The sequence below is a fragment of the Ponticaulis profundi genome, from assembly GCF_042659465.1.
GTDB classification, from domain to species: Bacteria; Pseudomonadota; Alphaproteobacteria; order Caulobacterales; family Hyphomonadaceae; genus Ponticaulis; species Ponticaulis profundi.
The window spans coordinates 239,767-293,952 of the sequence record NZ_JBHSSW010000012.1; the positions used below are offsets into that span (position 1 = coordinate 239,767).

General features: G+C 55.5%; 58 protein-coding genes (1 of these 58 only partly in view). 26 read left to right on the top strand and 32 right to left on the bottom strand.

The features are described from left to right. The 4 genes from ACFQDM_RS10430 to ACFQDM_RS10445 all read left to right on the top strand — a co-directional run. A protein-coding gene (locus ACFQDM_RS10430) for a TadE/TadG family type IV pilus assembly protein (RefSeq protein ID WP_377378764.1) crosses the window boundary here: on the top strand, positions 1–132 show its final stretch. It extends 441 nt beyond the left edge of the window; the window shows 132 of its 573 coding nt (coding positions 442–573); its start codon lies beyond the left edge, outside the window; it ends in the stop codon at positions 130–132. Positions 133–164: 32 nt separating this feature from the next. Next, positions 165–554 carry a TadE/TadG family type IV pilus assembly protein gene (locus ACFQDM_RS10435; RefSeq protein ID WP_377378766.1) on the top strand — a complete coding sequence of 130 codons (390 nt, stop codon included), beginning with the start codon at positions 165–167 and terminating at the stop codon, positions 552–554. A 90-nt stretch (positions 555–644) separates the two neighbouring features. Beyond that, a complete protein-coding gene (locus ACFQDM_RS10440; protein ID WP_377378768.1) occupies positions 645–791 on the top strand; it encodes a hypothetical protein in 147 nt (48 codons plus the stop codon). Positions 792–812: 21 nt separating this feature from the next. Beyond that, positions 813–1,010 carry a hypothetical protein gene (locus ACFQDM_RS10445; protein ID WP_377378770.1) on the top strand — a complete coding sequence of 66 codons (198 nt, stop codon included), beginning with the start codon at positions 813–815 and terminating at the stop codon, positions 1,008–1,010. Between the two features lie 41 nt (positions 1,011–1,051). On the opposite strand, the gene ACFQDM_RS10450 is transcribed toward ACFQDM_RS10445, so the two are convergent. The 3 genes from ACFQDM_RS10450 to ACFQDM_RS10460 are packed head-to-tail and all read right to left on the bottom strand — an operon-like array spanning position 1,052 to position 2,885. Further along, entirely contained in the window at positions 1,052–1,765 is a 714-nt protein-coding gene (locus ACFQDM_RS10450) for a DUF1428 domain-containing protein (protein WP_377378772.1), read from the bottom strand. An 11-nt stretch (positions 1,766–1,776) separates the two neighbouring features. Then, entirely contained in the window at positions 1,777–2,259 is a 483-nt protein-coding gene (locus tag ACFQDM_RS10455) for a VOC family protein (RefSeq protein WP_377378774.1), read from the bottom strand. 50 nt (positions 2,260–2,309) lie between these two features. Further along, positions 2,310–2,885, bottom strand: a complete 576-nt coding sequence (locus tag ACFQDM_RS10460) for a TetR/AcrR family transcriptional regulator (RefSeq protein WP_377378776.1) — start codon at positions 2,883–2,885, stop codon at positions 2,310–2,312. 318 nt (positions 2,886–3,203) lie between these two features. Between ACFQDM_RS10460 and ACFQDM_RS10465 the strand changes: the two genes are divergently transcribed. Further along, complete coding sequence (locus tag ACFQDM_RS10465) at positions 3,204–4,070, top strand: acyl-CoA desaturase (RefSeq protein WP_377378778.1); 867 nt, start codon at positions 3,204–3,206, stop codon at positions 4,068–4,070. Positions 4,071–4,105: 35 nt separating this feature from the next. Here ACFQDM_RS10465 and ACFQDM_RS10470 read toward each other — a convergent pair whose 3' ends face one another. Continuing rightward, entirely contained in the window at positions 4,106–5,503 is a 1,398-nt protein-coding gene (locus ACFQDM_RS10470; protein ID WP_377378780.1) for a protein adenylyltransferase SelO family protein, read from the bottom strand. A 222-nt stretch (positions 5,504–5,725) separates the two neighbouring features. Between ACFQDM_RS10470 and ACFQDM_RS10475 the strand changes: the two genes are divergently transcribed. Both ACFQDM_RS10475 and ACFQDM_RS10480 read left to right on the top strand, forming a co-directional pair. After that, positions 5,726–8,554: a TonB-dependent receptor domain-containing protein gene (locus tag ACFQDM_RS10475; RefSeq protein ID WP_377378781.1), complete on the top strand. Its 2,829-nt coding sequence runs from the start codon at positions 5,726–5,728 to the stop codon at positions 8,552–8,554. Positions 8,555–8,682: 128 nt separating this feature from the next. Then, complete coding sequence (locus ACFQDM_RS10480) at positions 8,683–9,507, top strand: enoyl-CoA hydratase/isomerase family protein (RefSeq protein ID WP_377378783.1); 825 nt, start codon at positions 8,683–8,685, stop codon at positions 9,505–9,507. Here the strand turns inward: ACFQDM_RS10480 and ACFQDM_RS10485 are convergent. Continuing rightward, on the bottom strand, positions 9,504–9,785 hold the full coding sequence (locus tag ACFQDM_RS10485; protein WP_377378784.1) for a hypothetical protein: 282 nt from the start codon (positions 9,783–9,785) through the stop codon (positions 9,504–9,506). The two genes, ACFQDM_RS10480 and ACFQDM_RS10485, sit on opposite strands and share 4 nt — an antisense overlap. Then, complete coding sequence (locus ACFQDM_RS10490) at positions 9,782–10,135, bottom strand: hypothetical protein (RefSeq protein ID WP_377378786.1); 354 nt, start codon at positions 10,133–10,135, stop codon at positions 9,782–9,784. Before ACFQDM_RS10490 ends, ACFQDM_RS10485 begins: the two co-directional genes overlap by 4 nt. Before the next feature lie 144 nt (positions 10,136–10,279). Here ACFQDM_RS10490 and msrB point away from each other — a divergent pair, with 144 nt between their 5' ends. Together msrB and ACFQDM_RS10500 are read left to right on the top strand one after the other, a co-directional pair. Then, entirely contained in the window at positions 10,280–10,834 is a 555-nt protein-coding gene (gene msrB, locus ACFQDM_RS10495; RefSeq protein WP_377378788.1) for a peptide-methionine (R)-S-oxide reductase MsrB, read from the top strand. Positions 10,835–10,924: 90 nt separating this feature from the next. Further along, positions 10,925–11,974: a type I restriction endonuclease gene (locus tag ACFQDM_RS10500; RefSeq protein WP_377378790.1), complete on the top strand. Its 1,050-nt coding sequence runs from the start codon at positions 10,925–10,927 to the stop codon at positions 11,972–11,974. Here ACFQDM_RS10500 and ACFQDM_RS10505 read toward each other — a convergent pair. Both ACFQDM_RS10505 and ACFQDM_RS10510 read right to left on the bottom strand, forming a co-directional pair. Beyond that, positions 11,971–12,654 carry a 2OG-Fe(II) oxygenase gene (locus ACFQDM_RS10505; protein ID WP_377378791.1) on the bottom strand — a complete coding sequence of 228 codons (684 nt, stop codon included), beginning with the start codon at positions 12,652–12,654 and terminating at the stop codon, positions 11,971–11,973. The genes ACFQDM_RS10500 and ACFQDM_RS10505 overlap by 4 nt on opposite strands. 74 nt (positions 12,655–12,728) lie before the next feature. Then, positions 12,729–13,019, bottom strand: a complete 291-nt coding sequence (locus ACFQDM_RS10510) for a hypothetical protein (RefSeq protein WP_377378793.1) — start codon at positions 13,017–13,019, stop codon at positions 12,729–12,731. A gap of 143 nt (positions 13,020–13,162) precedes the next feature. Between ACFQDM_RS10510 and ACFQDM_RS10515 the strand changes: the two genes are divergently transcribed. Next, on the top strand, positions 13,163–13,720 hold the full coding sequence (locus ACFQDM_RS10515) for a GNAT family N-acetyltransferase (protein WP_377378795.1): 558 nt from the start codon (positions 13,163–13,165) through the stop codon (positions 13,718–13,720). Here the strand turns inward: ACFQDM_RS10515 and ACFQDM_RS10520 are convergent. The 3 genes from ACFQDM_RS10520 to ACFQDM_RS10530 form a co-directional block, all read right to left on the bottom strand. Continuing rightward, positions 13,717–14,037 (bottom strand): hypothetical protein, encoded by a 321-nt coding sequence (locus ACFQDM_RS10520; protein ID WP_377378797.1) that lies wholly within the window; start codon positions 14,035–14,037, stop codon positions 13,717–13,719. The genes ACFQDM_RS10515 and ACFQDM_RS10520 overlap by 4 nt on opposite strands. Positions 14,038–14,126: 89 nt before the next feature. Next, positions 14,127–15,074, bottom strand: coding sequence for a glutathione S-transferase family protein (locus tag ACFQDM_RS10525; protein ID WP_377378799.1), 948 nt, complete (start codon positions 15,072–15,074; stop codon positions 14,127–14,129). Between the two features lie 84 nt (positions 15,075–15,158). Continuing rightward, positions 15,159–15,746, bottom strand: a complete 588-nt coding sequence (locus tag ACFQDM_RS10530) for a pyridoxamine 5'-phosphate oxidase family protein (protein ID WP_377378801.1) — start codon at positions 15,744–15,746, stop codon at positions 15,159–15,161. Positions 15,747–15,867: 121 nt separating this feature from the next. On the opposite strand from ACFQDM_RS10530, the gene ACFQDM_RS10535 reads away from it, so the two are divergent. From ACFQDM_RS10535 to ACFQDM_RS10550, 4 genes are all read left to right on the top strand, one after another. Then, positions 15,868–17,436, top strand: coding sequence for a long-chain-fatty-acid--CoA ligase (locus ACFQDM_RS10535; RefSeq protein WP_377378803.1), 1,569 nt, complete (start codon positions 15,868–15,870; stop codon positions 17,434–17,436). Positions 17,437–17,544: 108 nt separating this feature from the next. Beyond that, positions 17,545–18,855 carry an MFS transporter gene (locus ACFQDM_RS10540; protein ID WP_377378805.1) on the top strand — a complete coding sequence of 437 codons (1,311 nt, stop codon included), beginning with the start codon at positions 17,545–17,547 and terminating at the stop codon, positions 18,853–18,855. A gap of 168 nt (positions 18,856–19,023) precedes the next feature. Further along, positions 19,024–19,689 carry an OmpW/AlkL family protein gene (locus ACFQDM_RS10545; protein WP_377378807.1) on the top strand — a complete coding sequence of 222 codons (666 nt, stop codon included), beginning with the start codon at positions 19,024–19,026 and terminating at the stop codon, positions 19,687–19,689. A gap of 203 nt (positions 19,690–19,892) precedes the next feature. After that, positions 19,893–21,746, top strand: coding sequence for an AMP-binding protein (locus ACFQDM_RS10550; RefSeq protein ID WP_377378808.1), 1,854 nt, complete (start codon positions 19,893–19,895; stop codon positions 21,744–21,746). A 71-nt stretch (positions 21,747–21,817) separates the two neighbouring features. Here the strand turns inward: ACFQDM_RS10550 and ACFQDM_RS10555 are convergent, their stop codons facing one another. Further along, entirely contained in the window at positions 21,818–24,064 is a 2,247-nt protein-coding gene (locus tag ACFQDM_RS10555; protein WP_377378810.1) for a TonB-dependent receptor, read from the bottom strand. Positions 24,065–24,411: 347 nt separating this feature from the next. Here ACFQDM_RS10555 and ACFQDM_RS10560 point away from each other — a divergent pair, with 347 nt between their 5' ends. Next, positions 24,412–25,290: a hypothetical protein gene (locus ACFQDM_RS10560; protein ID WP_377378812.1), complete on the top strand. Its 879-nt coding sequence runs from the start codon at positions 24,412–24,414 to the stop codon at positions 25,288–25,290. Positions 25,291–25,298: 8 nt separating this feature from the next. Here the strand turns inward: ACFQDM_RS10560 and ACFQDM_RS10565 are convergent, their stop codons facing one another. Then, positions 25,299–25,832: a disulfide bond formation protein B gene (locus ACFQDM_RS10565; protein ID WP_377378814.1), complete on the bottom strand. Its 534-nt coding sequence runs from the start codon at positions 25,830–25,832 to the stop codon at positions 25,299–25,301. A gap of 105 nt (positions 25,833–25,937) precedes the next feature. Further along, positions 25,938–26,588 carry an exopolysaccharide biosynthesis protein gene (locus ACFQDM_RS10570; RefSeq protein WP_377378816.1) on the bottom strand — a complete coding sequence of 217 codons (651 nt, stop codon included), beginning with the start codon at positions 26,586–26,588 and terminating at the stop codon, positions 25,938–25,940. Positions 26,589–26,741: 153 nt separating this feature from the next. Here ACFQDM_RS10570 and ACFQDM_RS10575 point away from each other — a divergent pair, with 153 nt between their 5' ends. Further along, complete coding sequence (locus tag ACFQDM_RS10575; protein ID WP_377378818.1) at positions 26,742–27,110, top strand: hypothetical protein; 369 nt, start codon at positions 26,742–26,744, stop codon at positions 27,108–27,110. Between the two features lie 52 nt (positions 27,111–27,162). Continuing rightward, positions 27,163–28,305, top strand: a complete 1,143-nt coding sequence (locus tag ACFQDM_RS10580) for a serine hydrolase domain-containing protein (protein ID WP_377378820.1) — start codon at positions 27,163–27,165, stop codon at positions 28,303–28,305. A 1-nt stretch (position 28,306) separates the two neighbouring features. Here the strand turns inward: ACFQDM_RS10580 and ACFQDM_RS10585 are convergent, their stop codons facing one another. From ACFQDM_RS10585 to ACFQDM_RS10620, 8 genes are all read right to left on the bottom strand, one after another. After that, positions 28,307–28,543, bottom strand: coding sequence for a hypothetical protein (locus ACFQDM_RS10585; protein WP_377378822.1), 237 nt, complete (start codon positions 28,541–28,543; stop codon positions 28,307–28,309). A gap of 32 nt (positions 28,544–28,575) precedes the next feature. Beyond that, on the bottom strand, positions 28,576–28,779 hold the full coding sequence (locus ACFQDM_RS10590; protein WP_377378824.1) for a hypothetical protein: 204 nt from the start codon (positions 28,777–28,779) through the stop codon (positions 28,576–28,578). A gap of 104 nt (positions 28,780–28,883) precedes the next feature. Further along, a complete protein-coding gene (dut, locus tag ACFQDM_RS10595) occupies positions 28,884–29,351 on the bottom strand; it encodes a dUTP diphosphatase (protein WP_377378826.1) in 468 nt (155 codons plus the stop codon). A gap of 30 nt (positions 29,352–29,381) precedes the next feature. Continuing rightward, positions 29,382–30,572, bottom strand: a complete 1,191-nt coding sequence (gene coaBC / locus ACFQDM_RS10600; RefSeq protein ID WP_377378827.1) for a bifunctional phosphopantothenoylcysteine decarboxylase/phosphopantothenate--cysteine ligase CoaBC — start codon at positions 30,570–30,572, stop codon at positions 29,382–29,384. A gap of 144 nt (positions 30,573–30,716) precedes the next feature. Beyond that, the gene (locus tag ACFQDM_RS10605) at positions 30,717–31,574 is read right to left on the bottom strand and encodes a hypothetical protein (protein WP_377378829.1); all 858 of its coding nucleotides are present in this window, start codon (positions 31,572–31,574) and stop codon (positions 30,717–30,719) included. A gap of 102 nt (positions 31,575–31,676) precedes the next feature. Next, positions 31,677–33,233: an AarF/UbiB family protein gene (locus tag ACFQDM_RS10610; RefSeq protein WP_377378831.1), complete on the bottom strand. Its 1,557-nt coding sequence runs from the start codon at positions 33,231–33,233 to the stop codon at positions 31,677–31,679. Beyond that, positions 33,234–34,058, bottom strand: a complete 825-nt coding sequence (locus ACFQDM_RS10615; RefSeq protein WP_377378833.1) for a class I SAM-dependent methyltransferase — start codon at positions 34,056–34,058, stop codon at positions 33,234–33,236. Positions 34,059–34,108: 50 nt separating this feature from the next. Then, complete coding sequence (locus ACFQDM_RS10620) at positions 34,109–34,681, bottom strand: PIN domain-containing protein (protein ID WP_377378835.1); 573 nt, start codon at positions 34,679–34,681, stop codon at positions 34,109–34,111. A 289-nt stretch (positions 34,682–34,970) separates the two neighbouring features. On the opposite strand from ACFQDM_RS10620, the gene ACFQDM_RS10625 reads away from it, so the two are divergent. Then, entirely contained in the window at positions 34,971–35,513 is a 543-nt protein-coding gene (locus ACFQDM_RS10625) for a methanogen output domain 1-containing protein (RefSeq protein WP_377378837.1), read from the top strand. Positions 35,514–35,520: 7 nt separating this feature from the next. Beyond that, on the top strand, positions 35,521–36,648 hold the full coding sequence (locus ACFQDM_RS10630; RefSeq protein ID WP_377378839.1) for a sensor histidine kinase: 1,128 nt from the start codon (positions 35,521–35,523) through the stop codon (positions 36,646–36,648). Positions 36,649–36,672: 24 nt separating this feature from the next. On the opposite strand, the gene ACFQDM_RS10635 is transcribed toward ACFQDM_RS10630, so the two are convergent. Beyond that, entirely contained in the window at positions 36,673–37,977 is a 1,305-nt protein-coding gene (locus ACFQDM_RS10635; protein ID WP_377378841.1) for a UDP-glucose dehydrogenase family protein, read from the bottom strand. A 356-nt stretch (positions 37,978–38,333) separates the two neighbouring features. On the opposite strand from ACFQDM_RS10635, the gene ACFQDM_RS10640 reads away from it, so the two are divergent. Both ACFQDM_RS10640 and ACFQDM_RS10645 read left to right on the top strand, forming a co-directional pair. Beyond that, the gene (locus tag ACFQDM_RS10640; RefSeq protein ID WP_377378843.1) at positions 38,334–40,028 is read left to right on the top strand and encodes a methyl-accepting chemotaxis protein; all 1,695 of its coding nucleotides are present in this window, start codon (positions 38,334–38,336) and stop codon (positions 40,026–40,028) included. Between the two features lie 156 nt (positions 40,029–40,184). Further along, positions 40,185–41,897 (top strand): methyl-accepting chemotaxis protein, encoded by a 1,713-nt coding sequence (locus ACFQDM_RS10645; RefSeq protein ID WP_377379131.1) that lies wholly within the window; start codon positions 40,185–40,187, stop codon positions 41,895–41,897. Between the two features lie 74 nt (positions 41,898–41,971). On the opposite strand, the gene serA is transcribed toward ACFQDM_RS10645, so the two are convergent. The 5 genes from serA to ACFQDM_RS10670 all read right to left on the bottom strand — a co-directional run bounded on the left by serA (position 41,972) and on the right by ACFQDM_RS10670 (position 46,560). Continuing rightward, positions 41,972–43,546: a phosphoglycerate dehydrogenase gene (gene serA, locus ACFQDM_RS10650; protein WP_377378845.1), complete on the bottom strand. Its 1,575-nt coding sequence runs from the start codon at positions 43,544–43,546 to the stop codon at positions 41,972–41,974. Between the two features lie 103 nt (positions 43,547–43,649). Then, complete coding sequence (locus ACFQDM_RS10655; RefSeq protein ID WP_377378847.1) at positions 43,650–43,961, bottom strand: nucleotide pyrophosphohydrolase; 312 nt, start codon at positions 43,959–43,961, stop codon at positions 43,650–43,652. A gap of 2 nt (positions 43,962–43,963) precedes the next feature. Continuing rightward, entirely contained in the window at positions 43,964–44,605 is a 642-nt protein-coding gene (locus ACFQDM_RS10660; protein WP_377378849.1) for a LysE family translocator, read from the bottom strand. A gap of 37 nt (positions 44,606–44,642) precedes the next feature. Beyond that, positions 44,643–45,809: a phosphoserine transaminase gene (locus tag ACFQDM_RS10665; protein WP_377378851.1), complete on the bottom strand. Its 1,167-nt coding sequence runs from the start codon at positions 45,807–45,809 to the stop codon at positions 44,643–44,645. Between the two features lie 154 nt (positions 45,810–45,963). Beyond that, positions 45,964–46,560 (bottom strand): hypothetical protein, encoded by a 597-nt coding sequence (locus ACFQDM_RS10670; protein ID WP_377378853.1) that lies wholly within the window; start codon positions 46,558–46,560, stop codon positions 45,964–45,966. 200 nt (positions 46,561–46,760) lie between these two features. Here ACFQDM_RS10670 and ACFQDM_RS10675 point away from each other — a divergent pair, with 200 nt between their 5' ends. The 3 genes from ACFQDM_RS10675 to ACFQDM_RS10685 are packed head-to-tail and all read left to right on the top strand — an operon-like array spanning position 46,761 to position 48,910. Continuing rightward, positions 46,761–47,276: a hypothetical protein gene (locus tag ACFQDM_RS10675; protein ID WP_377378855.1), complete on the top strand. Its 516-nt coding sequence runs from the start codon at positions 46,761–46,763 to the stop codon at positions 47,274–47,276. A gap of 5 nt (positions 47,277–47,281) precedes the next feature. Next, a complete protein-coding gene (locus ACFQDM_RS10680) occupies positions 47,282–47,947 on the top strand; it encodes a phosphoribosylanthranilate isomerase (RefSeq protein ID WP_377378857.1) in 666 nt (221 codons plus the stop codon). Between the two features lie 15 nt (positions 47,948–47,962). Further along, entirely contained in the window at positions 47,963–48,910 is a 948-nt protein-coding gene (locus ACFQDM_RS10685; protein WP_377378859.1) for a DMT family transporter, read from the top strand. Here ACFQDM_RS10685 and ACFQDM_RS10690 read toward each other — a convergent pair. After that, complete coding sequence (locus tag ACFQDM_RS10690; protein WP_377378861.1) at positions 48,879–49,814, bottom strand: alpha/beta fold hydrolase; 936 nt, start codon at positions 49,812–49,814, stop codon at positions 48,879–48,881. The genes ACFQDM_RS10685 and ACFQDM_RS10690 overlap by 32 nt on opposite strands. Before the next feature lie 9 nt (positions 49,815–49,823). Then, positions 49,824–50,126, bottom strand: a complete 303-nt coding sequence (locus ACFQDM_RS10695) for an SCP2 sterol-binding domain-containing protein (RefSeq protein WP_377378863.1) — start codon at positions 50,124–50,126, stop codon at positions 49,824–49,826. A gap of 137 nt (positions 50,127–50,263) precedes the next feature. On the opposite strand from ACFQDM_RS10695, the gene ACFQDM_RS10700 reads away from it, so the two are divergent. Further along, positions 50,264–51,811, top strand: a complete 1,548-nt coding sequence (locus tag ACFQDM_RS10700; RefSeq protein ID WP_377378865.1) for an acyl-CoA carboxylase subunit beta — start codon at positions 50,264–50,266, stop codon at positions 51,809–51,811. Here the strand turns inward: ACFQDM_RS10700 and ACFQDM_RS10705 are convergent, their stop codons facing one another. Beyond that, a complete protein-coding gene (locus ACFQDM_RS10705) occupies positions 51,812–52,432 on the bottom strand; it encodes a DUF7002 family protein (protein WP_377378867.1) in 621 nt (206 codons plus the stop codon). Between the two features lie 37 nt (positions 52,433–52,469). Further along, a complete protein-coding gene (locus tag ACFQDM_RS10710) occupies positions 52,470–53,444 on the bottom strand; it encodes a class I SAM-dependent methyltransferase (protein WP_377378869.1) in 975 nt (324 codons plus the stop codon). A gap of 184 nt (positions 53,445–53,628) precedes the next feature. On the opposite strand from ACFQDM_RS10710, the gene ACFQDM_RS10715 reads away from it, so the two are divergent. Then, on the top strand, positions 53,629–54,105 hold the full coding sequence (locus tag ACFQDM_RS10715; RefSeq protein ID WP_377378871.1) for an Hsp20 family protein: 477 nt from the start codon (positions 53,629–53,631) through the stop codon (positions 54,103–54,105). Positions 54,106–54,186 lie beyond the last annotated feature (81 nt).

Genomic DNA, 54,186 nt, shown 5'->3' on the forward strand with positions numbered 1-54,186 from the left:
ATCTGTTCTGCAAAATGTGCGGACAGTACAGAGGCTCGCATCCTCGCAGAGATCGAAGTCTATCTGACAGGCAAGGACCTGTTCGGAGAAGCTTATGTGCTCGAGAAGAAACTTGTGACGAGGTTGCGATGACGCGGACGGCGAACGTGTTCTCAGGAAATCTGATGCGCCTAATGAAGGACCGCAGCGGCGTGTCGGCTGTGGGCTTTGCGATGATTTTTCCGGTGCTGGTGGCCACGGTGCTGGGGCTGTTTCATATCGGTGTCGCGTTCTTCGGGCTTCAGCAGGCGCAGGCGACAACCGATCTGATCGCGCGGACCGCCTTCACCATGAATGATCCAAGTGCGGAAGAGATCAAGGCGCTGATCGCCGAGCAGCTTGGAACGACGGTCGGCGGCAGCTTTACGCCGAATGTGGTTTTGCTGGAGAAATACGGTGCGACCTACGCCGATGTGCAAATCCAGTACTCCTACACACCCGTCATCCCGCTGGTGCCGGAAGTGACCTTTCAGTCTACCGCAAGTACGGAAGTCCTGATCCGCAATCTCGATTGATCGGCGGCCTGTGAGCGAGTCTTTTTTGCAACAGTCCGGTGTTTGGCGCGTTGATCCTGTAACCAGGCAGTAATCTGCAAGGAGGATGAGATGAGCACTGTGAAAGAAAACGAAGAAAAAGAGAAAAAAGATCCAGTCGCCGATCCTGAGAATGTTGAACGTGATGAAGAGTGGACGGAAGTCGACGAAGAGCTGGATGAAACCTTTCCAGCCAGTGACCCACCGGCCAACTATTAAGGCACGCACATGGAGGACGACATGGAACGCGATACAATGACGAAGTTCGGTCTGCCTCGCACGACACCCGAGGAGTTCGAGCAAACCCTCGCTGCGGAGCTCAACCGGTCCAGGAAAGAGTTTCCGCCGAGAAAGACACTCGACGAAGACCCGAATGTTTCCACATCCAGCGAAGCTGTCCGGGTATTTCCGGGGCGACGCGAACCAAAATTCAAATGATATAAAGGCTGCCGGAAGGCAGCCTTTATTGTGTTTGGCGGTCAGCGATCAACTATAACCTCAAACCCACCGAATATCATTCGCATACCGTCAAATGGCATTTCAGGTGGTGGACGCATTTCGGGATCTGCCATCATGCTGGCTTGCCCTTTCAATCGGGCTTCTTTTGAAGGCCATCCAACCCATGAGAACAGAACCGCTTCGTCTGGCTTTTTCTGTACGGCGAGCGCCATGCTCGTGAGCTGACCATCGGGAAGATCATCCTGCCAGCACTCGAACATGGAGATCGCGCCATGGCGTTCGAAAAGGGGCCAGGCATCGGCGGCCATCTTACGGTAGGCCTCTTTATTCTTCACCGGGCACGGGACGAGGAAGCCATCGATGTAATCGGCGCCCGAAAAGTCACCGGCTTCAACAATCGTTTCAAAGCCGCCGAAGAACATGCGCGCGCCATCCATGCCTGGATCAAACCCTTCGCTGAACAGTGGATTTGCAAAACTCTTTTGCATTCCCTCGTCACGTGCCGCTTTGGATGGCCAGACAATCCATGTGAAAACGGGCGTTTCACCATCTTTCAGTTTTACAGCGGATTTCATATCGTTGACTTTACCATCGGGAATATCGTCTCCCCAGCTTTCGATGACGGAGAGTGCGCCGTTCTGGCGAAACACATCTGCCGCTTTTGCAGATAGTGTCTGGTATTGAGCTTTCTTTTCCGAGGCGACGGGGGCCATCATGCCCTGAACGTAAACCATGTCTTTTCCTCCTATGATTTTTCCGCTGCAGCTTCGATGGCTGCCAGGTCGAATTTTTTCATGGTCATCATGGCCTGCATAATGCGCTCCCGCGTGGCATCATCACCCGACTTCATGAGCTCCATGTGACGGCGTGGAGTAATCTGCCAGGAAAAGCCCCAACGGTCCTTGCACCAGCCGCACCTGCTTTCTTCGCCACCATCGGCCGTAAGCGCCGCCCATAAACGGTCGATTTCCGCCTGATCTTCGCAAAGCACCATGAAAGATACCGCCTCTGTCGGCTTAAAGCCTGGCCCGCCATTCAGGGCTGCGTAGGCACGGCCATCAAGGACGAATTCGACGACCAGAGGTTCACCTTTTTTAGCTGACGGATTGTCTGTGGGAGCGTTCCAGTCTGTCAGGATTTCGCTGTTCGGTAGCAGGCTGGTGTAGAATTCTGCGGCTCGGAAGGCTTCCCCCTTTTCGAACCACAGGAAGGTGGTGATCTTGTCCATGAATTCTTCCTCCGATTTTTTGTATTGAGAATCCGTCGGCAGATATGTCCTCAATCTGGATCTTTGTTCTTGAACAGACAGGTCATGTAGCGTTCCAGATGATCGAGACTGTCGAGCACGGGCTGCTTGTCATTCTGCGCTTTTGCCAGAATGAATCCGCCCTGAAGGACGGCCTGAGTGTGTTGGGCAAGGCTTGCTGCATTCAGCTGACCGCTCAGCCCGGCCTCTGCGATAGCCTTGTCAAAATCGGCTTCAAGCGTGTGCGCATGGCCGAAAATACTGTCCTTGCAAGCATCTCGAATGTCGGGCGCATCGCAATGGATTTCCTGAACCATTGTGCCAACAAGACATGTGAATTCAGAGACATCCCCCTGAACGAGCTCTCTGCGAAAGCGAATGTAGGCGAGGACCCGATCCGCCGCTTTCGCAGGCTCATGATACGGTGCTGAAGCAAACAGTTCGCCAGTTGTGGTGCTCCAGTGATGGGCGGCGGCAACGCCCAGCTCATCCTTGGATTTGAAATGGTGAAAGAAAGCACCCTTGGTCACGCCTGCTGCTGCGCAGAGCTGATCCACCGTCGTTGCGGCATATCCGTGTTGTCGGATCAGAGTGACAGCGGCTTGCAAAATAGCGTCCTTGGCGGGGGTGCGACGGGGTAACTTTGAACTCATAATCAAAAACATACCAACTAGTCGGTATGAGTCAACGGCAGGACTGTTAACGAAATGATGACAATGGCGTCATTTTCTGTATTTGCGACAATTGGCCTGCTGACAAACGGCCAAAAGATCGCCATCTTCACAGTTGAGAATGGCTATCAAAGGCCGTATGCACTCCGAAACTTTTTCGGGCCAAAAAACGTAGAGTTGGAAACGTAGATGACAAATGAGCGACAAGTATTGCCGCGATCTCTTGCCATCCCAAAGTCGTGGAAGAACTTCGACATGGGCAGCTGTTTTTCAGCGTTCATTTATCCTGCACTGGGTGTGATCGGCATGATCACAGCCATTGTGGCAGGGCTGTTGATGGAAAGTGTCCATCTTCACTGGTATTATGCGCCAATCGTGCTGGTCGTGATCGCTGCGACGGTCGTGATCTGCAATATTGGTATTGGTGGCCTGCACCGCGTCTGGCAGCACAAGGCGGGCAAGCTTCATGCGCCAGCTCAGATGCTGGTGATGATCAACTGCATCATTGCAATGCAGGGGTCCATCAAGGACTGGATCAACTATCACTCTCAGCATCACCGCTTTGCTGATAAGCCAGGCGACCCGCACAATCCGTTTGAGAGCAAGGCCTGGGCCTGGGTTGGATGGATCCTGTTCCGTGACGAAATGGACCTCAAGCGTCCGATGCCGCTCTGGATCAAAAACAGCGCGATTATTCGCGTCTGCGACCGAAACTATAATCTGTTGTCCGTGCTGGTGCACTTCGTTCTGCCTGCAATCATTTATGCGATTGTCTGGGCTGCGGGCGGCGATCTGATCATCACGCTTCTGATCCACGCATCGGTTGTGATCGGCCGCGCCATTCAGTTCCATGCGACGGTTCTGGGCATCAATGTCTTCGGCCATTTGCAGATGCCAAAATGGTTTACCTACACGCTGGCGCTTCTGACCGGTGGTGAGGCGTTCCATGATCACCATCATGATGAGCCGATCTCTATTCTGCACCTGCCGCGCAAAGGCTTCTGGAACCGGATCTTCGACTATAACGGAACCGCGCTCCTGATTATGGAAAAGCTGAAACTGGCGCGCGATTTCAAGATCGCACCACAGTTCGCCATGGTGCCTGTCAAAGCTCGTAAATAAGCAAGCGCGTATCGCTTGAACACCGAAAAGCCCTGCTATTCCAGCAGGGCTTTTCTTTTGGCAGAAATGCCATCCAGCTTGGCCTGAAACAGGCTCCAGTCATCCTCATCTGCGATAGACGCCCACAAGTGTTCGATCTCGTCGATCAGGAGCGTTTCCGGTGTGCTGCGTTGAAAATATCCATGCTCGAGACGTTCGGGCGCGCTGGCCTGATATTGTGAGAGGCTTGTCCAGAGTTTCAGAAATTCCGGTGTGGTGTAGTGGCGCTTCGCAGGGCTCTTTTCAGCGCGCTCTTCGCTGATCGCACCGCCAAACCAGTCGAAGAAGAATTGCGCCCACGGGATTTGGCTTTCCGTCATCCAGTTGAAGAGATCCTGCAGGAAGGTGAGATCGGTCTCCAGTGCGGTCGGCTTGATGCCCAGCTGGAAGAAACAGGCATCGCGTAAGCCTGCCTGATAAGCGCTCTCATAGGCTTTCAGCGCTTCGGTCAGCACATCGGCATCGCTGACGAGGGTGAAGGTGCCGGCGAGCTGTTTCAGGTTCCAGAGCGCAGCCCCTGGCTGGCGACCAAAGGCATATCGCCCCCCCTGATCGAAATAGGCGGCGGTGAAATTCGGATCACTGGTCGGCAGAAAGCGGTAAGGACCGAAATCGAACGTCTCGCCCGTCACATTCATGTTGTCGGTATTCATCACGCCATGGACAAACCCTGCGGCCATCCAGCTCGACACCATGCGGGCAGTGACCGTCGCAATGCGTTCAAGCAGTTTCGGGGCCAGCCTGTCGGGATCATCCGGGGCAATATCGCTGTGATAATACGTCCGGACATGCTCAATCAGTCGGATCAGGTTTTCACGGTCTTCAAAAAAGGCCAGCCGCTGAAACGCGCCAAAGCGGATATGGCTGTGCGAAAGCCGCACGAGCACGCTGGAGCGGGCCGGGCTTGGTTCATCATTTCGATGTAGTTGCTCGCCGGTTTCGATCAGGCTGAAGCTTTTGGAGGTATAGACGCCGCTGGCTTCCAGCATTTCGGTAGCCAGGACCTCACGCACACCGCCTTTCAGGGTGAGCCGGCCATCGCCAAAGCGTGAATAAGGCGTCTGGCCTGATCCCTTTGTGCCGAGGTCGAGGAGGCGCCCCTGATCGTCTCGCAATTGCGCAAAGAGAAAACCGCGACCATCGCCCAGCTCTGGGTTGTACTGGCCGAATTGATGACCGTGATAGCGTATAGCCAGTGGTTCGGACAGATTTTCCGGTAATGGGACGAAATCGGCGAAGTATTTCACCCATGAAACATCACTTAAATCATCCAGTTTAACGGTTTTTGCTGCCCGCTGATTGCGAAACCTCAATTTTTTTTCAGGAAATTGCGCAGGCTCTACCGCATCTGCGAAGGCGCTTCCCAATTCTGCGAATGGTGGATGATGTTTCATGAAGTACTCGAATAATCTCGCACAAATAGTGTGAATACTAAAGTAGAGTGACGCGACGGAATGTAGAGGCGTGAAGTATAAAACGGCCGGGGTGGACGTAAGGGAAGGCTATGATGCAGTGCAATGTATTTTATCACTTTTCTGTCAAAATTCGCCGCCCTAAGCTTCTCCCTGACTCGGACAAAAATAAGCCGGGCATAACAATAAAATCGGGGAGAAACGATGAGCAAAACGAGCACATTCCTCTTAGGTGCGTCGTCTTTGGCTCTCTTGGCAAGCAGCCCTGCTGCTTTGGCCCAGGAGTCCGGAGACGAGCAACTTCGTCAATCAACTGTGGTGGTCACAGGCTCCTTTATCAAGGGCACGCCTGAGGACGCAGCGCTTCCGGTTGATACATTGTCTGCAGAAGATCTGCGGCTGGAAGGTAACCCAACCCTCACGGAACTGATCCGCAATCTGGGCGTGTCGTCCGGTGTGGATGGACAGACCAACCAGTTCGCATCGAACGGCCTGGAAGGCACGTCCAATATCAATCTTCGGGGCCTTGGCCCGGCTCGGACGCTGGTTCTGATCAATGGCAGACGCCAGACCTATTCACCTTATGCCATTGGTGAGCAGGCGCAGCTGTTTACGGATACAAACACCATCCCGTCAGCGGCCATTCAGCGGATCGAGGTTCTGAAAGACGGCGCGGCGGCCCTTTATGGTTCGGACGCGATTGCGGGCGTTGTGAACTTCATCACGCGTGACAATCTTGATGGCTTCGAAATTGGCGGCAGCTTCCAGACCTTTGAAGGGTCTGATGGTGAGTACGACATTTCCGCCGCTTACGGCCTTCAGCGTGAAAACTGGGGCTGGGTCACATCCTTCGGCTATCAGAAGCGTTCTGAAGTCTCGCTTCTGGAGAAGGACTGGGCTGTTCCAACTTATGCTGAAAACCCGGTCGGCGGCTGGTCTTCCCTGTCGAACCCGGGATATTTTGTGCCGCTGGGTTTTGACGGCACGGGCGTTGGGCCGATTGGCGGCGCTATCAGTGATTCAGGTTGTGAAGTGGTCGGTGGCACTGTCGATGGGACTTGCCAGTTCCAGTACACCAATTTCGACAATCTGATTGAAGAAGAAGAGCGCTATCAGGTCTTCACTGAGTTCAATTATGATTTCAGCAATGGCTCACAGCTTCACCTTGAAGGCCTGTATGCCATGACGGATGTGCCAAGCTGGAAAACATCGCCGGCCTATCCACCGCAGGTGCTGACCAATCAGGTTGTGCCAGCCAGCCACCCGGGCTTCCAGCAATATATGGCTGACAATCCGGGCGCGTTCCCGGCCGGTACGCTTGCTGCGCTCTATATTGGCCGATCCTTTGGCTGGGGCGGCTTCCCTGGCACGGGATATGGTCCGCAGGAAGGATCGCGCGAGTATAAGAGTTATCGTCTTGGTGGTGACTATACCGGTGAGTTTGAGAACAATGTCTCATACGATATCGGCCTGACATACTCGACGACCGAAGGTGAGCGCATCACCTATGATACCTATATTGCCGGTCTCAGCGCCGCGCTGAATGGCTTTGGAATCTGTGCTGACCCGATCACGGGCGCTGTGCCGACAGGCGCGGTTCCGGGGCAGGGCGGCTGCGAATACTATAACCCATTCTCCAACGCGATCCCGGCGGGTGCCATCAATGGCAATCCGAATCCGACCTTTGATCCGGCCTTGGAAAACAGTGCGGAACTCGCAGACTGGCTGACAGACCCAGTTGGTACGACCGTTACGACCAGCCTGCTGGTGTTTGACGCGGTCTTCTCTGGTCAGAGCTCGGTTCAGGCAGCTGGCGGTTCAATTGGCTGGGCGGCTGGTGCGCAGGTGCGCCGTGAAACCTTTGAAGTGGAGCCGAACGAGCTGACCGATCTGGATGTCAATCCAGGTCCGGGTGGCACAGGTCCGTTCTCCTTCCTTGCAGGAACGAATTCGGCTGATCGAGACCAGGAAATTTACGCGATCTTCGGTGAGCTGCAGATTCCGCTCTATGACAATCTCGATATTCAGGTTGCGGCCCGTTACGAGGATTATGGCGGTGAAGTCGGTTCGACCTTTGACCCGAAAGTCGCAGCCAAATGGCAGGTGAACGACATGTTCGCTCTGCGTGGTTCGGCACAGACATCCTTCCGTGGTCCGACGCTGAACCAGCTGGGCGGTGTTGCAACCACCCTGCAGTTTGTCGCGCCAACATCGGCCTTCAAGGCGGTTGATCAGTACGGCAACCCGGATCTCGATCCGGAAAGTGCGTTCAGCTACAATCTGGGTGCGATCTTCGAAAAAGACGGTTTCTTTGCATCGATTGACTATTTCAATTTCGACTTCTCTGATCCGATCATCGTGGAAGAGCAGTCCAATATCGTCGATGCAGCCATTGCCGCGCTCGCGGCGGGCGATACGGATGCAGATATCCTGAACCGCATCACCTTCCAGGACCCGGCTGCACCCGCCGCTTCCGGCATTGCACGCATTGAGACCAATGTTGTGAACGGCCCTGACATCAAGACCTCAGGCGTTGATCTCCGGATCGAGAAAACCTGGGATCAGACGAATGGCGGTTCCTTCATGATCGGTGCGGAATCGACTTATGTCATCGAGTATGATGTCGATCCGTACTTCATCGAAGGCGTGCCAATCGGTGGCGGTGATTATGTCGGCCAGTTCAACCGGTCGAACTTCACCCGGTCCATGCCACAGTGGAAAGCGAATATCTTCGCGAACTACGCTATCGGCATGCACAACTTCCGGGCCGTCATGCGCCATGTCGACAGCTATGACGACGAGCGCGGTGATCTGACCGGCGACGGAAATTCCGAAATCGACAGCATGAGCACGATGGACCTGTACTATAGTGCAGACCTGCCATGGGAGCTGGATCTCGGCCTGTCTGTCGTCAATGTGTTCGATGAAGAGCCGCCATTTGCGCAGTTCGACATCAACTATGATCCTTACACTCACAATCCATATGGCCGGACCTTCAAGGTCAGCCTGAAGAAGACCTTCTCCGGACTGTGAGGCAGAGTTCTCCCATAAAAAATGTCATGGATCTAACTGGCGGCCTTTCGGGGCCGCCTTTTCTTTTGCCTATCGCTAGGTCAGTGCTTTTATGAAGCGAAAAACAAGAATCTGAGAGGGAGATCATCATGGCAGAGACCAAGGCACCGGACTTTGAAACCTTAAAGGTGGAGCGCAAGGGCGCTGTAGAATGGCTGACACTGAACCGGCCGGATAATCTGAATGCGCTGAACCCAACCATGGTGGAAGAGCTGTATGCCTACTTCCTCGGTCTGCAGAAGCGTATTGATGTGCGGATCATCGTTCTCAAAGGTGCCGGACGGGCCTTCTGTGCGGGGCTCGATCTGAAGAAAAAAGGCGAGGCCGATGATGCCGGTGAAGGCAATAGCGTTCAGGCGGGTTTGAAGACACAGCGCGATATCGCCAATATCGTCATGGCGATGCGCAAGTGTCCGCAGCCAATCATTTCGCTCATTCAGGGACCTGCCTGTGGTGGTGGTTTCTCGCTCGCACTCGCGTCCGACATTCGGATTGCTGCCGACAATGCGCGCTTCAACTGTGCTTATATCCGTATCGGTCTTGGCGGCTGTGACATTGGTTCGAGCTATTTCCTGCCCCGCCTTGTCGGTGCGTCTCTCGCGACCGAGCTGATCCTGACCGGCAAGTTCATTTCTGCTGAACGGGCGCTGAACCTTGGCCTGGTGGCGCAGGTCGTTCCGGAAGATCAGCTGGAAGCGGCTGCGCAGGAAGATCTCGACCTGATGCTGACAACTTCGCCTCTGGGACTACGTCTGTCGAAAGAAGCGCTGAATATGAACATTGATGCGGGCGGTATGGAAGCGGCTATTGCGATGGAGGACCGCAACCAGATCCTCATTTCGCAGACGAGCGACTTCAAGGAAGGCGTTGCTGCCTTTCTGCAAAAGCGTCCGCCAAACTGGGGAGACGGCTAATCGTCTTCCGGTAATGCCCGCACCCAGTTCAGCGCCCCCTCATTCATGCCCTTGAATTTGGGGGCGTCTTTCAAGGGTGCCGCCATGAGTGCCTCTGGCTGAAACATGTGTTTGACGGCGTGATAGACTTTCGAGCGTGTTTCTGCGGAATGAATGAGCAAGAGATTCTCATTAAGCAGAAACCAGCTGCCAAGGTCAGACAGGGGCTGGCAGTCTTCGTCTGTCAGCGACGTGTCCAGCCAGATCAGGAAGAGTGTTCTGTCTGCGCCTGCCGTCATCTGGTTGGAGGCAGTGCGTGAGTCCTGCGGTGTTCGGGCGCGATTTCGGAGATAATGTCGCCCAGATCACGCGGAAGCGCGATTTGCTGATCAAGCGGTGAGAGCTGAGTCTGGTGATGACTGAGCGGAATGACCTGCAACCCTTCCGGCAGCAGATATGTGCGCAGCGCATTGTGGATGCGTGTCAGCGTCTGCTGGGATTGAATCAGCAGAATATTGCGTTCGATCAGAACCCATTTCCCGATATCGGACAGGGTTGAGATGTTCTCCGGCAAGGAGGGAGATCTCAGGATCGCAAGATATAGTCGCTCCAGTTTCTGCATATTTTCCTCGGTTCTGGCCTGGCGCATCCGCTCCCAATGGACGGGCCTCTAATTTCATCACTTCGGAATTAAGTCTCTGAACGTATTCATGGTTGCGAAGAAAAAGCAGCTCGCGCCATTTTCACGCAAAAATGAGTGGAAGAGAGACCGGTTTGGTACCAGTTCTCTATTATGAGACACACTGACTTTACCCCGTTCACCCGCCGCCGCCTCATGATGCTGATGCCTGTCGGCCTTGCTGTTGCTGCCTGTCAGGGGCAGGGGCGCTCAAACGATCAGGCTTATGCCGATGAGCCGGAGACGACCGGTGCTCTGCCGAAGATGCCAAACGGTGACATCGATTGGGCGGGCTTGAGTGAGGCGCAGTGGCGAGAGCGCTTGTCACCTACAGCGTTCAACGTGCTTCGCAAGGAAGACACAGAACGGCCTTTCACTTCTGCGCTGAATGAAGAAAACCGACCGGGCATCTATCATTGTGCAGGCTGCGATCTGCCGCTGTTCAGCAGCGAGACGAAGTACAAATCGGGCACGGGCTGGCCGAGCTTCTGGGATCATCTGGATGGCGCGTTCGAAACCAAGCCTGACCGCATGCTGTTTTACGTGCGTACAGAATATCACTGCGCCCGTTGTGGCGGGCATCAGGGGCATGTGTTCGGCGACGGGCCCGAGCCAACCGGCAAACGCTGGTGCAATAATGGTGTCGCGCTGACCTTTCGGCCTGCTTGAGGTATCACAATCTTCTTGATTGCCTATTGTGCAAAATGCGATTTCTGGATGTAATCTCTTTGCCGGTTTTTACAGGTAAGGGGTTCGGGAATGAGTTTCGAAGAAAAGCTGCTAGATTTATCTAAGTTATGCGAAGAGCAAAAAGCTCATTTGCTAACAGAGGAAGCGGTAAAAACATCGATTGTTTTGCGCATGTTTCAGTCGCTTGGCTTTGACCCCTTCAATCCGAGGGAAGTCATCCCGGAGTTCACAGCTGATGTGGGCATAAAAAAAGGCGAGAAGGTAGATTACGCAATCCGCATCGAGGGCAACGTCGCGATCCTGATTGAGTGCAAATCGCCGGATCAAGTTCTGAACTTGAAGCACGCATCGCAGCTCTATCGCTATTTTTCAGTGACTGATGCGCGATTTGCAGTCCTGACGAATGGCTTTGAGTGGCAGTTCTACACCGACCTAGATCAGTCCAATAAAATGGATCAAAAGCCGTTTTTGACATTTAAACTCGAAAGCATGGACGCAACAGCTGTTTCGGAGCTTTCGAAGTTTCAGAAAGATCAGTTTGACGAAGAAAAAATACTAAGTACCGCTGCGAATTTAAAATACGTTTCAGCTCTGAAATCAGTCATTCGCAAGGAAATAGAGACTCCATCTCCTGAACTTGTAACGCTATGGGGCCGGCACATTTATGAAGGCCGTTTCACAGCTCAAATTCAGGAGCAGTTTACCGCTCTTTTGAAGCGATCATTTTCCGAGGTACTTCGGGATAAAGTTAATGCCCGCTTATCAAACGCCCTGCAGCGAAACTATGAAGATGAGGTGCCATTGTCTGGCGAAGATCAGCAATCTGAAATTGAGACCACAGATGAAGAGATGGAAGGTTATCGGATTGTAGTCGCCATCGCGGCTAAAGTTGTAAATCCGGATCGTGTCTTCATTCGGGATCAAAAATCGTACTGTGGTGTGTTGCTGGACGATAACAATCGGAAGCCGATCGTGCGGCTTTGGTTTAATAGTAAGACCAAAAAATATGTGGGTCTCTTCGACAATGAGGCCGAAGAAAAGGTTTCAATCGACCAGCCCGCAGACATCTATAAATTTGCCGATCGCATTTGTGCCGCCCTAGAAACGTACGAATCCTAAGATGCGAGGTTGGACACCGGTGTGACAGCCTGCAGGCTTGGCGCGCCGAGACGGTCATTCAGTCGATACCAGCCAGCGATGGAGTAACGCGTCTTCTGCGTTGGCAAGACTTCGTGCGGAATGTCTTCAGACAGAAAGATCGTCATGGTGCCGGCATGAGGCGGAACGAGAAGGGTTGGCGGCGCGTCGTCAGGGGCTTGTTCGTCGAAAATGGCGAGTTCGCCGCCATCGGCTTCATCCCAGTCTTCGTTCAGATAGAGAACGGTTGAGAGAATGCGGTTCCGCGCGCCACGGAATGCATCGAGGTGGCGGGCATAGAAGCCGTCTTTCTCATAGGCGGCATAGTGCGCTTCAAACGAAAACAGGCCGAGAAAGAGTTCCCGGTTCAACAGAAGTCGCAGCGACTCCATTTCTGAGAGATACCAGGCTTGTGTCTCTGACTGCTCGCGCGACATCCAGCGTGTCTTGTCACGGCGGATCGACAGATCGACCTGGTGGTCGCCAATCCGTCCGACACCGGCACGTGCCAGTCGTTCATCCTGGTGATAGGCCTCGGCTTCCACGCGCAGCGCAGAGACGAGCGCAGGCGGTATGAAGCTGTGCGTGATCGCAACGCCGGTTGCGGCGAGCTCTGCGATCCAGTTCGGTGTGGCAATGTCAGAAAGTTGAACGGCTTGCATCTTCGTGAAACCAGAAAAAAGTCGCGCCTGATAGCATGACGACACGTGTTTCACCAGCGAAATTGATCTGACCGTTAATTGTCTGCGCCGCCCAGAAGATAGTCCGCCGGGTTTGAGGAACATGAGATCTGATCAGCACCCGCGCCGAAAGCTGCCGCCTCATTGCGGCGTGCTTCGCACGCGTCGAGCTCGGCCTGATATTGGGCATTCATGGCCAGTTGTGACGAACGGGCCGCTGCAATTTCGGCTCGCGTACACTTGCTGAGCTCGTCTGTGCCGATCTTGTCACGACAGGCTGTGAAAGCCTGATCGCGCGCAGATTGCGCGCCAGTTGTACAAGCCATGGCGCCCAGACTGAGTGCCATGATTGCAAATGTTCTGGGATGAATTGCCATTTTCGCTGCCAGTCTCTTCTCTCTTGATAGGAAGGTAATCAGCAGGCGCTAACTGGAGCAACTTACATCTGAGATAGATTGTGAACTCGTCAGCAGGGCGCTAGATCACCCGAATGACACAGGCACACTCTTCAAAAGAACTGATCATCGAACGTGCGGAATGGCAGGATGCCCCGGCGCTGGCAGAGCTTGGCGCGAAGACCTTTACGGACAAGTTCGGGCATTTGTATTCGGCAGAGAACCTCTCTCGCTTTCTGGCCGAAAGCCATTCACAAGCTGCGTATGAAGCGTTGCTGTCTGATGCGGACACAGCGCTGTGGGTGTCTCGAGACAGCGATGGCAAGCTTGCCGCTTATGCTGTCGCAGCCAGAGGAACAAGCCTGCCGATTGATGGTGACGCGTCAGGGGCGATGGAGATCAAACGCCTCTATGTCGATCAGACGTATCAGGGGGCAGGGCTCGGCCGTCAGCTTATGGATGTGATGCTGGCCTGGATCAGCGAAGCAGGCGACCGCCCGATCTATCTGAGTGTCTATAAATACAATGATGGTGCGCAGCGCTTCTATCAGCGCTACGGATTTTCCGAAGTGAAGGAAATCACGTTTCTGGTGGGTGACCATGTCGACCCGGAACTGCTCTATGGGCGTCCGGACTCTGCTGGCGACTTTTAGTCCTGACCGGTGGCGTAATCTTCGAAGTCGGTCGGACAGCTGTCGGTGTCCAGCGTGCTGCCAAGCGGATCAGCACTGGAGCGTGACGCCTGACAGGCCTCGACGCGCTGCTTATAGTCTTCACGGAAGTCTTTCACGGCATCTTCGGTCGCGCCCATTGTGCGCATGATGCAGACATTCATCTCTTCCTGATCCTGCTCACGGTTACAGGTGTTATAGGCCGCATCCATCTGCGTATTGGTTTCGGTCACGCAGGCGGCGAGCAGAGGGCTGGCCAGAAGAATGGTCAATCCGGTCGTGCGAAGATGGCGAAGCATGTGACGTTCCTGTGCTGCTCTTAAACGGGCTTTGCCTTCAAGCAACGCGGTCTTGCAGCACAGGTTCCGGTGGTGGCGGTTGCTTCCGCCTATAATTTGCGAACGAGGAAACCGGCCCGCGGGAAATGGATGTGAAGGTTGTCGAGTGCGTTCTTTACCTTCTGCAGCGTGATGCGATTTGGCCCCGCTGAGACGAGCTCTCCTTCCACCCAGTTCTGACCATAATCATCCGGCGCAACAGCGACGAGATCGCCGGGCAGCAGACCTTGTGGTTCGGTTCCGACACTCGCGGCAAGCAAGCGAGGCGCTGCGTGTTTTGCCAGTTCAAGCGCTGCGGAAGATTCGATGACGTCTGCGCGCTGGCCCTTGATGTCGCTGAGGCGGTCAAACCAGTCCTGTGTGCGCGGCGTCTCACGCAGGCATTCCTTTGCAAAGTCCGGGATGGCTGACATCGCGAACCAGATGTTCATATGGGCGTGCACGTCGGCCAGTCCGGGCTTGGAGCCGATGAGCCATTGGCCGTTTCCGGTGCTGCGTCCGGCTTCAAGGCGTTCCTCGACCCAGGAGAGGTGTGCGCGCCACTGGTCACGCATCATCGGAGCTGCAGCTTTCAGCGCTTCGGTATCAAATGGGCGGCCGCTCAGCTCCGTGCGGTCTTTCTTGAAGTCTTCGGGCACATTGTCACCGATCTCACCGAAGATCACTGCGACACTGGCATTGAACCATTGCCGGTCTGCCCAGGTGCCCATCATGGCGTGAACGCCCTCATGACCGCCATTGGTCAGAGATGGATTGGGAAAGCGGCGCTCGATCTCGCGAAGAATGAGAGCAGAATCACAAAACACATCTGCGCCGATCTGCATGACGGGCGTGCGTCGATAGCCGCCTGTCAGGGGCATGAGATCCGGCTTCGGCATGATGACCGGAATGTCCACCTTGCCCCAGGCAAGGTTCTTCAGACGCAGGGCCAGCCGGACCTTCTCGGAGAATGGAGAGGTGTCATATTGATGAAGCAGGATTGTCTGCGCAGTTGCCATGTTAAGTCGCCTCCCAGTTGTACTTTTCGACAGTGAAGACCGGAACAGGGGAGATTGGAAGACCCAATTTGACCTGACCACGCGTTAAGGTGTGATCCAGCGTCCTTCACACTTGCCATCGCGCCAGATCAGGCGGGCGCGCTTGTGGCCGTTTGCCGAGAGACTGAGCCAGTCTGCTTCGGTCAGTTCGATGTCGATGACTGCGAAATTCTCCGAACCGAAGGAATCATCCTGCAGGGCGTCTTCCGGGCTTGTGATCGCTGCGCCCGGTGGCAGGCGGCTCAGATAGTCGCCGCGTCCGAATTCCGGCAAGGCGTTCCAGCAGGCATTTGTGACGTCATCGCGGACGTGAAGTTTTGCGGTTCCGCTGGCGCGTAAATGCAGTTTCGCGCCCGGATCATAGAAAACGAGCTGAATATCGGGATTGGCCGAAAGCTCTGCAAATTTCGGGGATCGGGCGTCTGTGAAGACCCGAATTTGCGGGATGGTGCCGTCAAAATCCCGAACGATCATGACGCGTGCCTGCGGGGCTCCGTTCTGGTCGACACTGGCGACGGTTGGATAGCGCCAGGGATGAGATTTGTCGCTCGCGGCCCGGTGCAGCATTTCGATGATGTCATAGCGGACAGGCTCCAGTGAATTTTCCGGTGCAACGAAATGATCAACTGGCATGTCTGTTTCCCCCTCTGAACGTGCAGACCTCACAGAACAGACAGGTTTTACATTTTTCCCGCTTCAGGCATAGATCAGTGCAGAAATTCCGGAGAACACGGGAATCAGAGGGAGCGAATACATGGCCGGAGCGAAAGCACACGCGCATTTTGTCCAGATCACCCGGGAACAGGCGAAGCTGACACCAGACGGCATTGCGATGTGGTTTGAAGACCGCGAGACGACGTTTCACCAGTTGGATGAGCGTGCCAGTCAGATTGCCAACGGGCTGATCGATGCGGGTGTGACGCCAGGCGAACGTGTCGCTTTTCTCGGAAAGAACATGGATGTCTATTACGAGATCCTGTTTGGTGTGGTGAAGGCGCGCGGAGCGATGACCGGGGTCAATAACCGCCTCGCGCCGCCAGAAATCGCGTATGTCGTCAACGATTCAGAAGCGAGCGTTCTGTGCGTCAGTCGGGATTATTTCGACGCGGTCGATGCCATTCGCGCGGAATGTCCAAAGTTGAAAACCATTATCGCCATCGAGGGCGAACATCATGGCTGGCTGTCCTTTGAGAGCTGGCGAGATGCGCAATCGCCTGCCGACCCGATGCTCGACAATCAGGATGATGATGACGTCATCCAGCTTTATACCTCTGGTACGACCGGGTTTCCGAAAGGCGTTCAGCTCTCCAGCGCCAATTATCAGGCGTTCATGGAGCGCGCCTTCTCTCTGCCATGGGCGAAGTATGAAACTGGCGAGCGCGTGATGAATGCGATGCCGCTTTTCCACGTGGCCGGTGTCAATATTGGTGTGCTGGCCGTGGCGCAGGGCGCGCAGACGCTGATCCTGCGGGAAGTGGACCCGGTGCTCATCCTGAAGCTCGTGGAAGAGAAGAAGATCAATCATGCCTTCTGGGTGCCGGCGGTCATTTTGCTCCTGTCGCAGCAACCGAACTTTCGAGACGTCGATTTCTCGTCTCTGAAGCAGGTCTCCTATGGCGCATCCCCGATCGCCGAAGACCTGCTGAAAGAAGCCGTTGAGGTGATGGGGTGCGGCTTCACGCAGCTTTATGGCCTGACAGAGACGATTGGTGCGGGCACAAATCTGCCGAATGAAGGGCATGACATTTCCAAAGGCAAATTGCGTTCCTGCGGTGTGCCATGGCCGGGCGCGCTGGTTCGCACGGTCGATGAAAAGGGCGAGCCGACCGCAGCCGGAGAGGTTGGCGAGATCGTTATCAAGGCGCCGTTCGTTATGAAAGGGTATTGGAACAAGCCCGAAGCGACCGCTGATGCCATCCGGGATGGATGGTTCCATACCGGTGATGCGGGCTATTTCGACGAGGATGGCTATCTCTATATCCATGACCGCGTGAAAGACATGATCGTGTCCGGCGGCGAGAATGTGTATCCGGCCGAAGTCGAGAACGCGATCTTCAGTCACCCGGATGTGGCCGATGTTGCCGTGATCGGTATTCCATCGGAAAAATGGGGTGAAGAGGTCAAAGCCTTTGTGGTGAAAAAGCCGGGCGCTGATCCAGCACCGGACAGCATTATCGCTTTCGCACGAGAGCGGATTGCGGCCTACAAAGTCCCGAAATCCGTCGACTTTATTGATGCCCTGCCAAGAAACCCGTCAGGCAAGATTCTGCGCAAGGATCTGCGTGAACCATACTGGAAGGATCAGAAGCGTCGCGTCGGTTAGAGCGCGCGCCGAGGCATTTCATAAAAACCTGAAGTATGTGGCGTCTTTCGTTCATCCAAGCTAGGAAGCACAGCGTATAGCGCGTGGAAGACGACACAGGGGCTTGAAATGGGCGCAACGCCAGACTGGCTGAAGCCTGCGATGCAGGCGATCAATATTGATGACGAAGGCCGGGCCTGTAAGGATATACCTGAAGCGGCCTGTCGCCAGGAAGGCGGAAATGTCCTTCGTCATGTTGCGTCGCTCTCATTGTCGAAAAGTGCAGACGGGCTGGTTGATCCAAAGCTGGTGCTTAGCTGGCTGCTGACCACACTGGGTGCGCCGGCGCTGTTTATTGGCATGCTGGTGCCCATTCGCGAGGCTGGTGCCTTGCTGCCGCAATTGTTCACCGCCGGATTTCTTCGCTCGATTCCACAACGCAAATGGGTGTGGTCGGTCGGAGCTGCATGTCAGGGCTTGTCGGCGATCGCAATCGCTCTGTCAGGATTGTTTCTGGAGGGGCGGGCTGCGGGCTTGGCGGTTCTGGGCGCTCTGGCGGTTCTGGCGCTGGCACGCAGTGTCTGTTCGGTCTGTTATAAGGACGTTCTTGGAAAGACCGTCGACAAATCGAAGCGCGGGCAGACGACTGGTCTGGCTGGCTCTCTCTCGGCTGTCGTTGTCATTATCTATGCGTTGTTATTGTCCTTCGGGCTTCTGGAGCGCATGACCCTTGTGATCTCGGGCCTGTTTCTGGCGGGCGCAGCCTGGCTGTTGGGCAGTCTGATCTTTACGGGTCTGAAAGAAGAGCCTGGAGCCACCGAAGGCGGAAAGAACGCCTTCAATGAAGCGATGAAAAATGTGTCGCTGCTTGGCACAGAGGCGCAACTTCGGCGATTTATCATTGTCCGTGCGCTGTTGACCGCGACGGCTTTGGCACCGCCCTTCATGGTCAGTGCAGCCAGCCAGCAAGGGCAGGGCGCGTTTGAAGCGCTCGGCTTTCTGGTGCTCGCATCTGCCAGCGCAAGTCTGATCAGCAGTTATGTCTGGGGCTGGCTCTCTGACCGGTCCAGCCGGAAAGTTTTGATCTTTTCAGGGCTCGTGGCGGCCGTGGCTCTGGTCATTACGCTTGTGCTCATGGAGATAGACGGGCTGGGGAATCTCTTCGCTTTGCCGCTGATTCTCTTCATTCTGATGATTGCTTATCAGGGCGTGCGCCTCGGGCGGTCCACACATCTGGTGGATATGGCTGACAAGGAAACACGTGCGGCGTTTACCGCGCTTTCGAACACGGTGATTGGAATCATTCTGCTTTTTGGCGGATTGTTTGGCGTGCTGGCTGAGACGCTTGGTCTTGTCTGGGTGCTCGGCCTGATGGCCGTCATGTGTGTGCTCGCAGCCTTTATCGGGCTGGGGCTGGACGAGGTCCAGGAAAACGCCTGAGTTTTCGACTCAAAAAAAACCTTACTCTTTCTAATGCCTTAATGAAAAAGGCAAGTATAACAATTGACTGAGCGACAGCATGTCGCGCGTCAAAACACGCACTATGAGTAGGGGCAAAAGAGGTGCACATAGGGCTCATCAACAAATCGCGCAGACGGAGAGCGCAAAATGTCTAAGTCCAAATATGTTTTCTTTGCCCTTGCAGCAGCAATGATGGGTACAACTGCTCTGGCTCAGGAAAATCCATGGCAGGTTCGCGGTCGTGTGCTGGGTGTGTACCCAAGTGAAAGCGGTGACCTCAGCGTTGCTGGCGCGCCACTCGGCGGCAATGTCGATATCGACGCGGGTTATGTTCCTGAGCTCGACATCACTTACTTCTTCTCAGACAAGATCGCTGCAGAGCTAATCCTTGGCGTGACACCACACGATGTGACAGCAACCAATGTCGCAGCTGTAAACGGTGCGAATGTCGACCTCGGTGACGTAACACTTCTGCCGCCAACTCTGACACTGCAGTATCACTTCAAGAACGACTCCAAGTTCACGCCATACATCGGTGCTGGCCTGAACTACACACTGTTCTTCGATGAGAATGCCGGTCCGGTCGCAGATGATATCGACTATGACGCAAGCTTTGGCGGCGCGCTGCAGGCTGGTCTGGATGTCGACCTTGATGGTGAGCCAGGCGGCTGGCTGTTCAACGTCGATGTCAAGAAAATCTGGATCAACACCGATGTGACGGTCGACTTCACAACCGCACTTGGTGCGACTGTGAAAGCAGACGTCGACATCAACCCAACTGTCGTTGGCGTTGGCTTCGGTTACAAGTTCTAAGTTGAGCCTCCCCCAGGCGTAGTGACTGGGTCACAAGGAAAAATACCTATTTATTTTGATAGGTGACCCATATGGGGCGGAAGTTTCCGCCCCTTTTTTTATGTTTTTTCTGTAATTGACGTAGCGTTACTTGCGGTTGAGCATCTTGGCCATTCCCTGCATTTGTATATGATCAATAAAAACGAAAATCAGGGAGGTTATACATGGCCGACGGACAAGTTCTGCCGCCGTTCAGGAAGCTCGCGCAGAAGCAGCCTGACATTGAAATGCGTCGTACCGATGAGGGTGTGATCTATCTCACGCCGCGTCAGACGCCGGGCGATCGCCCGAAAACCATTCCACATTGCCTCGCTGAACGTGCGCAGGAGCATCCGGATCGTCCTTTCATCCGGGAACGCAATCCGAAAACCGATGCGTGGGAAGGCCTCACCTATGGCGAAGCCCAGCAGGTGACCGACAGCCTTGCTCAGGCCTTTCTGAATATGGGAGCCGGCCCGGATGCGCCGGTCATGATTCTGTCCGGCAACAGCGTTCGTTCCGCCATGGTCATTCTGGCGGCTCAGAAGATCGGGGCGCCTGCTGCGCCGATTTCGGTGCCGTATTCGCTGATGTCGACGGATTTCGACAAGCTGAAGCATTGCTTTGGGGCTGTGAAGCCAGCTGTGATTTTCGTTGAGCAGTATGAGCCGTTCAAGCCAGCGCTTGCGGCGCTCGAACTCGGCGACTGCAAGGTGTTCACGGCGGAAGAGACCTCTGACGATGTGCTCGCCTATGACGATCTGGCGAAAACGCCTGCGACAGATGCCGTGACCAAAGCCATGGACACGCTCACCGACGACAGCATTGGTAAATATCTCTTCACGTCCGGATCAACCGGCATGCCAAAGCCTGTGCCGCAGACACAGGGTGCGATGTGTTCGATGATTGCAGGTCAGGAAGGTCTGCGTGATGACGCCCGGGACCCGGACCATGATCCGGATGCGATTCCGCAAGCGCTCGACTGGCTGCCATGGAACCATATTTCCGGCTCCAATGTGAACTTTAACGGCATGCTCTGGGCGGGCGGTACCTTCTGGATTGATGGCGGCAAGCCGACACCGGCGCTTTTCCATGTGACCCTGAAGAATCTGAAAGAGGTCTCTCCGCACAGCTTCGGGACGGCGCCAATTGCCTTGTCCATGCTGGCCGAAGCGATGGAAGAAGACGAAGAGCTTCTGAACGCCTTCTTCAAGAATGTGCGCGCGGTTGGCTATGGTGGTGCGACCCTGTCGGACGATCTGTACGACCGGATTCAGGATCTGGCGATCAAGGCGACCGGCAAGCGTATTCCGATCGTCACCATGTATGGCGCTACCGAAACGCAGGGCATCACGGTCGTTCACTGGGAAGCCGAACGGGTTGGCCTGATCGGCCTGCCTCTGCCTGGCATGACGATCAAGCTAGTGCCGGTTGGTGCCAAGCTGGAAGTGCGCGTCAAAGGCCCGTCGGTTATGCCGGGTTATCTGAACATGCCGTCGAAGAATGCAGAAGTCTTTGATGAAGAAGGCTTTTACTGTCTGGGTGATGCGGCGATCATGGTCGATGAAAACGACCCGAACAAAGGCATTATCTTTGATGGCCGTGTCGGCGAGGACTTCAAACTGTCCTCTGGGACCTGGGTCAGCGTCGGTACGCTGCGTCCGGATTTCAATGCCGCGCTCTCGCCGCTCGTGTTTGACAGCGTGATCTGCGGTCAGGACAAGAACTATATCGGCGCATTGATCTGGCCGTCTCCGGCAACGATGGAGCACATGATCAAGGACAAGGGCAGCCCGGAAGCGGCCATGATGGCGCTTTATGGCGAACTTGAGAAAAAGGCGAAGGCCTTTAACGCCGCTGAGCCGGGATCTTCTCGTCGGATCAAGCGGATCAAGGTTCTGACCGAGCCGCCGAGCATTGATGCGGGCGAGATCACGGACAAAGGCTATGTGAACCAGCGCGCCACGCAGGATCACCGTGCCAAGGATGTGGCTGACCTGTTCACAGATCCGGCGCCGCAGGGTGTTCTGGTGCTGTAGCCAGCCGCTACATCTGAACTAAAAAAGCCCGCTCGATTGAGCGGGCTTTTCTGTTGGATCGGATGGTCCGATCAGTTTTTCCAGCTGACCTCGACGCCGACAATGCGCGGCTCGTTGACGAAACCTGTCAGGTTGTTGAAGTCGATGCCGCCTTCGAGGACTTCTTCGTCCAGAATGTTGCGAGCAAAAAGGGCTGCTTCATAGCCGCGATCGGATTTGTAGCCGAGACGCAGGCCGCCTTCCCAGTATCCCTCCTGGCTGTATTCGATGGACTCATAGAGGAAGAAATTGGTCTCGCCCTTGAAGGCCCAGTCGGTGTAGGCGAACAGCTCGCCGCCCGGTACAGGCACGGCATAGCGTGCGGTGACGTTTGCAATCCATTCCGGCGCGTTCGGGAACGCGTTTCCGGAAATGTTGTATCCGAGGAAGTTGCCGTCATCGTCATAAACTTCCGGGTCCAGAACCGTACAAGGCGCACCGCAGCCAGGGGCGACCAGAAGGTCATCCTTGATTTCGGTGTGGTTGTAGGAAAGGCCCGCCGTCAGGAACAGGTTCTCAATCGGTGCCGCTTCAACATCGGCTTCGAAGCCGTAACCTTCGCCTTCATCTGCGTTGAACAGGGCAACCGTGTTGTTCAGGCCGCCGACGATTGTCAGCTGTTGATCGCTGAGCGTGTAGTAGAAGGCGCTGAGGTTTGTCCGTACGCGGTTGTCGAAGAATTCCGACTTCAGACCGGCTTCATAAGACAGAACCGTTTCGGAGTCGGCCTCAGACACGGTATCGCCAAACACGAGGCGTCCCTGAATGCTTGGGCCGCGGAAGCCTTTTGCAATCCGGGCATAGAGATTCATATCATCGGTATAGGCGTAGGTCGCAGAGACGTCCCAACTGACCTGATCATCGCCAGTCGAACCGGAAATCGGGCCAAGCGGGCCAGCGCCCGATGGGCTGAGGAGGCGAGCGACCGTGAAGTCCTTGTTTTCATCGGTAAAGCGCGCGCCGCCTGAGACGGTCAGTTGTTCCGTCAGATCATAAGACAGAGAGCCAAAAAGCGCGAAGGACTGCGTTTCACCCTCGCGTGTGGCAAGGCCGTCCAGTGGTTTTGCCGGGTCGAAAGTCGCATGGCTGACGGATGTGATGGACACATCTTCGTCGAACAGGAAGACACCTGTCTGACCGCGAACCTTGCCACCATTGTCGAAGGCGAGGCGCAATTCGTGCGTTGTCTGGGTGAGGTCGTCGACGGTGCCGCCGGTTTCGGAATTAAACGGAATGAAGCCCGGTCCGAAATATCCCATGAAAGAAGCGCCATAGCCGCCATCAATGTCGCCAACCGAGTCGACATTCGCTGTCTCGCGACCGAAGACATAGGTCAGGTCCAGGCTGTCTGTGAGCGACTTGTTCATCGTCAGCGTGACACCCCAGGCTTCCTGATAGAGGCGGTTCAGGCCGTCGAAATAGACCGTGTCGCGATCAAAGTTCGAACCGAGACCCTGCTGGCCCTGATCAATGATGTTGGCGCGGAAGAGGCGGGCGCTCGATTTGTTGGTGCGACCGTGAATGTTCAGAAGCGCCGAGAAGTCATTGTCGAACGGCGTGAAGAGCAGTTGGACGCGCCCTGCATACTCCTGGAAACCTTCATAAGCGTCATCAATGCCAAGATAGGCGTTGTCGACATAGTCATCCCGATATTGGTAGAGGCCGGACACACGAACAGCCAGAGCTTCATCAACGCGGCCGCCGACAGCGCCTTCGGCTTCAACCGTGTTGTATGTGCCGTATGACAGGCTGGTATAGGCATCCAGCTCATCGGTTGGCTTCTTGGAGTCAAACTTGATGATGCCGCCCGGCGTGTTGCGACCGAACAGTGTGCCTTGCGGGCCGCGCAGCACTTCAATGTCTTCGAGGTCGAAAACCGGGTAACCCTTGAGGATCGGGTTTTCGTACGGAACGTCGTCATAAACGAGGGAGACCGGCTGAGACGCGTTCAGATCGAAATCGGTGTTGCCGATGCCGCGAATGTAGAAACGTGGAAAGGCGCGCCCGAATGAGCTTTCCGCAATAACGCTTGGCACGCGCGCTGAGAGAAAGCGGATGTCTGCACCGCCAGACGAAATGACATCGAGCTTTTCACCGGCAATATTCGTGACGGAAACCGGCACGTCCTGCAGGCTTTCTTCTACGCGCTGCGCGCTGACGGTCACAGTGTCGAGGCGGGCTTCAGCTTCTGTTTCTTGCGCGAAGGCTGAAGTGGCGTTCAGGCTTACGAGCGCGAGGCCGACAGATGTCGACGCGAGGAGATGTTTGACTAAGCGCATGCGTTCCGTCCGATGTTGAAGAGTTCGATCTGGTGAAAAGCCCTCAGGCTATATGTCCACATTGCGATGAGGGGCCGCGGTATTCCCGTGTCCGCGTGGCTTTCTCTTTTCTCAAGTAGAGGTTCTATTCAAGCCAGAATGAAGTGTTCGGGTTAAAATGAGACAGTTTCGTCACAATGCGTGTCGCGTTGGCCACATGGGTGCATTAAATTCGTTCAATTGGAGAGATTGGCGGCGGTTTGCGTTGCATCAAAGAAACAATCCGCGTCCTAAAACGCTGAAGCCTGTCAGCGAGATATCTGACCATTCCGGAAAATGGTATCACAAGTGGCAGTGAGGAGGGGATCATGTTTCGGACAGAGACGCAGAGGCTTTTGCCGGTTTGCTTCAGTCTGGCAGTACTGATGGCGGCTTGTTCTGACGGAGCGAGCATGACCGATGTGTCCGAGGTTCCAGCTGCGACCGAGACAGACGCAACCGACCTGTTGATCGAGCCGCCTCAAGGCTCCGAATTGGAAGCAGAGCCTCTGGAGCTGGAGGAGCCGGAAACGCTGCCGGAAGCCGTCGCCCGTGACATTGATTTCTGGAATCTCCCTTTGCCCTTGCTGGCAAGCGGAAGTGAACCCTTCTGGACGGCTGAGGTTGATCGCCAGTGGATTGTCTTTGAACGTCCGGGGCTGCCGCTCATTGAAGTGCCGATCGAAGCGTTTGAAAATAGCGACGAACAGGTCACGCTGACATCAGGTGATTTGACGGTCTCCCTGACACGGTCGGCTTGTGTGAGTGCCAGCGGTTCGGAAAATCCACTGTCGATGACGATCGCCTATGAGGAGATCGACTATCAGGGCTGTGCCGGTCCATCAGATTCTGAAGGCGCTCATGTTGGCGAAGATGCAGACTGGAAGCCGCTGATCATCAGTTCCCTGACAGCGATTGATGCCTGTCTTGAGGCAGCTGTCGAGCCAAGGCTGGTGCGCGCGCTTTATCCGCGCGAGCCTGGCACCATCGGTATGGTGCTTGAGGATGAGATTGGTCAGCTTGAAGAATGCGGCGCGGACCTGCAAACCGGCGAGTTGTATTTCCTTGATCCGATCAGTCAGCAACAGGCGCAGGCCTGGATATCCGGACCGGCCAGTTTTGCGCGGGCGGGGCATAGCCCTGTCTGTGAAGGTGGCTCAGTCCTGGAGAATGGCATCGGCTCTTACCACCCGTCCGGCTGCAAATAGCGAAACGGTCAGTCGATTGTTGAGTCGAGTTCGGCATCCTCGAAGGCCCGTTTTGCAGCCAGAATGCTGAGCGCGCCGAACAGCAGGGACGCCAGCGTGTTGTAACCTGCCATGGAAATGCCGAACAGACGCCAGGCCGCTTCCGAGCAGGATACGGTCGCAAAGGCGCGATCGAGATCCATGCCAGCTGCGCTGCCGGCCAGCGAGTCTCCCAGTCCGCCCGAACACGCCGTTGGGCCCGGCCAGAATTTCCATTCAACACCTGCATGATAGCCCGCAATGACTGCGCTGGTGATGAATACCAGTGCGAGCAGGACGTTCACCGTTATCAGCAGACGTGGACTCGGTTTCAGGCGGATTACGCCATAGCCGATCGCGCCGAGGATCAGTGCAGCCCAGTAGACTTCACGCTGGCGCAGACAGAGCGGGCAGGGAGCAAGCAGCAGGAAATGCTCAAACGCATGCGCTGTTGCCAGCATGGCTGCGGCAATCGCGAGCGCAACGATTGGCCAGAAGGATGGTTTGAGCAGGGTTTTCAACATGGGCGGGGACACTGACAGAGGAAGGCAGTTTTGACACTGCGACGTGTTCGCACATTCTTGCACGTCTGATGTTTCTTGCGAACTAACAAGATGTTCTTGTTCTGCTTAATTGCCGCCAAACAGTTGAAGCAATGGTGCGAGTAGGGCGCGTGTGCCATCTGCTTCCATGAAGAAGGTTACGCCGAAGATCGCGACGATGGATACCAGAATGGAAATCCAGAGCAGACCGAGCACAAGTCCCAGAATGGTCATCACGCCGTCGCGCGCCATCAGACCGAAAGAGACCAGAGCGACGGCAAAGCCCGGAACGGTATTGGTGGCGGGCAGCGGCACCAGAATTGAGGCACAAAAGACGCAGAGAAACAGGCCGAGCAGGCGTTCTGCGATGGGTGTCGTCAGAAAGGTCAGTCTTGGTTTCGCAATTTTCTCGGCCCAGCCAAAATACTTTCGGCCACCGGTCGAAATGCGATCCAGGCCTTTCTTGTCGATCCGACGATCTGCGAATTTTCCAGGAAGCCAGGGCTCTTGTCGGCCCAGCACCATCTGAAAGGCGAGCGCGGCCATTGGCAGGGAGACGATCTGTGGCACGCCATAAAGAAAGGGCACGCAGCATGGCAGAGCGAGCGCGAACAGAATGGCACCGAAGGCGCGTTCATCCAGCGCATCAAAAATCTCGGATAAAGAAAACCCGTCTTCACTGGCTTCAGAGGCAAGCCGATCAAGGGCTGTCAGGATGGAGCCTTCGGGTTCACGCATGTGCTGGGTTTCCGTCATGGTTTCTGATTACGCGGATTTTCACAATTGAGGAACCTGAGAAATGCCCGATGTGACATTCATCTCAGGTCTGCTAAACGAAACTTTCATAGGGTGTCCGGGAGACAGACCACAGATGAAAAATGAGGCAGGATAATGGTGTGGCTGACCATGCTCGCCAAGGCGTTCGGATATGCAATCGCAATCCTCGTTCTGACGGAAATTGCGAAGCGCAATTCATTTATTGCGGCTGTCATTATTGCGTTTCCGATTATGACGGTTCTCACCATCGCCAATCTCTATCTGGAGACGGGTGATCCGGGGCCAGCCTATAAGCTTGCCTACACAACCTTCTGGCTGATCATTGCCAGCCTCTCCTTCTTTGTTGTGCTGTATGCCTGCCAGTCAGCCGGATTTTCTTTCTGGTTCGGTTTCAGCATCGCGGTGGTGGCTACCATCGCCTCCATTATTGGTCTGACATTCCTGCTGCGCCAGTTGGGGATCAACCTGCTCAGCAATGTTTGAACCTTTCGCTGGGGCAGGTTAAGGGAGCATCCAGGCAAAAAGGAGAATGCGTATGTCGGACAATGTCAGAGGCTATGTGAAACCCGGCTTTGAACACGTACGCGATGTCTTCGCTCAGAACTTTGAAAAGGGTGAAGAGCTCGGTGCGGGCTTTGCGGCGATTCAGGATGGCGAGGTCCTCGTCGACCTGCAGGGTGGTTTCGCCGACCGTGCGAAAAAGCAGATCTGGGATGAGCGTACGCTGGTGCCGATCTATTCCACCACCAAGGCGATTTCCGCATTCGTGGTCGCGTATGTGCTGTCTCAGTCTGATCGCTATTCCCATGAAAGCAAAATGACAGAGTTCTGGCCGGAATTCGGTGCTGCGGGAAAAGAGGCGCTGACCATCGGGGATGTGCTCTCCCATCAGGGCGGCTTACCCGGATTCAAGGATGAATTCGATCCCTCGCTCTGGCTTGATCCGGTCGGCCTGTCTGCAAAGCTCGCCGAAACCGAGCCGCTCTGGTCGCCGGTTCCGGATGGCACGAGTGGTTATCATCCGCTGACCTGGGGCTATCTTGCCGGTGAAATCGTACGCCGGATCGCCGGAAAATCCCTGGGCACGGTTCTGGCTGAGGTCATTACAGGAACAGCCGGTGATGCGCCGGACATTGATTTCTGGATCGGCACACCTGAAAGCGAACATGACCGCTGCGCCGATATCCAGCGGCCCAAGGAATTGCCTGAGCTCGGTCCGATCAATGATTTCAAGAAAGCGGCTTTCATGACCAAATGGGCGTCTCCCAACCGGGGTGGGCCTGAGTGGCGCAAGACTGAAATTCCTTCAGCGAATGGTCATGGGACCGCAAAGTCCGTTGCTCAGCTCTATGCCGGCTTCGCGCAAGGCGGACGCATTGGTGAGACGCAGTTTCTGGATGAAGAAAGCTGGGAAGGGCTGACACGTCAGCGCACATTCGGGCCGGATCGTGTCCTTCCGTTCGAGATTGAGTTTGCTGCAGGCGTGATGCGGAATTCGAGCGAATTCTATGGCCCAAACCATAACAGCTTTGGGCATTCCGGCTGGGGTGGATCTGCGGCACTCGGAGATCCGGACCTGAAGCTATCGGCGGCTTATGTCATGAACCGTCAGAGCAACAAGCTGCAGGCCGACCCGCGCGGTCAGCGCCTGTTTGCGGCGCTGTACGATTGTATCTGACCTAGAGGTCCCGCAGTTCGCGTGACAGGCGTTCGTCAGGATCGGTCACGATCTTTTCGAGCGTTCGGACGCGTTCGCGCAGGTCTCTGACCTCACGCTTGAGGGCATCCACATCCTCGGCGCTGCCAGCGCTTTCCTGATTATGCTTCAGCTTGATCCAGTTCTGGATCACGCCGGCGCCGACGGCAATCAGGACGATTGCAACGACCATTGTAAAAGGTGAGTCTATGTCAAACATGCGATGTCATCCTGATGCTGGCGGATGTGGTTTTAAAGTTTGCGAATATCACGGGAAAGTCCGGCGTCGGAATCCGTAACGATACGTTCAAGCGTATTTACACGCTCGCGCAATCTGAAAAGTTCGTCTTGCATGCGACCCATTTCAGGTGTGGCGGATTCCTTGTCTTTCTTCCCCATGCTGCCAACCATCGCGAGGGCGACAATGGCGAGCACAAGAAACAGGAACAGGCTCAAATTCTATATCCTCCTTAAATTATCGATATTCGATATATAAGAAGAAATTGCCTGTCATGTAAGGGGGAAGATTAAAAAATCGACAGAAATCGGATTGGAGGGCTCTAGCTTTTGCCGGTTGATCCGAAGCCGCCTTCTCCGCGAGATGTGTCCGGCAGGACAGAAACAGCGCGCCATTCGCCCTGGATGACCGGTGCGAGCAGAAGCTGGGCAATGCGCTCGCCGCGCTGAATGGTGAAGGCCTCTTTGCCAAGATTGATCAGTAAGACTTTCAACTCGCCGCGATAATCGCTGTCGATCGTGCCCGGCGTGTTCAGGCAGGTGATGCCATGTTTGAAAGCAAGCCCTGAACGCGGACGGACCTGCATTTCATAGCCTTGCGGGATGGCAAAGGTGAGCCCGGTCGGCACGAGGGCGCGGTCACCCGGCTCCAGCGTCAGGGGTTCATCGTCTGCAACCGCGGCACGCACATCCATGCCTGCAGAGCCTTTGGTTTCGTATTTCGGAAGCGCCAGACCCTCGAAATGGGGGAGGGCGACATAATCCAGCTCAAGTGAGACAGAGAGACTCATGCAAACAACTTTCCTGCGAATCGGATGACGTCAGGTCAGTTTATCTGCAACCCGGTCGACGATCCATTTCGCGATGCTGGCTTTATCGGCCCAATCGGAGTGTTCCACACCTGTTGTGCTGTAAAGGCTGACCTTGTTGTTGAGCCCGCCCATGACATCGCCGGAGACATCGTTTGCGATGATCCAGTCGCAGCCCTTTCGCGCGAGCTTTCCCTGTGCGTGCGTTTCCATGTCATTGGTTTCAGCCGCAAAGCCGATCACGAGTTCCGGGCGCTCATCACTCAAGTGCGAGATGGTCTTCAGAATGTCCGGGTTTTCCGTCAGCTCGATCATGGCTGGGGCGTTCTCGCCCTTCAGCTTCAGCTTGGTGTCCGACGAAGAGGATGGTCGCCAGTCGGCGACGGCGGCAACCGAAATAAAGCCATCAGCCGGCAAAGCGTTCTGTACAGCGCCCAGCATCTCAACCGCCGTCTTTACGCTGACCAGGTCAGCGCCAGCGGGCGGCGGCAGGGCGACAGGTCCGGAGACCAGAGTGACCTTTGCACCGCGCGAAATCAGGGCTTCGGCAATGGCATAACCCTGACGACCAGATGAGTGGTTCGACAGAAAACGGACAGGGTCAATCGGTTCGACCGTCGGGCCTGCTGTGATAATGAAATGCTTGCCGCTCAGGTCTCTCTTTGGCTGGAGCGCTGAGAGAATAGCCTGTTTGATGGCCGGAACGTCAGGAAGCCGTCCGGGGCCGAACTCGCCGCAGGCCATCAGGCCTTCATCGGGCTCCATGACAATGGCGCCGTCCTGGCGGAGCTGGGCGACATTGCGCTTTACAGCCTCATGTTCCCACATGCGCACATTCATGGCGGGCACGAACAGGACTTGCTTATCGGTGGCGAGCAGCATGGTGGAGGCCAGATCGTCGGCATGGCCATTGGCCGTTTTCGCCATCAGGTCAGCGGTCGCAGGGCAAACGACAACGAGATCGGTCGAGCGCGACAGTTCGATATGGCCCATTTCAGCCTCGTCATCGAGATCAAACAGCTCGGTAAAGCATTTCTCACCAGACAGCGCGGATACAGAAAGCGGCGTCACGAATTCCTGGGCTGCGCGGGTCAGGATGACGCGAGCGCGCACACCAGCGCGTCCAAGTTCCCGGATGAGCTCCAGGCTTTTATACGCAGCAATACCGCCGCTGATCACAAGAAGAATGCTCTGATCCGGCATGGGAAGCGTTCACCTTTTTGTCGTTCTGCCCTGCTTCTATAGGATGAGTATTGCTGTTTGGGAAACCATTCCCGAATTCGCGTCGCTGCCAAAAGAAAAGGGGCAGCGTGTGCTACCCCTTATCATCAGTCTTGTCTGGCCGGACTAGCGGTAGATCGGGCGACCAACATCCACGTTCGGAATGTATTTGCCATTGGCGACGTTATAGGTGCGCACAAGACCGGGAACGTTAGATGCAAACACGGCTTCTTCTGTGGTTTCCTCTTCGCAGTCGCGACGTGCGCGAAGCGAATAAAGAACGCTGGACGTGGCTTCGCGGCAGGCCCGCTCAGACGCTTCCTCGATACGCTTCAGCAGGATCAGGTTCCGTTCTTCCACCGGGTAGCCGTTAATGTCGGAATAGCAGACTGAGTACTGGCGGCGTCCATCGCGGGTATCAGACAGGCGTTCGATGATGTCAGCGCCGCAGGTTTCAACCGGGCGGGCGATGGGGTGATAAACCGGAGGCTGCGCGATTGGGGCAGGCTGGGGTGCCGGCTGATATGGATATCCGTAACCTGCGCAAGGCGTTGGTTGAGGACGCGCTGAATAGCGGACCACTTTTGGTGGCACGCAAGGGGCTGCCTGTGGCGCAGGCGCATAAGTCGGGCAAACCGAATAGGTTTGCTGACATGGCTGCTGAACCACGCAGTCAGTTGCACAGGTGGAGCTGACCTGACGGGTGTAGGTATATCTCGGCTCAACATAGGTGCGTTTGTAAACAATGCGGCCGGGCGGAGGCGCGGTTGTCACAAGGCGACGTTCTTCGCTCAGATTAAGCTGCGTCGTCGCATCAGAGCGCTGTATATAAACAGGCGCTGGCGGAACGGTTTTGGTGACCTGTTTTTGCACGGGTGCAATGGGCTGTGGCTTCAGACCCTTGCCTGGCTCTCCGGCATGCGCAGCAACGCTGAGTGCTGCAGCTGTCAGGCCTGAGACGATAAGTTTCGAAAAAACATGCATGTGGGCCACCCTCAATTGGTTTACAGAAAGTAAACATCAATCAGCAGGCGGAAACAACTGAACACTACAGCGAGGCTGTATGCTCGTGCAGCTTTTCACGTATCACGAGAAAATTGTGCCGTAGAGCGACAATCCGGCGAATACGCCGATCATGATGGCAATGGCGAGACCTGTCAGCGTCCGGATCGGTGCGCGTAGCAGGGCATAGAACGGATGATTGTCCGCATTGCGTGCGGCTTTGGACTGCGCCTCAATCATGTGTTCGAGATTGTCGAAGACTTCCGGTAGGCGGCGCAGACGCGCTGTCGTGTCCCGGAAGACATCGCGGGCGATCTCCGTGCCACCAATCGGGCTGAATTCCTTGCGAATCCATTCTTCGACAACGGGCTCTGCAGCGTGCCAGATATTGTGGTGCGGATCGATGGCGCGCGCCACGCCTTCGACCTGTACCATCGTCTTCTGGAGCAGAACGAGTTCTGGCCGCAAATGCATGCCGAAGACATTGGTGAAATCGAGCAGCTGGAGAAGGAGGCGTCCCATGGAGACGTCCTGTGCATCCTTGCCGTGGATGGGTTCGCCAATTGAGCGCAGCGCTTGTGCGAAATCACCAACAGAGCGGTCGGCGGGCACATAACCTGCTTCGAAATGAACTTCCGCCACGCGTTTATAATCGCGCTTGATGAAGCCGTGCAGAATCTCTGCAAGGAAGTGGCGCTCATTGCGGCCAATCCGTCCGACAATGCCAAAGTCGATCAGGAAAAGCCGTCCGTCATGCGCGCGGATCATGTTGCCTTCGTGCATGTCCGCGTGAAACACGCCGTGGTGAATGGCGGCAATCAGGAATCCGCGGGTGACACGATTGGCGAGCTCGACCCGATCGAAGGTCAGCGCGTTCAGCTTGGCGATGTCTGTGAGCGAGACGCCGTCGATCCATTCCGTTGTCAGGACTGTTTTGCCAGACCGTTCCCAATCGACTTTCGGAACGTGGAACTCATCTGACTGTGCAGCGATTTCGGCAAACTCATCAGCGCCGCCCGCTTCCAGTCGCAGGTCCAGCTCTTTTTCCATGGATGCGGCGAGCGTATTAACGAAGGCGACCGGCTCCATGCGTCTGGAATTCGGATCCACACGCTCAATGGTCGAAGCAGCCCGTTTCATTGCCTTGAGTTCGCGCATGATCCGGCGTTCTACGTCAGGGCGGAGCACCTTTACGGCGCGGGCGCCGGTTGGCAGCTGCACCTTATGCACTTGCGCGAGAGAGGCAGCGGCCAGGGCTGGCTCAAGCCGCGGAAACAGTCTCTGCCATTCTGCGCCGAATTCTTTTTCCAGCTGTTTTTCCGCATCAGCGGGCGGGAATGCCGGGAGCTTGTCCTTGAGGCGAGACAGGTCCTGTGTGGCTTCAACGCCGAACACATCCGGACGCGTGGCGAGCAATTGACCGAGCTTGATATAAGCAGGCCCCAGTTCTTCCAGGGCGGCAGCAAGGCGTTCGCCAGGGCGACCTTTTGGTTTGCCGCCCGTAGCCCGCAGCAGGCCGCCAAACATCCGCGCCGGCAAGGGCAGTCGGCTGGAATATTCTGCGGGCAGGATCACATCATGGCGCGCGAGTTTCACGCCCGCCTTGATCAGTCGCCAATAGTCAGAAATCGCTGCCAGCATTCAAACGGCCCAGCCAAAATGAAGCGCGGCGATGCCGCCAGAGAAATTGGTGCAATCCACACGCTTGAAACCTGCCGCCTCAATCCGGCGCAGAACTTCATCCTGTTTCGGAAAGCGACGGATGGATTCAACAAGATACTGATAGGAGGGTGCGTCGCCTGCGATCAGATCGCCAAGCTTTGGGATCACGTTGAAGGAATAGGCGTCATAAGCCGATTGCAGCACACCCGCTGTCATGTGTGAAAATTCGAGGCAGGCATAGCGTCCGCCCGGTTTCAGAACACGCCGGAACTCACGAAAGGCCTGATCCATATCGGCGACGTTACGAATGCCGAAAGCGATGGCCAGCGCGTCAACACTGCGATCCTTGAAGGGAAGGGCCATGGCATCGCCGCACACCCAGTCGAGTTCACCGCGCGCCTGAAGCACTTCTTTCCGCTCGCGACCGGACGCCATCATGGAATCATTGATGTCGCAGACAATGGCCTGCGTTTTCAGATGATGCTGGCCGTAACGTGTCGCCTTCTGATCTGCGCGCTTGAGAAAGGCGAGGGACAGATCGCCCGTGCCACCCGCCACATCGAGGAAGACTTCGCCTGGCTGGGGGTTGATCCGGTCCATGGTGAAGGTTTTCCAGACCCGGTGGACGCCAGCGGACATCAGGTCATTCATCAGATCATATTTGGAGGCGACCGAACGGAACACACCTTTGACCTTCGACACCTTTTCGTCGGGTGTCACATCCGTGAATCCAAAAGAGACCTTCTCGGTCAGCTCAGGATCGAGGGGCGTGTCGGATGGCGGTTGGGCAATGTGATCTGTCATGACTTCCAGTTAGGACGGATTTGGCTTTCGGGAAAGCGTGACCTTTGCGCTCATGTGATTTTCTGGAGCGTCCGGGTGAGTTTTTTGAGCCCCACACGGTGGAAGGTCGCATATATATCCTCTGCCGTGAAACCTTCGCCCATCAGAATGTCTGTCAGGAACTGAAAGGCTTTTATCGCCTGATCCGGTTTCTGATCGGCCAGCTCGACGAGAAAGTCATCTGTACGTATGGCGCGCAGGCCCAGCTGGCTGAGCACGGGTTTTGGAAAGTCGCGAATGTTTTCGGTCACGATGGTGTCAGCGCCGGAGGCGATGGCGAGGGCCAGAACATGCGCGTCATCCGGGTCTGGCAGTCGGGGCTGGTTGTCATCTTGGTCGGGCATTGATGTCAGCGCGCCGGGGAAAGCGTGTTGGAGCAAATCGCAGATGTGTTCGGCGTGTTGTTGCTGAGACGCCGTATCGAGCCCGGAATTGCCCAGTGCCTTCGGAAGGTTGTGGCGCACTTCCTGGAGTATCGTATTCGACCAGACCGGCTCGTAAGCTTCAGCATGAGCGAACATGAGGAGCGCGTGGCGACGGACGCTGCCAATCAGCACGCAGGCGTCGAGCACGGCGCAGGTCACGCTTTTTTGATCCGGTAGGCATTCTGATCAAGCAGTATGAGCGCTTTAAGCGCAACTTCCCGGGAGGGACGTTCTCTTTGGGTGTCATATGTGGAAGCAGGCAAATTTCGAATGCTGCTAAATACCTGCTTTTCCAGACGTTTTTTTGTCATCGCTCTTGCAATTTTTTCCGAATGCCATTCTGGCTTGTAAACTAAACGTATTCAAATACTGGTCGTTTTCTGCTTTGCACTAGATGGGACTGTAGAGATCGATGCGTGCATTTGTCTAATTCTGGAAGGCAAAGTCTATGGCCTCAATAGCCGGTAATGAAAGCGCCGACTTTTCAAATCTGCCTATTGAGCAGAACCGTGACCTGTTCGTGCGCGATGTTGTCCGGGAATTGGTTGGCATTCTACAGGATATGATCGGGCTCGATGATGTCGAAGGTTATGTGAGTATTGTCGGTGCACGTATCGGGCAGCGGATGAATGCTGAATACCGCGCCTTGAGCGATCAGGAAAAACTTGATGTTGATCATGTCGGGGCCGCGCTTGTCGATCTGAAGCGTCGCATTGATGGCGGGTTTTCGATTGAGTCGATTAGTGACACTGAAATCGTGCTATCAAACACGAAATGCCCGTTCGGGGCCCATGTCGAAGGCCGGCCAGCCCTGTGCATGATGACGTCGAATGTGTTCGGACGTATCGCGGCTGACAATCTGGGATATGCTGGCGTCCATATCGAGGAAGCGATAGCGAGGGGAGATCCCGGATGTCGCGTGATTATCTCCCTTCAAAGGAAACCTGAACGCGCCAATATAGATTTCCGCGAATATTTTTCTCAGGACTGACTGTTGCGTGTTTGAGGCCCTGTTTCACCGATCCCGCGAAGCCATGATGATTGTCGGTTATGACCGGATCATTGGGAGCGTAAATCGCAAGGCCACCCAGTTTCTCAGGACACAGGCCAGTGATCTGGTTGGACGCTCCTGTGATGAACTGTTCCCGGACTGCGATCTCGAAGACCTGTTTCGTACCGCAGAGCTGATCGACGGGTGGACGCCACCTGTCCGATGTATGTCGTCACGCTTCGAAGATAGCTTGCTGGATCTTCGAATGCTCCAGTTGAACTATCCTCCTGATGAGGCGGCTTTTGCGCTCGCATTGTATCAGGAAAGTGAGGACAGGGTCGCGTTTCGAAAACTGCGTGAAGATGTGACAGACGCGACCCGGCGGGCCTCAATCGAGCGCTCGCTTCGACAGGATCTGGAGGAAGCCAATTCAAAGCTGAATGCTTTTGCGAACCGTGCGGCTCATGACCTGCGCGGTCCACTACGACGCATCCGGCAGGCTCTGGAGCTTAATCGGATGACTTCGGCTGACCCCGAAGCGGTTCCGGAAATCCTTTTGCTGGCGGAAGACTCTGCGTCTGAACTCGAGCGCCTGGTGAAGGATCTGCTGAATTACTCGAAGCAGACCTCTCAGGGCGTGAAAAAAGAAAATGTCCGGCTTCCGGAGTTAATTGAGGAAGCTGCACGGCTGAGAGCAGCTGAGTCTAATGATCTGGACTGGTTGGAAACGGGACCGGACGTTACTGTGCGAGGCGACCCGGGGTTATTGTCCATTGTTTTCGGAAATATATTGTCGAACGCGATTACCTATCAGTCAGCGAAGCGACCGCTACGCGTATGCGTGGCAGCTGAGATGGTCGGCGCTGGCGTGAAAATCTCTATCTCTGACAATGGCATTGGTTTTCGCAAGGAAGATACAGACCGCGTCTTTCGTGTCTTCGAGCGGCTTCATGCTTCGGGCGATGGGGCTGGACTCGGTCTGGCGACCTGCAGAGAACTGATCATCAACCACGGTTGGGAGATAACGGCGAGCGGTGAACCGGATGTTGGAGCCGTCTTCTCGATCCATATTCCGCGACATGATTTCGTTTCATGGGACAGACATGAAAAAGGGGGACTTGCGTCCCCCTCATAGCATGCTGGTTTCAGGTCGTGGAGACTATGGACGTCCAACACTTGTGTAGTTGAAGCCTTTGGCAGCCATGTCTTCCGGGCGGTAGATGTTGCGCAGGTCAACAACAGTCGGTGTGGAGAGAAGTGATTTGACCCGCTCCATATCCAGAGCACGGAATTGGTCCCATTCCGTGATGATCACCGCCACGTCAGCGCCTTCCAGCGCATGGTAAGGCCCATCACAGAACATCACATCTTTCATCAGGTGAGACGACTCTTCCATGGCTTCGGGATCGAAGGCGCGGATTTTGGCGCCGGCTTCCTGGAGCGCTGGAATGATGTCGAGGCTTGGCGCGTCGCGCATGTCATCCGTGTTTGGTTTGAATGCGAGACCAAGCACGCCAATCGTTTTGCCGGAGACATCGCCGCCCATGGCATCGATGACTTTGGTTGCCATGGCTTTCTTGCGCGCCGCGTTGACTTCAACAACCGTGTCGACAATGCGAACCGGGCTGCCATGGTCATTGGCTGTCTTGGTCAGCGCGAGTGTGTCTTTTGGGAAGCAAGATCCGCCATAACCCGGACCGGCGTTCAGGAACTTTTTGCCAATGCGGTTGTCGAGCCCGATGCCGCGGGACACTTCCTGAACATTCGCGCCGACTTTTTCGCAGAGGTCTGCCATCTCGTTTATGAAGGTAATCTTCACGGCAAGAAAAGCGTTTGCTGCATATTTGATCAGCTCGGACGTCCGGCGACTCGTGAACAGGATTGGCGTTTCGTTCAGATAGAGTGGACGGTAAAGCTCTTGCATGACGTTCTGAGCCCGTTCGTCTTCTGTGCCGACGACAACGCGATCTGGTCGTTTGAAATCATCGATAGCAGCACCTTCTCGCAAGAATTCCGGGTTGGAAACCACGGCAAATTCATCACCTGTGCGCTTCTTGGAGATGATGGCTTCGACTTCGTCGCCTGTGCCGACAGGAACAGTCGATTTATTGACGACGACTGTGTAGCCGTCCATCAGGTCTGCGATTTCTTCTGCCGCACCGTAAACGTAAGACAGATCGGCATGGCCATCCCCGCGACGTGATGGCGTACCAACAGCGATAAAGACAGCGTCGGCTGATTTGATCGCCTCTTCAGGATCCGTCGTGAAGAACAAGCGTTCTGCCTGAACGTTTTGTTCGACAAGTGTATCGAGGCCTGGCTCGTAAATTGGAATTTGGCCTGCTTTCAACTTTTCAATTTTGCTGGCATCTTTGTCGACACATGTCACAACATGCCCAAAATCTGCAAAACATGCCCCCGAAACGAGACCAACATATCCCGTTCCAATCATCGTTACTCGCATAACTCTACATCCCCACGGTGAACAAAGAATTTCCTTGCTGAGCAGTGCGACTATTGCGGTCGAAGGTCAAGACTTGCTTGCTTCTGTCGTGACATCAGCTTTTAGAAAATATGGCACTGCACAAAATGAGTGCCTCGACGTTCACAATGCTCTGCGACGCTAAACTGCTACTTTTAGATCATGATGTCTCTCGCTGCGTCACGTTGTGGTGGTTTAATTGCCGGCAGACCATTCTCGGTGGCCAAAATCCGACTTTTCACACTGAATTTGTTCACTACATGTAATTCTTTTTAATTTAGAAAATTCTGAAATTGGTGGAAGGACGTGTGTGTCAGATGGGTATTTCACTTCAGAAAATGAAAATCACAACCGCGATCGCTGCGATGAGCGGCGCTTTGGTGGTGGCCTCGCTTTTGGTGCTTGGATTGATCATCAGCCTGGTCATGTCGAACAAGATTCAGGAAGATGCTGTGTCTGCGCAGAATACCAATCTGCGGGTGGCTGCTGGCATGTTCGAAAAAGAAATCCCGGGCGCGGATATTCGCTGGGATGCCAGCGGTAATGTGTCCCGCGTTATGGTCGAGTCGTTTCCGGCATTTGACGACAATACGCTGGTTGATGAAATCGGACGCATGACCGGAGAGGTCGCGACGATTTTCCGTTGGGACGCTGATCGGAATGAGTTCATCCGAGCCGCAACGAACGTCATTGAAAGCAATGGAACACGAGCCGTTGGAACGCCGCTAGGCAATACCAATGATGTGCATGCAGCCGTCGTGAAGGGCGAAACCTATCTCGGTGAGTCCAATGTGCTCGGTGAGATGTATTATGCGGTCTACAAACCGATGCTGGACACAGACGGGAATATTGTAGGCATTTTGTGCGTCGCAGTTCAGAAAGCCCGTATCACGGCTGTGTTTTTCAACTTGCTTCAGTCGCTCGGCATTGCCTTGTTGCCGGTTGTTGCGATTGCGCTGTTCGTTTCTGTGTATCTCGCGCGTCGCCTGATGCTGCCGATCAAGGATCTGGCTCAGGTGACCGAGCAGATTTCTCACGAGAACCTTTCGATTGATGTGCCGTATACGGAGCGGACCGACGAGATTGCGATGCTCGCAAATTCTGTCTCTACGCTAAAGCAAAGATCTCAGGAGCGTGTGGAACTGGCTGCCAAACAGGCTGAAGCTGATCGCGTCGCTTTTGAGCGCCAGGAGAAGATTGAGGCGCTGATCGCGAACTTCCGTGTGGAAATTCATGCAATGCTCCAGTCGGTTTCTAAGACTGCTGTCGATCTGGATGCGACTGCGGAGACGCTGACCGGTGTGGCACAGGAGAGTGCGGCACGCGCGCAGGAGACATTGGGCGCGTCTGGTGATGCAACAAACAATGTTCAATCTGTCGCAAGTGCTGCAGAAGAGCTTGCCTCTTCGATCAGCGAGATCAGTCGTCAGGTTCTTCAAACGAACGACATTGTGGCGCGTGCGACGACATCGAGCCGTGAAACAAATGCGAAGGTCGAAAGCCTGGCAGAATCTGCATCCAAAATCAGCGAGGTCATCTCGCTTATCCAGGCCATCGCTGAGCAGACCAATCTTCTGGCGCTCAATGCGACCATTGAGGCGGCGCGTGCCGGTGAGGCGGGTAAGAGCTTTGCGGTCGTGGCCAATGAGGTGAAGGAACTTGCCAACCAGACATCTCACGCAACGGAAGAGATTTCCGCACAGATTTCTGCCATTCAGGCTGCAACAAGTGAGTCTGTGCAGGCGATTTCGGGTATTTCGTCGATCATTGACGAAGTGAATTCCTACACGACGGCGATTGCGTCTGCCGTGGAGGAGCAGAGCGCGGCGACAGCAGAAATTTCGGAGAATGTTCAGCGTGCGGCGTCTGGTACGACGTCTGTAAGTGGGAATATGACCCAGCTTTCAGAAGCCGTAGCCCGCACGAGTACATCGGCTGATATGGTGCTGAGTTCTGCTGGCTCTCTGACGGAAAAGACAGATGCGCTGAGCAAAGAGGTCGAGCAATTCCTCTCTCGGGTAGCCGCTGCCTAAGAGCCGAAGAGAAATGAAACAAAGATTAGCGCCCCTTCAAATAAAGATGGGGCGCTTTTTTGTGAATGCGTTCAATTTCAACTCGAATTTTACGCTGGGGAAAGCTATTTGGGGCAGGGTGCATCCAGTTTGTTTCTCTGAAAGGAAGCGTCTGTGATGTTCGCTTTGAAGAAGTTGAAGTTATCGACATCCATTGCTTTGCTGAGCACTGCGCTGATTGTGTGCTCGCTCTTGGTCGTCGGCATTATCACCCAAATGGTGATATCAGGAAAAGTCCGTTCTGATGCGATTGCGTTCCAGAACTCCAGTTTGCGCATCGCGGCAACTGTCCTCGAAGACAATCGCGATAGTTTCCGTATTAGTTGGAATGGCGACGGAAATGTGCGGTCGGTCGAGGCGGACAGTATTCCGGAATTCGAAGCGCATGACCTCATTGATCGTATCGGCCGTGCTACGGGCGAGACGGCGACGATTTTCGTCTGGGATGAGGAGAGCCGGGATTTCTGGCGACGGACGACGAACATCATCAAGGATGACGGTAACCGCGCCGTCGGTACGCCGCTCGGCCAAAACGGTGCCGTCTACCCGGTCGTTACACGTGGTGAAACCTATCGCGGGGAAGCGACCATTCTCGGAAAAGACTATTTTACAGTCTATCAGCCAATCGAGACCTCCGCTGGTGATGTCATCGGCATTCTGTATGTCGGCGTCGAGAAAGCCGAAATTACCGCGATCGTCTTTGATCTGATGAGCAAGTTCGGCCTTGCGGTTATTCCTGTTCTCATTCTGGCTGTGGTGGCGAGCGTTTTTGCAACACGCCGCCTGATGCTGCCGCTGAAAGACCTGGCGTCCGTGACCGGACGTATTGCCGACGATGACCTCGAAGTGCAGGTTCCGCACAAGGAACGTGAAGACGAGATCGGAACCATTGCGGAATCGCTTTCGACTTTGAAGAAGCGCCTGGAAGAGCGAAATGAGCTCTCTGCGCAGCAGCGTATTGCTGATCAGAAGATCCAGGAGCGTCAGGACCGCATTGAGGCGCTCGTCGCATCCTTCCGCGATCGTATTTCGACCCTGCTATCTTCTGTGACGGAGACGGCAACAGGGCTTGATCAGACGGCTGAAACACTGACGGTGATTGCGCGCGACAGTGCGTCTCGTGCAAGCGAAACACTTAATGCGTCAGACCTTGCAACAGGCAATGTTCAGTCCGTCGCAGGCGCAGCCGAAGAGCTGGCATCCTCGATCAGTGAAATCCGCCGTCAGGTCAGCCAGACGTCTGATGTTGCATCTCGTGCAACACAGGATAGCCGCGATACCAATTCCAAGGTGACAAGCCTTGCTGAAGCGGCCAACAAGATCACGGAAGTGGTGAACCTGATCAAGGCGATTGCCGAGCAAACCAACCTTCTGGCCCTTAACGCGACCATCGAAGCCGCGCGAGCCGGTGAAGCGGGTAAAGGCTTTGCGGTCGTTGCCTCTGAAGTGAAAGAGTTGGCGAACCAGACCTCGAAAGCCACGGAAGACATTTCCGAGCAGATCTCTGCCATCCAGTTCGCAACCGAAGATTCGGTGAAAGCGATTGCCGGCATTTCCGGCGTCATCGAGGAAATCAACAATTACACGTCGGCGATTGCATCTGCGATTGAGCAGCAGGGGGCTGCGACGACCGAGATTTCCGAAAACGTTCAGCGGGCAGCCGCAGGGACGACATCTGTGTCAGGCAATATGTCGGAACTGAACCAGTCTGTTTCTGAAACGACACGGTCTGCGACCACGGTGCTGGATTCGGCTGCGGCCCTGTCTCAGCGTACCAATGAGCTGACACGTGAAGTCGATGACTTCCTGAAACAGGTCATGGCGGCTTAAGCCCGCTCGTTTTGTCGAGAACAAAAAAGCCGCCCCAGAAGGGCGGCTTTTTCATGTGTCAGCTGGACCGCTGATTAGAAGGTCAGAACTTTCACATAGCGAACCTGTGGAAGCGCTTCGATTTTCTTCACCACGTCTTCTGGAATTTCAGCATCGATGCCGACCAGAGCAACGGCCTCTTCTCCCTGAGACTGACGGCCGAGGTTAAAGGTCGCGATGTTGATGCCTGCATCGCCGAGCATCACGCCGAGAGAGCCAATAAAGCCTGGTTTGTCGACGTTGTTGACGTAGAGAATAACCGGACGGAATTTCGCATCCAGCGCCATGCCTTTGACTTCGACAATCTTCGGCACGCCTGCAACGATTGAACCAGCAACGTCTCTCCAGCTGCCATCAACCTTCACGCGGATGCGGATCAGATTGTCATAGACAGGTGAGTCAGAGCGGGTTGCCTCAGTTAGGGTCACGCCGCGTGCTTTCAGCATTTCCGGAGCAGACACCATGTTGACTTCGGTGAAGAGCGGGCGAAGGGCGCCAGCAACAGCCGCAGCCGTGAGTGGCTTGGTGTTGAGGTGTGCAGGCTCGCCTTCAAAGCCGATCTCGATGTCAGAGAAACCACCATCCGCGATCTGGCCAGCAAACAGGCCGAGCTTTTCAGCAAGGTCAGCATATGGCTTGAGGCGAGGAGCTTCTTCTGCGGTGATGCTTGGCGTGTTGAGCGCATTGCTGATCGCGCCGGTCAGCAGGTAATCTGCGATCTGCTCAGCAATTTGCAGAGCAACGTTTTCCTGAGCTTCCGTCGTCGCGGCGCCAAGGTGAGGCGTTGCGATGAAGTTTGGCGCGCCAAAGAGAATGTTGTCCTTGGCTGGCTCTTCGACGAACACGTCGAACGCTGCTGCAGAGATGTGACCTGAATCAAGGCCAGCGCGGACCGCCGCTTCATCGACCAGTCCGCCACGTGCGCAGTTGATGATCATCACGCCTTTTTTGGTTTTCTGGATCGCATCAGCAGACAGAATATTCTTTGTCGCGGCCGTCAGGGGCGTGTGCAGCGTGATCGCATCAGCGCGTGCAAGCAGTTGCTCCAGCTCGACTTTCTGAACGCCCAGATCCGTCGCGCGCTCTTCAGTGAGGAATGGGTCATATGCGACGACTTTCATTTTCAGACCAAGTGCGCGCTCGGCAACGATGGAACCGATATTGCCGCAGCCAATGACACCCAGTGTCTTGGCGGTCAGCTCTGTGCCCATGAAGGCTTTTTTCGGCCATTCGCCAGCCTGCGTGCCGCGGTCTGCAGCCGGGATCTGACGTGCGGCTGCAAACAGCATCGCAATCGCATGTTCTGCTGTCGTGATGGCGTTGCCGAATGGCGTGTTCATCACAACAATACCTTTGGCGGTCGCTGCTTTCACATCAATATTGTCCACGCCGATACCTGCGCGGCCAATGACTTTGAGGTTTGTCGCAGCGGCGATGACATCGGCATCCGGCTTACAGGCTGAACGAACAGCAAGGCCGTCATAATCGCCAATGATGTCGATCAGCTCTTCCTTTGTCAGGCCAGGCTTTACGTCGACCTCGAGGCCGCGATTTTTGAAGATTTCGGCCGCCGCCGGGCTGAGTTTGTCCGCAATAAGAACCTTAGGCATGAATTTGTCTTTCTTCCTTTTGGCGTCGCTCCTGTTTTTGGTCCGGGAGGTCAGCCTGCGCGATTGCGCGAGATTACGATGAGGCACGCGGGTGAGGCGTGCGTTATTCCTGTGGTGACTTTTCTGTGTGCCCGCCGGTACCATCCCCGGCTGAGCGCCATTTGCGTTGACGATTGATCGTCATCTTTGCGTCGACTTCGATCTGAAGATCCTTGCCGAGACACCCCATGAGACGGTGGAGCAGGATGGCCACATCTGCAGCTTCCTTCCCCGCTTCATTGGTGTCTCCGGCTTCCAGCGCTTCAATCAGTTCAACAAGCTCGGTTTCAGCGCGACGGGCGAGAGCAACAGGGTCAGACACCTGTCCGAAGGTTGCATCGCCCCAATCGAGAATGGTCTTGCTGGTCTCGGTCATGCTCAGGCGGCCTTTTCTTCAAAGAAGAGTTTCAGGCCAAACCCAATCAGCACCATGCCTGTCACGCTATCCAGAGTTCTGGTCACAGACGGACGTTTCAGAAACTGGCTGATCGGGCGTGTTGCCAGAACAATTGCAGCGAACCAGAAAAGTCCCATAACGGCATGAAGACTTGCCAGCAGTGTGCTCCAACCGACCGGACTGACGCCGTCGACCATGAACTGAGGCAGGAAACTGATATAGAAGACACCGATTTTCGGGTTCAGGAGATTGGTGAACAGGCCACGGGCAAACCAGCCTTTCAGCGTTGTTTGCTTCGTGACGGATCCGCTTTCATCAAAAGCCGACCGGCGCCGGATTGCGGACAAAACCATATTGCCGCCAAGCCAGAGCAGATAGGCCGCCCCGGCGATGCGCATGAGGGTATAGGCCGTTTCAGAAACAGCCAGAACCGCCGCGACGCCGAGCGCTGACAAAAGTCCCCAGAACAGAACGCCCAGACAGATACCGATCCCGGCCAGCATGGCTTTCATGCTGCTCTCAACGGCTGCTGTTCGCAGCACGAGCGCCGTATCAATGCCGGGCGTCATGGTCATGAGCGCTGCAGCAATTGAAAAGCTGGTCAGAGATGTTGCGATATCCATCTGTCCGGACCTTTCCGATCAGAAGTCGTTCCCTGGATCAGACCGTAGCGATCGTCTCCCCGAATGCCCATTCGAGCCAAGGCGTCAGCGCCTTCACGTCGGATGGCTCAACCGTGGCACCGCACCAGATACGCAGGCCTGGAGGCGCAGAGCGATAGCCGTTCGCGTCGAAAGCAACTTCTTCCTTTTCCAGAAGACCTGTCATTTTCTTCATGAAAGCGACCTGGTCGTCTGCAGACAGAGCTGCGAAACGTGCATCGACGATCTTGAGCGTAACGCCTGTGTTTGAACGCGTTGCTGCATCGGCGCAGAGGAATTCAATCCAGTCGGTCCTGGCAACCCAGTCCTCGAGAATGCAGAGGCTTTCGTCGGAGCGCGCTTTCAGGGCTTTCCAGCCGCCGAGGCTTTGCGCCCATTTCAGGGACTGAATATAGTCTTCTACGCACAGCATGGATGGTGTGTTGATGGTGGCACCTTCGAAGATGCCGAGGTCTACCTTGCCTTTTTTCACCATGCGGAAAATCTTCGGCAGAGGGCGGTTTGGCTTGTAGCGTTCCAGGCGTGCCACCGCATTTGGTGACAGGATCAGCATGCCGTGAGCAGCTTCACCGCCGAGAATTTTCTGCCAGGAGAATGTCGTGACGTCGCATTTTGCCCAGTCGATATCCTGAGCGAAAGCAGCTGAGGTCGCATCATTGATGACAACACGGTCCGGGTTCGGCTTGATCCAGTCAGCATTCAGGACTTTCACGCCGGCGGTTGTGCCGTTCCATGTGAAAATGATGTCCGCGTCGTCGCGTGCCTTCGTGAAGTCTGGCAGCGTGCCATATTCCTTGGCGACGTGTGTCGTTGCGTCGACGTCAGTGAGTTGTTCGAGTGTGTCCTTGACCCAGTCTTCGCCAAAGCTTTCCCAGGCGAAGATGTCGACCGGGCGCTCGCCGAGCATGGACCACATCGCCATTTCAACCGCGCCGGTATCGGATGCAGGCACAATGCCGATCAGATAGTCGTCTGGAACACCCAGCACTTCGCGCGTCAGGTCGATCGCTTCCTTCAGCTTGGCTTTACCAAGCTTGGAACGGTGCGAACGGCCAAGGGCAGCGTCTGACAGTTGGTCAAGGGAAAAGCCCGGGCGTTTCGCCGTCGGACCAGAAGAAAAATAAGGGCACGCAGGGCGCGTGTCCGGTTTTGGAGCGGTGCTCATCTGTATTGTCTCCTATCCTCACAGATAGGCTGGGCGCCGTTGGGGGCGCCTGGCCCGCAGCCCGTATCTCATGAAAACGTTTACGAAGCGAGCGAAGAATTATGACATTTTCGTCGAATTCACTCTACGAGAACAGCGAGCCTATGAAGGCCGATCAGTCGAAGAGTGAGCCCTGCGACGAGCAATAGTCTGACAGCCAGACGAGCGCCTTATAGGTGCGTTCTGCACGCACATCATCCATAAATGTGAAAGAGGCTTCCTCCGTGAAGCCAGACCTTCTCGTGTATTCAGACTGCAGATCGTTATACTTTACAGCATTTGTGCCGTCTGCACTCACGAGCCGAACCAGTGCGTAGTCCGGGTCGATATCCCAGCGCTCCGGGTTTCTTGGTTCAAACTGTATGAGGTCTGGATCGATAGATGTCAGGTCAATTTCATATTCGGTGATCTCGTCATAAAGTATGCCGCCATCGTCTTCGACCCGTTTGAAGGAATATGTGTACTTCAGGAAGCATGGGTCATTTTCAGAATTATCCCAGTGAAAGTAGCGTCTGGTCTGATCGTAGATTTTGTAGCGTTCGCTTCCGGTATATTTGCCATATCCGCTGTTTGTGTCGCCAGCATATCGCTCAACATACTGCTGGATGAACTCATAGGCCTGTAGGGGGCTGATATTATCCTGCGCGGATGCTGACTGGCCCCCGAGATTGAAAATACCAAGCGCGGCAATTGCCAGTGTTCTGAATCGCATGCGAAATTCCCCATATCAGCCCAAATTCTTCCATTTAAACTTATTCAATGCGGGAGACCGCACGTAAAGCCTCTGGCAGCGAATGCCGCGAAATGGTCACCGGCTGGCCGTAAAGCCTGCTGAACGCAATTGCAGTCAATGCGTTATAGGCAATTGCGCTGAATAAGGGTAGGTAGGCGTAACGCGGTCAGGAGGCATGAATGGTAGCTGGGTCAGACAGTCCAACGTCAATGTATGATGAGATCACGTCGTTTTCGGAGAACTCCACGCCGCCGAAAACACAAACCGTGACAAGTCGGATCAAGCATCCTGCCACGTTTGAAATCGGTATTGCGCTTGCGCTGACGGTCGGATCTCTGATTGCCTTGCTGCTCGTAAAGCTGATTGGTGGGGCATCCTTTATGGGGGATATCCTGTCCTTCGGTCTGATCGGGCTGTTCTGTGTCGGGCTGGTTTATGCGGCATCTGTCGGTGGTGCGATCTATCTGTCGAAACGCGGTACTGTGCCAAAGCTTTACTGGGTTGCTGTCGGTGTGCTGGACCGCGAGACCAAGGACGACGCACCTGTGCCGGTTGATTATCTCTATCTGGAGCTCGCCGACGGGCGACGCCTGTCTGTGAAGGCCGATCCCGACATTGCAGACAGAGCGGCGCCAGGAAAAGTTGGCTGGGCCACGTTCGACAAGACGTCCGTTACGCGCTTCGTCACAGGATAAGGCCGATGCGGACCCGGGTGAAAATCTGCTGTATCTCGTCGATTGATGAAGCGCAGCTGGCGATCCGGAAAGGCGCTGATGCGGTTGGGCTGGTCGGTGCCATGCCATCGGGACCGGGGCCAATCTCGGATCAGAAAATCCGTGAAATCGCAGCGCAAATTCCGCCGCCCATTGGGTGCTTTCTCCTGACGCAGGAAGAAAAGTCAGATGAGATTGCCGAGCACCTTTTGCGCACGGGTGTGCCCACGGTCCAGCTCGTGCGCCATCTCTCCATTGTTGAAACCATGCATCTCGACCGGGTCTTGCTGACAACGCGCCGGGTGCAGGTGATCCATATGGAAGGCCCGGAGGCCCTCGATCTGATTGAAAAATATGAGCCGCATGTGCATGCGTTTCTGCTCGATTCGGGGAAACCGGGCGCCGATATACCTGAGCTTGGCGGTACAGGGCGAACCCATGACTGGGAGTTATCACGCGCCTTTGTCGAGAAGGCGAAGAAACCCGTCTTTCTCGCAGGTGGCCTCACGCCGGAGAATGTCGGTGACGCGATCGCTCGCGTGAAACCCTTCGGCGTGGATGTTTGCTCTGGTGTTCGCACAAATGGACATCTCGACCCGAAAAAGCTGGATGCCTTCATGTCTGCCGTTCGGACGGCAGATCGGCACCGCTAACAAGTTCATCAGGGAATGACGCCGCTCGGAACCGGAAAACGAAGCCCGCTTGACTGGACCTTGTTCGTTATTCTGACCTGCCTTTGGGCAAGCGCCTATCCCTGTACGCGTCTCGCCGTCAGTGCAGGCGCCCCGGAACTTGGATTGCCGCCGGAAGTCGTGACCTCGGCGCGGCTGACGCTTGGAGCGATCATTCTTCTGATTGCTGCATTTGCCACGCGCCAGACCTGGCCACCCCTCAAGGATGTGAAGCGCTGGGGCGCAATGTGTGTGATGGGGCTGGTCGGGACGGCAGCGCCTTTTTATGTGATCACGACCGCCCAGAAGACGGTCGATTCCAGTCTTGCGGCGCTTTATGTTGCCGCTTCTCCGCTCTTTGTTGCGGCACTCGCCCATTTCTTTTTCAAGGATGAGCGCATGACCTGGCGCAAGGCGCTTGGGCTGGTGATCGGGTTTGGCGGCGTCGCGATCCTGTTTGGCCCGGAAGCGGTGCGCGGGATTGGCTCTGCGAGCACGGTCGCGCAGGCGTTGTGTCTGCTGGGCACGCTCTTCTACACCATTCACACCATATTGGCGCGCGGCGCGCCAAGCATGCCGCCCATCGTCCTGTCGGCTGGATTTGTGACCTTCGGAGCGATTTCAAGCTGGTTTGGCCTGATCACAGTGGATTTTGCATCGCTCAATCCGCAGCCGAGCGCAATTCTTGGCGTAATCGGGCTGGGGATTGGTCCGACAGCGCTTGCCTCCATGCTCTATATGCAGCTGGTGGCCAGAACGAGTGCGACGTTTCTCTCGCTCACCGGGTACACCATTCCGGTCGTGTCTGCATTGATCGGTTTTCTGGCATTTGGGGAAGTGCAGAGCTGGCACGCCATCATCGCCTTCCTTTTCATTTTGGCAGGGGTCTGGGTGTCTCAGCAGTCTGGAAAGTCTAAATCCCGGCCCGTGACAGAAGACGCGTAAAGGCTTCCCAGAATTCGGCCCGAACGGCATCGGTTTCCATCAGGATTTCATGACGCGCGCGCGCAATGGAAATGTGCTCGACATCGCTGAGCTGCGCGGCAATCCGTTTGTGGCTTTCATTGTCGACGAGCGCTTCTTCTTCTGCTGTCGCGATGAGGATGGGGCAGGTGATGTCTGCGAGTTCGTCGGGTCTGGCGAACTGATCAATTACGTCGAGGGACGCACCAAGCCAGCTCCAGGTCACCTGACCGAGTTCCAGTTCGGGCGCCGTATCCAAAAGCCGCTCATTGCGCTCCCAGCGTTTATGATCGTGCGTGACCATGTTCTCGCCAAAGCTCTCACGGGGTTTATTCGGCAGGACAAAGGTGTTGCCGCGCCCCATCGTCTTCATGGCCCAGGCGATATATTTCATGCCCATGAAGCGGCTTTTCAGTCCCCACATAGGTGCGGTGAAAGCGGCCGCGTCGACCTGCACCAATTGTTTGGCAATGGCGGCAAGGGCAATCGCGCCGCCCATGGAATGTGCCAGGGACACATAAGGACGGGGCAGTGTTTCGGACAGTTCGCTCAGCGCCTTGCGCAGGGCATTCATGAAGGTTTCGAACGTGTCGATATGACCTTTCAGCGGGTCGGGCAGCAGGCGATGTGAAAGCCCTTGTCCTGGCCAGTCGAGTGTCAGAACGGCAAAGCCCATATCCTGAAGCTCGCGCGCTGTTTCGAAGTATTTTTCGATAAACTCCGTCCGTCCCGGACAGATAATCACTGTGCCGCGTGGATGTTCACCGTCACGCGCCGGCGCGACGCACATACGCAGCTTGCGTCCCTCGCGACCTTCCAGCCATTTGACGTAAGCGCCTTTCGGGGGCGGGTTACCTTCAACTTCAATGAGGTGTCTGGAAGGCATCAACTCGCCTTACGCAAATTTGGAAATCAGGTTCTGCAGGGACATGACAACGCCCATATCACCGGCAATCTTGAGCTTGCCTGTCATCATGGCGCGGGTCGGATCAAGCTCGCGTTTGGCCAGCTTCTTGAAATCTTCCCAGGTGACGGACACGGTTGCGTCGGCCGGTTTGTCTTCATTGCTGGCTTCATTATTGACGCCGTCCAGAAACAGTCTGCCGAAACTGCCAAAGTCAAGTTTGAGCGTTTTGTTGAACTCGTCGGTCGATTTCAGCGCCTCATCAGCCTTGGCTGTCAAACCTGCCAGATCCATCCGGGTCTCCTTGCGTCGTGCTCTGTTCTATGGACGCGCACACCTCTTAAGGCAATAGCGGGGTTCACTGATAAAAAAGGGCTGTCATTCGAAACACTTCGCGATAGTTTGCTCGCAAAAATGGGAGGAGAGCGGTCATGAGCTGGAAGTCGTATATTGACGAGCTGAGAAAGCGCGAACGTCTGGCGGAGAAAATGGGCGGTGAGGAGCCGGTCGCTCGCCAACGTTCACGAGGCAAGCTGACCATTCGTGAGCGCGTTGCCTTTGTTGCGGATCCGGGCAGCTTTCAGGAGATCGGAAAGATCTCGGGGCGCGCCACCTATAATGATGATCAGGAAATGGAAGACTTTCTGCCTGCCAACATGGTGATTGGACGGGCGAAGATTGGTGGCAAGAGCGCCGTCATACTCGGAGATGACTTCACCGTGCGGGGCGGGGCGGCAGACGCCTCGATCTGGCAGAAAATGGTAATGGCCGAGCAGATGGCGCATGAATACCGCCTGCCATTGGTGCGTCTGGTGGATGGCACGGGCGGTGGTGGCTCGGTCAAGATGTTCGAGAAGGACCCGCGCACTTACATCCCTGAAACGCCAGGCTGGAACTGGGTCATCGACAATATGGGTGAAATCCCGGTCGTCTCGCTTGCGCTGGGCCCCTGCGCAGGCCTTGGCGCCGGTCGTGTCGGCGCCAGCCATTATTCCGTGATGGTGAAGGATCTGTCGCAGGTGTTTGTGGCCGGTCCTCCTGTTGCCCGCGCGATTGGCGAAGACGTGACGAAGGAAGAGCTTGGCGGCTGGAAAATCCAGGCACGCAATGGCACGGTCGATGAAGCCGTTGAGACGGAAGGCGAGGCCTTTGAAAAGGTTCGCCAATTCCTGTCCTATCTGCCGTCTTCGGTACATGAACGCGCCGAACGGACCCAGCCAACTGACGACCCGAACCGGCGTGACGAGAAACTGATTGATATCGTGCCAACGGATGGACGCACGCCGTACAAGCCGCGCAAGATCATCGATTCCTGTGTTGATAAGGGCAGCTTTTTCGAGATTGGCCGCTATTGGGGCAAGTCGCTGGTGACAGGCTTTGCGCGTATTGATGGCTTCCCGGTTGGCATCATGGCAGGCGACCCGTTCTTCCTGGATGGTGCATGGACGGCAGATACCTGTGAGAAGGTGATCCGCCATGTGGATCTGTGTGACACGTTCCACCTGCCGATCATCCATTTCGTGGATTGTCCGGGTTTTGCCGTCGGGGTGAAGCATGAAACCGCAGGTGTCACCCGCAAGGGCGTGCGTGCCATGGCGGCGGTTTATCAGGCGAAGGTTCCGACCTGCGCGATTGTCGTCCGCAAAGCCTATGGTCTGGCAGGGTCAGCCATGATGAACCCATCGCGGACCAAATGGCGCTATTGCTGGCCATCTGGCGATTGGGGCTCGCTGCCCATGGCGGGCGGCATTGAGGCAGCCTATCGCAAGGAGATCTCCGAAGCCGATGATCCCGACGCGTTTCTGGACCAACTTTACAAGAAGTTCGAGGCGATCAAATCACCATTCCGGACGGCCGAGGCGTTTCTGGCAGAGGACATTATCGACCCGCGAGACACACGTCCGAAGCTGGTCGACTTCGTCCACCATGCCGATCGCGTGATCGAGGCGGGACGCAAACACAAAGCGTTCAGGCCGTGATTAGCTGAGGTCCAGAAATTCGGAAACCGGCCTGATGTCTTCAACGGCAGGGAGCTGAACGCTGTCGACCCAGGTGACTTCCTTCACGGTTGCGGCGGTGCCCGTGTAAAATTCGGCGGTCTGGAAGGTTTCCGGACCGCGCGGGCTTTTCCGGCCACCACTGCAGCGCGGCGCCCCGGAATTGTACCGGCAGAATCTGGCAGGCCCGTTCATGCGTAACAGGTCCTCGGTTCGAAAGATCATGACCGAAGAGGCGGTGTTGCGGTATTTGCGGAAATGACTGCGCCCCATGGTGACGGGCGTGATGTTGTTCGCGCCAGGCCAGAAATACACATTGCCATTCAGCAGATTGAGCAAATCTTCCCGGAAGAAATTGGGAGACAAATCGACATTGCCAAAAGCCAGTGGCGCCTGATCACGCAGGGTCACGCGTCCGCGATTGGTACGAACGCGCGCCTGCTGAGCCCGCTTTTTTGCGAGCACATGGAAATCCAGAGGATCGGTGAGCTGCCGGGCCGAAATCAGGCGCCGGTGCTCAAGAATACCAGGCAGGTTCTCATTATAGGTGAGGTGGAACAGATACGGCCTTAAAGCGACAAACCTGTCGAGCGAAAAGGGCATGACCTGCTCCTGACCTGCCTGGACGAGATATCAGAGCTTACTCTTCTTCTGCTTCCTCGGAAGCCGCTTCTGCCTCGGCAGCTGCGATTTCTTCAGCCGTTGGCTTGCGGAATTTCAGCGTCATGCGATCACTTTCGCCGATCGCCTCATATTTCGCAGCGTCAAAACCTTCCGGCATATTGCCATCACGATCTGTGGTGCGGCTTGTCGGCGGCAGCGTCCAGACGCCAAATGGGTGATCGGCGGTGTCAGCTGGGTTGGCGTTGATGTCGCTGTCGGCCACGAAAACGAAGCCGGCTTCAGACGCCAGTTGCTTGACGAAGTCTTCATGGACATAGCCAGAGCTTGCGCTTGGATCCTGCTCGGAGCCAGATGGCAGACGGTGCTCGACCACGCCCAGAATGCCGCCTGGTTTCAGCGCCGCATACATGTCGGCAAACACTTTTTCCGTATAGCCGCCGGACATCCAGTTATGCACATTGCGGAATGTCAGGATGGTATCGATACTGTTTTCTTCGGCGATCGGCCCCGTTTCCGGGCTGAGTTCTGCAACAACGATATCGCCATAGATGTCTGGCTGATCGATGAAATTGGTCTGGAAATTCTCAGACGCGCGCGCAGCATAGTCACTGGAATCGGCATCAAATCCGACCGCGATATATGTGCCTTCGTCTTTCAGATATGGCGCCAGAATAGAGGCATACCAGCCACCGCCCGGCCAGATTTCAGCAACGGTGTCGGTTGGTTCGATTTCGAAGAATTCCAGCGTTTCTTTCGGATTGCGGAAGGCGTCACGTGCTTTGGCATCTTCACTGCGCCATTCGCCAGCGATCGCTGCATCCAGGCCAGAAACTTCCATCGTTTCAGTCGCCTCTGGTGTGGCAGTTTCACTTGCTTCGCTCGTTGGTGTTTCGGTCGGTGTTGCGTCAGGAGCAGGCTCCTCGCTACCGCCACAAGCAGCCATCATCAGAGCCAGCGCAGATACGCCCATTACGCCCAAAGGTCTCGACATGTTGTTTCCTCTTTCCAAAATTACAGAAGTCGTGGGGACTTGCGGCGATAAATAAGCATCCCATATTGAGGATGTCGAGGCGCCGATATCGGGCCTTGACCCAGGGTGAGCCAGATTTGGGCACCCGGAGTAAAATCAGGCAGGGGCACCTGCCGAAATTGTCGCTTATGAAAGGACTTTAGATATGCAAACGATTGATCTGACACCCGTGTACCGCACAATGGTCGGCTTTGACCGCGTTGCCAGCATGATTGACGCAGCGTCTCGCCTCGACGGTTCTCAGGGTTACCCTCCATATAATATCGAAAAGACGGGCGATAACGACTTCCGTATCGAACTCGCGGTCGCAGGCTTCGGCGAAGAAGACCTCGACATCGAGACCAAGGAAGGCGTTCTGACTGTCACCGGTAAGACCGGCGCGACCGAAGACGGAGAGAAGCGCGAATTCCTGCATCGCGGCATTGCCGAACGCAGTTTCATCCGCCGCTTCCAGCTCGCTGATCACGTTGTCGTGAATGGCGCTGAACTTCGCAATGGTCTGCTCCGCATTGAGCTGCAACGCCAGCTTCCGGAAGCGATGAAGCCTCGCAAGATTGCCATTGGCGGACACTCGAAAGTCGAGCAGCCAAAGGTGATTGAAGGCAATAAAAACGTCGCCTAACCCGAGGCGTACCTCCAGCTTTTACCCCTGAAGCGAGAACGGCGCACCGAAAGGTGCGCCGTTTCTTCATGTTCGATTGTC

Excerpts from the sequence above, each read along its gene's own strand:
- ACFQDM_RS10435 (WP_377378766.1), top strand. The coding sequence starts at position 165 with ATGCGCCTAATGAAGGACCGCAGCGGCGTGTCGGCTGTGGGCTTTGCG.
- ACFQDM_RS10440 (WP_377378768.1), top strand. The coding sequence starts at position 645 with ATGAGCACTGTGAAAGAAAACGAAGAAAAAGAGAAAAAAGATCCAGTC.
- ACFQDM_RS10445 (WP_377378770.1), top strand. The coding sequence starts at position 813 with ATGGAACGCGATACAATGACGAAGTTCGGTCTGCCTCGCACGACACCC.
- ACFQDM_RS10450 (WP_377378772.1), bottom strand. The coding sequence starts at position 1,765 with ATGGTTTACGTTCAGGGCATGATGGCCCCCGTCGCCTCGGAAAAGAAA.
- ACFQDM_RS10455 (WP_377378774.1), bottom strand. The coding sequence starts at position 2,259 with ATGGACAAGATCACCACCTTCCTGTGGTTCGAAAAGGGGGAAGCCTTC.
- ACFQDM_RS10465 (WP_377378778.1), top strand. The coding sequence starts at position 3,204 with ATGGGCAGCTGTTTTTCAGCGTTCATTTATCCTGCACTGGGTGTGATC.
- ACFQDM_RS10470 (WP_377378780.1), bottom strand. The coding sequence starts at position 5,503 with ATGAAACATCATCCACCATTCGCAGAATTGGGAAGCGCCTTCGCAGAT.
- ACFQDM_RS10475 (WP_377378781.1), top strand. The coding sequence starts at position 5,726 with ATGAGCAAAACGAGCACATTCCTCTTAGGTGCGTCGTCTTTGGCTCTC.
- ACFQDM_RS10480 (WP_377378783.1), top strand. The coding sequence starts at position 8,683 with ATGGCAGAGACCAAGGCACCGGACTTTGAAACCTTAAAGGTGGAGCGC.
- ACFQDM_RS10485 (WP_377378784.1), bottom strand. The coding sequence starts at position 9,785 with ATGACGGCAGGCGCAGACAGAACACTCTTCCTGATCTGGCTGGACACG.
- ACFQDM_RS10490 (WP_377378786.1), bottom strand. The coding sequence starts at position 10,135 with ATGCGCCAGGCCAGAACCGAGGAAAATATGCAGAAACTGGAGCGACTA.
- msrB (WP_377378788.1), top strand. The coding sequence starts at position 10,280 with ATGAGACACACTGACTTTACCCCGTTCACCCGCCGCCGCCTCATGATG.
- ACFQDM_RS10500 (WP_377378790.1), top strand. The coding sequence starts at position 10,925 with ATGAGTTTCGAAGAAAAGCTGCTAGATTTATCTAAGTTATGCGAAGAG.
- ACFQDM_RS10505 (WP_377378791.1), bottom strand. The coding sequence starts at position 12,654 with ATGCAAGCCGTTCAACTTTCTGACATTGCCACACCGAACTGGATCGCA.
- ACFQDM_RS10510 (WP_377378793.1), bottom strand. The coding sequence starts at position 13,019 with ATGGCACTCAGTCTGGGCGCCATGGCTTGTACAACTGGCGCGCAATCT.
- ACFQDM_RS10515 (WP_377378795.1), top strand. The coding sequence starts at position 13,163 with ATGACACAGGCACACTCTTCAAAAGAACTGATCATCGAACGTGCGGAA.
- ACFQDM_RS10520 (WP_377378797.1), bottom strand. The coding sequence starts at position 14,037 with ATGCTTCGCCATCTTCGCACGACCGGATTGACCATTCTTCTGGCCAGC.
- ACFQDM_RS10525 (WP_377378799.1), bottom strand. The coding sequence starts at position 15,074 with ATGGCAACTGCGCAGACAATCCTGCTTCATCAATATGACACCTCTCCA.
- ACFQDM_RS10530 (WP_377378801.1), bottom strand. The coding sequence starts at position 15,746 with ATGCCAGTTGATCATTTCGTTGCACCGGAAAATTCACTGGAGCCTGTC.
- ACFQDM_RS10535 (WP_377378803.1), top strand. The coding sequence starts at position 15,868 with ATGGCCGGAGCGAAAGCACACGCGCATTTTGTCCAGATCACCCGGGAA.
- ACFQDM_RS10540 (WP_377378805.1), top strand. The coding sequence starts at position 17,545 with ATGGGCGCAACGCCAGACTGGCTGAAGCCTGCGATGCAGGCGATCAAT.
- ACFQDM_RS10545 (WP_377378807.1), top strand. The coding sequence starts at position 19,024 with ATGTCTAAGTCCAAATATGTTTTCTTTGCCCTTGCAGCAGCAATGATG.
- ACFQDM_RS10550 (WP_377378808.1), top strand. The coding sequence starts at position 19,893 with ATGGCCGACGGACAAGTTCTGCCGCCGTTCAGGAAGCTCGCGCAGAAG.
- ACFQDM_RS10555 (WP_377378810.1), bottom strand. The coding sequence starts at position 24,064 with ATGCGCTTAGTCAAACATCTCCTCGCGTCGACATCTGTCGGCCTCGCG.
- ACFQDM_RS10560 (WP_377378812.1), top strand. The coding sequence starts at position 24,412 with ATGTTTCGGACAGAGACGCAGAGGCTTTTGCCGGTTTGCTTCAGTCTG.
- ACFQDM_RS10565 (WP_377378814.1), bottom strand. The coding sequence starts at position 25,832 with ATGTTGAAAACCCTGCTCAAACCATCCTTCTGGCCAATCGTTGCGCTC.
- ACFQDM_RS10570 (WP_377378816.1), bottom strand. The coding sequence starts at position 26,588 with ATGCGTGAACCCGAAGGCTCCATCCTGACAGCCCTTGATCGGCTTGCC.
- ACFQDM_RS10575 (WP_377378818.1), top strand. The coding sequence starts at position 26,742 with ATGGTGTGGCTGACCATGCTCGCCAAGGCGTTCGGATATGCAATCGCA.
- ACFQDM_RS10580 (WP_377378820.1), top strand. The coding sequence starts at position 27,163 with ATGTCGGACAATGTCAGAGGCTATGTGAAACCCGGCTTTGAACACGTA.
- ACFQDM_RS10585 (WP_377378822.1), bottom strand. The coding sequence starts at position 28,543 with ATGTTTGACATAGACTCACCTTTTACAATGGTCGTTGCAATCGTCCTG.
- dut (WP_377378826.1), bottom strand. The coding sequence starts at position 29,351 with ATGAGTCTCTCTGTCTCACTTGAGCTGGATTATGTCGCCCTCCCCCAT.
- coaBC (WP_377378827.1), bottom strand. The coding sequence starts at position 30,572 with ATGCCGGATCAGAGCATTCTTCTTGTGATCAGCGGCGGTATTGCTGCG.
- ACFQDM_RS10605 (WP_377378829.1), bottom strand. The coding sequence starts at position 31,574 with ATGCATGTTTTTTCGAAACTTATCGTCTCAGGCCTGACAGCTGCAGCA.
- ACFQDM_RS10610 (WP_377378831.1), bottom strand. The coding sequence starts at position 33,233 with ATGCTGGCAGCGATTTCTGACTATTGGCGACTGATCAAGGCGGGCGTG.
- ACFQDM_RS10615 (WP_377378833.1), bottom strand. The coding sequence starts at position 34,058 with ATGACAGATCACATTGCCCAACCGCCATCCGACACGCCCCTCGATCCT.
- ACFQDM_RS10625 (WP_377378837.1), top strand. The coding sequence starts at position 34,971 with ATGGCCTCAATAGCCGGTAATGAAAGCGCCGACTTTTCAAATCTGCCT.
- ACFQDM_RS10635 (WP_377378841.1), bottom strand. The coding sequence starts at position 37,977 with ATGCGAGTAACGATGATTGGAACGGGATATGTTGGTCTCGTTTCGGGG.
- ACFQDM_RS10640 (WP_377378843.1), top strand. The coding sequence starts at position 38,334 with ATGAAAATCACAACCGCGATCGCTGCGATGAGCGGCGCTTTGGTGGTG.
- ACFQDM_RS10645 (WP_377379131.1), top strand. The coding sequence starts at position 40,185 with ATGTTCGCTTTGAAGAAGTTGAAGTTATCGACATCCATTGCTTTGCTG.
- serA (WP_377378845.1), bottom strand. The coding sequence starts at position 43,546 with ATGCCTAAGGTTCTTATTGCGGACAAACTCAGCCCGGCGGCGGCCGAA.
- ACFQDM_RS10655 (WP_377378847.1), bottom strand. The coding sequence starts at position 43,961 with ATGACCGAGACCAGCAAGACCATTCTCGATTGGGGCGATGCAACCTTC.
- ACFQDM_RS10660 (WP_377378849.1), bottom strand. The coding sequence starts at position 44,605 with ATGGATATCGCAACATCTCTGACCAGCTTTTCAATTGCTGCAGCGCTC.
- ACFQDM_RS10665 (WP_377378851.1), bottom strand. The coding sequence starts at position 45,809 with ATGAGCACCGCTCCAAAACCGGACACGCGCCCTGCGTGCCCTTATTTT.
- ACFQDM_RS10670 (WP_377378853.1), bottom strand. The coding sequence starts at position 46,560 with ATGCGATTCAGAACACTGGCAATTGCCGCGCTTGGTATTTTCAATCTC.
- ACFQDM_RS10675 (WP_377378855.1), top strand. The coding sequence starts at position 46,761 with ATGGTAGCTGGGTCAGACAGTCCAACGTCAATGTATGATGAGATCACG.
- ACFQDM_RS10680 (WP_377378857.1), top strand. The coding sequence starts at position 47,282 with ATGCGGACCCGGGTGAAAATCTGCTGTATCTCGTCGATTGATGAAGCG.
- ACFQDM_RS10685 (WP_377378859.1), top strand. The coding sequence starts at position 47,963 with ATGACGCCGCTCGGAACCGGAAAACGAAGCCCGCTTGACTGGACCTTG.
- ACFQDM_RS10690 (WP_377378861.1), bottom strand. The coding sequence starts at position 49,814 with ATGCCTTCCAGACACCTCATTGAAGTTGAAGGTAACCCGCCCCCGAAA.
- ACFQDM_RS10695 (WP_377378863.1), bottom strand. The coding sequence starts at position 50,126 with ATGGATCTGGCAGGTTTGACAGCCAAGGCTGATGAGGCGCTGAAATCG.
- ACFQDM_RS10700 (WP_377378865.1), top strand. The coding sequence starts at position 50,264 with ATGAGCTGGAAGTCGTATATTGACGAGCTGAGAAAGCGCGAACGTCTG.
- ACFQDM_RS10705 (WP_377378867.1), bottom strand. The coding sequence starts at position 52,432 with ATGCCCTTTTCGCTCGACAGGTTTGTCGCTTTAAGGCCGTATCTGTTC.
- ACFQDM_RS10710 (WP_377378869.1), bottom strand. The coding sequence starts at position 53,444 with ATGTCGAGACCTTTGGGCGTAATGGGCGTATCTGCGCTGGCTCTGATG.
- ACFQDM_RS10715 (WP_377378871.1), top strand. The coding sequence starts at position 53,629 with ATGCAAACGATTGATCTGACACCCGTGTACCGCACAATGGTCGGCTTT.